Annotated in this window: 35 protein-coding genes; 9 read left to right on the forward strand and 26 right to left on the reverse strand. The window is 69.6% G+C overall.

Annotation, left to right across the window (positions count from 1 at the left end):
• Positions 1-129: 129 nt before the first annotated feature.
• Positions 130-1,401: an SBBP repeat-containing protein gene (locus tag HV824_RS18620; protein WP_255208151.1), complete on the reverse strand. Its 1,272-nt coding sequence runs from the start codon at positions 1,399-1,401 to the stop codon at positions 130-132.
• A 393-nt stretch (positions 1,402-1,794) separates the two neighbouring features.
• Here HV824_RS18620 and HV824_RS18625 point away from each other — a divergent pair, with 393 nt between their 5' ends.
• Complete coding sequence (locus HV824_RS18625; RefSeq protein WP_176417187.1) at positions 1,795-2,493, forward strand: hypothetical protein; 699 nt, start codon at positions 1,795-1,797, stop codon at positions 2,491-2,493.
• A 3-nt stretch (positions 2,494-2,496) separates the two neighbouring features.
• Complete coding sequence (locus tag HV824_RS38230) at positions 2,497-6,564, forward strand: hypothetical protein (RefSeq protein WP_176423919.1); 4,068 nt, start codon at positions 2,497-2,499, stop codon at positions 6,562-6,564.
• On the opposite strand, the gene HV824_RS18635 is transcribed toward HV824_RS38230, so the two are convergent.
• From HV824_RS18635 to HV824_RS18645, 3 genes are all read right to left on the reverse strand, one after another.
• A complete protein-coding gene (locus HV824_RS18635) occupies positions 6,514-7,137 on the reverse strand; it encodes a peptidoglycan-binding protein (protein ID WP_176417189.1) in 624 nt (207 codons plus the stop codon). The genes HV824_RS38230 and HV824_RS18635 overlap by 51 nt on opposite strands.
• Positions 7,134-7,370, reverse strand: a complete 237-nt coding sequence (locus tag HV824_RS18640) for a hypothetical protein (RefSeq protein WP_176417190.1) — start codon at positions 7,368-7,370, stop codon at positions 7,134-7,136. Before HV824_RS18640 ends, HV824_RS18635 begins: the two co-directional genes overlap by 4 nt.
• 113 nt (positions 7,371-7,483) lie before the next feature.
• Positions 7,484-8,305: a DUF1629 domain-containing protein gene (locus HV824_RS18645; RefSeq protein ID WP_176423918.1), complete on the reverse strand. Its 822-nt coding sequence runs from the start codon at positions 8,303-8,305 to the stop codon at positions 7,484-7,486.
• Positions 8,306-8,344: 39 nt separating this feature from the next.
• Here HV824_RS18645 and HV824_RS37455 point away from each other — a divergent pair, with 39 nt between their 5' ends.
• Both HV824_RS37455 and HV824_RS37460 read left to right on the forward strand, forming a co-directional pair.
• Positions 8,345-8,743, forward strand: a complete 399-nt coding sequence (locus HV824_RS37455) for a hypothetical protein (protein WP_368670898.1) — start codon at positions 8,345-8,347, stop codon at positions 8,741-8,743.
• Positions 8,740-8,988, forward strand: a complete 249-nt coding sequence (locus HV824_RS37460) for a hypothetical protein (protein WP_255208152.1) — start codon at positions 8,740-8,742, stop codon at positions 8,986-8,988. Before HV824_RS37455 ends, HV824_RS37460 begins: the two co-directional genes overlap by 4 nt.
• Positions 8,989-9,122: 134 nt before the next feature.
• Here the strand turns inward: HV824_RS37460 and HV824_RS18655 are convergent, their stop codons facing one another.
• Complete coding sequence (locus tag HV824_RS18655) at positions 9,123-10,712, reverse strand: invertase recombinase-like protein (RefSeq protein ID WP_368738075.1); 1,590 nt, start codon at positions 10,710-10,712, stop codon at positions 9,123-9,125.
• A 389-nt stretch (positions 10,713-11,101) separates the two neighbouring features.
• On the reverse strand, positions 11,102-11,548 hold the full coding sequence (locus HV824_RS18660; RefSeq protein WP_176423921.1) for a carbonic anhydrase family protein: 447 nt from the start codon (positions 11,546-11,548) through the stop codon (positions 11,102-11,104).
• Between the two features lie 263 nt (positions 11,549-11,811).
• Here HV824_RS18660 and HV824_RS18665 point away from each other — a divergent pair, with 263 nt between their 5' ends.
• Entirely contained in the window at positions 11,812-13,047 is a 1,236-nt protein-coding gene (locus tag HV824_RS18665; protein ID WP_176423922.1) for an FAD-dependent oxidoreductase, read from the forward strand.
• Between the two features lie 16 nt (positions 13,048-13,063).
• On the opposite strand, the gene HV824_RS18670 is transcribed toward HV824_RS18665, so the two are convergent.
• Complete coding sequence (locus HV824_RS18670; protein ID WP_176417194.1) at positions 13,064-13,366, reverse strand: Mpo1-like protein; 303 nt, start codon at positions 13,364-13,366, stop codon at positions 13,064-13,066.
• A gap of 68 nt (positions 13,367-13,434) precedes the next feature.
• Positions 13,435-14,766 carry a KamA family radical SAM protein gene (locus HV824_RS18675; protein WP_176417195.1) on the reverse strand — a complete coding sequence of 444 codons (1,332 nt, stop codon included), beginning with the start codon at positions 14,764-14,766 and terminating at the stop codon, positions 13,435-13,437.
• A gap of 338 nt (positions 14,767-15,104) precedes the next feature.
• Between HV824_RS18675 and HV824_RS18680 the strand changes: the two genes are divergently transcribed.
• Positions 15,105-15,524: a GFA family protein gene (locus HV824_RS18680; RefSeq protein ID WP_176417196.1), complete on the forward strand. Its 420-nt coding sequence runs from the start codon at positions 15,105-15,107 to the stop codon at positions 15,522-15,524.
• An 8-nt stretch (positions 15,525-15,532) separates the two neighbouring features.
• Here the strand turns inward: HV824_RS18680 and HV824_RS18685 are convergent, their stop codons facing one another.
• From HV824_RS18685 to HV824_RS18710, 6 genes are all read right to left on the reverse strand, one after another.
• Positions 15,533-16,816 (reverse strand): reverse transcriptase family protein, encoded by a 1,284-nt coding sequence (locus HV824_RS18685; protein WP_176417197.1) that lies wholly within the window; start codon positions 16,814-16,816, stop codon positions 15,533-15,535.
• A 178-nt stretch (positions 16,817-16,994) separates the two neighbouring features.
• A complete protein-coding gene (locus HV824_RS18690) occupies positions 16,995-18,593 on the reverse strand; it encodes a hypothetical protein (RefSeq protein WP_176423923.1) in 1,599 nt (532 codons plus the stop codon).
• A complete protein-coding gene (locus HV824_RS18695) occupies positions 18,590-20,500 on the reverse strand; it encodes a gliding motility protein (RefSeq protein WP_176423924.1) in 1,911 nt (636 codons plus the stop codon). Before HV824_RS18695 ends, HV824_RS18690 begins: the two co-directional genes overlap by 4 nt.
• Before the next feature lie 48 nt (positions 20,501-20,548).
• Positions 20,549-21,109, reverse strand: a complete 561-nt coding sequence (locus HV824_RS18700) for a hypothetical protein (protein WP_176423925.1) — start codon at positions 21,107-21,109, stop codon at positions 20,549-20,551.
• Positions 21,110-21,218: 109 nt separating this feature from the next.
• Positions 21,219-22,394 carry a GAF domain-containing sensor histidine kinase gene (locus HV824_RS18705; RefSeq protein ID WP_176423926.1) on the reverse strand — a complete coding sequence of 392 codons (1,176 nt, stop codon included), beginning with the start codon at positions 22,392-22,394 and terminating at the stop codon, positions 21,219-21,221.
• A 252-nt stretch (positions 22,395-22,646) separates the two neighbouring features.
• Complete coding sequence (locus HV824_RS18710) at positions 22,647-23,807, reverse strand: MBL fold metallo-hydrolase (protein ID WP_176417202.1); 1,161 nt, start codon at positions 23,805-23,807, stop codon at positions 22,647-22,649.
• 72 nt (positions 23,808-23,879) lie between these two features.
• On the opposite strand from HV824_RS18710, the gene HV824_RS18715 reads away from it, so the two are divergent.
• Entirely contained in the window at positions 23,880-24,419 is a 540-nt protein-coding gene (locus HV824_RS18715; protein ID WP_176417203.1) for a TetR/AcrR family transcriptional regulator, read from the forward strand.
• Between the two features lie 45 nt (positions 24,420-24,464).
• On the opposite strand, the gene HV824_RS18720 is transcribed toward HV824_RS18715, so the two are convergent.
• Positions 24,465-24,965 carry a hypothetical protein gene (locus tag HV824_RS18720; protein ID WP_176423927.1) on the reverse strand — a complete coding sequence of 167 codons (501 nt, stop codon included), beginning with the start codon at positions 24,963-24,965 and terminating at the stop codon, positions 24,465-24,467.
• 29 nt (positions 24,966-24,994) lie between these two features.
• Positions 24,995-25,759, reverse strand: a complete 765-nt coding sequence (locus HV824_RS18725; protein ID WP_217917526.1) for a DUF6585 family protein — start codon at positions 25,757-25,759, stop codon at positions 24,995-24,997.
• A 405-nt stretch (positions 25,760-26,164) separates the two neighbouring features.
• Between HV824_RS18725 and HV824_RS18730 the strand changes: the two genes are divergently transcribed.
• Entirely contained in the window at positions 26,165-27,283 is a 1,119-nt protein-coding gene (locus HV824_RS18730; protein WP_176423928.1) for an aldo/keto reductase, read from the forward strand.
• Between the two features lie 39 nt (positions 27,284-27,322).
• On the opposite strand, the gene HV824_RS18735 is transcribed toward HV824_RS18730, so the two are convergent.
• Positions 27,323-27,751 (reverse strand): VOC family protein, encoded by a 429-nt coding sequence (locus HV824_RS18735; protein ID WP_176417206.1) that lies wholly within the window; start codon positions 27,749-27,751, stop codon positions 27,323-27,325.
• A gap of 57 nt (positions 27,752-27,808) precedes the next feature.
• On the opposite strand from HV824_RS18735, the gene HV824_RS18740 reads away from it, so the two are divergent.
• A complete protein-coding gene (locus HV824_RS18740) occupies positions 27,809-28,396 on the forward strand; it encodes a TetR family transcriptional regulator (protein WP_176417207.1) in 588 nt (195 codons plus the stop codon).
• On the opposite strand, the gene HV824_RS18745 is transcribed toward HV824_RS18740, so the two are convergent.
• The 9 genes from HV824_RS18745 to HV824_RS37975 form a co-directional block, all read right to left on the reverse strand.
• Positions 28,377-28,799, reverse strand: coding sequence for a hypothetical protein (locus HV824_RS18745; RefSeq protein ID WP_176417208.1), 423 nt, complete (start codon positions 28,797-28,799; stop codon positions 28,377-28,379). The genes HV824_RS18740 and HV824_RS18745 overlap by 20 nt on opposite strands.
• 118 nt (positions 28,800-28,917) lie before the next feature.
• Positions 28,918-29,340 (reverse strand): hypothetical protein, encoded by a 423-nt coding sequence (locus HV824_RS18750; RefSeq protein WP_176417209.1) that lies wholly within the window; start codon positions 29,338-29,340, stop codon positions 28,918-28,920.
• A 224-nt stretch (positions 29,341-29,564) separates the two neighbouring features.
• Positions 29,565-30,965, reverse strand: coding sequence for a family 2B encapsulin nanocompartment shell protein (locus tag HV824_RS18755; protein ID WP_176417210.1), 1,401 nt, complete (start codon positions 30,963-30,965; stop codon positions 29,565-29,567).
• Between the two features lie 35 nt (positions 30,966-31,000).
• Positions 31,001-32,410: a family 2B encapsulin nanocompartment shell protein gene (locus tag HV824_RS18760; protein WP_176417211.1), complete on the reverse strand. Its 1,410-nt coding sequence runs from the start codon at positions 32,408-32,410 to the stop codon at positions 31,001-31,003.
• A gap of 27 nt (positions 32,411-32,437) precedes the next feature.
• On the reverse strand, positions 32,438-34,705 hold the full coding sequence (locus HV824_RS18765; RefSeq protein WP_176417212.1) for a family 2 encapsulin nanocompartment cargo protein terpene cyclase: 2,268 nt from the start codon (positions 34,703-34,705) through the stop codon (positions 32,438-32,440).
• Positions 34,706-34,803: 98 nt separating this feature from the next.
• A complete protein-coding gene (locus HV824_RS18770) occupies positions 34,804-35,739 on the reverse strand; it encodes an AraC family transcriptional regulator (protein WP_255208153.1) in 936 nt (311 codons plus the stop codon).
• Positions 35,740-35,776: 37 nt separating this feature from the next.
• Positions 35,777-36,532, reverse strand: coding sequence for a type 1 glutamine amidotransferase domain-containing protein (locus HV824_RS18775; protein ID WP_176417214.1), 756 nt, complete (start codon positions 36,530-36,532; stop codon positions 35,777-35,779).
• A gap of 291 nt (positions 36,533-36,823) precedes the next feature.
• Positions 36,824-38,452: an OmpA family protein gene (locus HV824_RS37465; protein ID WP_255208154.1), complete on the reverse strand. Its 1,629-nt coding sequence runs from the start codon at positions 38,450-38,452 to the stop codon at positions 36,824-36,826.
• Between the two features lie 36 nt (positions 38,453-38,488).
• On the reverse strand, positions 38,489-41,363 hold a 2,875-nt coding region (locus tag HV824_RS37975), incomplete at its 5' end, for a kelch repeat-containing protein (protein WP_303623426.1).

Here is a 41,363-nt window from a genome sequence, read left to right on the forward strand (position 1 = left end):
GAGGTGGGCTTGGGCCCTGCTCGGGGAGGGGCGGGCTGCCGCACCCTCCGCGTCAGGCGACCGCGGAGGGCGCTGCCGGTGCCCGGCGGGAGTGCCGCGTCGGAACGGCCGTATGGGATTCCTGTCGAATCAGAAGCGGGCGAGGAAGGCGTCGTAGCCGCCGGCGCTGGTGTTGCCCCCCAGGCTTCCGAAGGTCTGCCCGGCGACGTAGGCGTTGCCGGCGGCGTCCACGGCCACGCCGCGCGCGATGTCCTGGAACGGGGTGCCCAGGGTGCGGGTGCCCAGCTTGGTGCCGAGCGCGTCGTAGCGGGTGAGGAAGGCGTCGAAGGAGCCAGCAGGCGGGTTGCCGTCGAGCGCGTCGGAGGTGTAGCCGACGAGCTGCACGACGTTGTTCGCGGTGACGGAGACGCCGAACGCGTAGTCGGTCTGCGAGCCGCCGAGCATGCGGCTCCACTGGCGGTTGCCCGCGCTGTCGTAGCGGGCGAGCAGCACGTCGACGGTGCCGTTGTTGACGTTGCCGTCGAGGCTGCCGAACGTCTCGCCAGCGAGGTAGACGCCGCCGTCGGGGCCCACGGCGACGCTCTTGGCGTCATCGAGCTCGCCCGCGTCGATTTGCCGGACCCACTGCTGGACGCCGAGGAGGTTGAGCTTGAGCAGGAAGATGTCGGTGCTCACCGGCGTGGTGGTGCCGTCGAGGCTGCCGTAGGTGTTGCCGACGACGTAGACCTCATGGGTGGGCGTGATGGCGATGCCGCGCGCCAGGTCACTCACGGAAGTGCCGTACTGCTGGAGCCAGTACGGGTTGCCCGCGGTGTCGTAGAGCGCGACGACGATGTCGTAGTTGCTGGGGTTGCCGCCGTTGGCGAAGCTGCCGCCGGTGTAGCCGGTGAAGAAGAGCTTGTCGGGCGCGCCGACGGCGAGGCCCGTGGCGAAGTCGTCCATCTGCGTGCCGTTCTGGCTCAGCCATTCGCGGTTGCCGGCGGCGTCGTACTTGGCGATGAAGTAATCGATGCCGCCCGCGTTGGTGTAGAAGTCGAGGCTGCCGAAGGTGGTGCCGGCCACGTACACGTTGCCGTCCGCGTCGGCGGCCACGGCGGTGGCGCGGTCCATCTGCGCGGTGCCGAACTGGCGGACCCACTGGAGGTTGCCGGCGGTGTCGTACCGGGCGATGAAGGCGTCCTGACCGCCAGCCTGCGGGTCGGCACCGAGCTGGCTGGTCGTCTGGCCCGCCACGTAGACGCTCGTGCCCGAGACGGCCACGGCGTGGGCCTGCTCGTCATGGTGGGCGCCGAGCTGGTGCACCCAGGACGGGGGCGGGACCTGGGCCTCGGCGACGGAGGGGGCACCCGTGGCGCAGACGACGCCGACGAGCCCGAACATGCTCAAGAGGGGGTGTTTCATCACGAACTCCATTTCTCAGTGGGGGAACCGAGCCGTGGCGCTGGGAGGATGCCTGGCGTCACGACCCCCCTTGCAAGACCACGAGCCACGGGTGCGCGGAAGATGGGTAGCGAAAGACACGCAAGATTTGATGTCTGACCCGGGGCTGAGTTGTCACGGACCCCGATGTAGATGATGCGCTGTGGCAGCTTCAGCGTGGCTGCGGATGTAACATGCGTGTATCATTCAGGATGCGCTCCAGGCGAAGGCGCCGCGGAGCTCCGCGGCGTGCTGGCGGAGAAATTCCCGCGGCGGTGCTTGTGACCCGCTACCGGACGCGCGACACTCTCTAACGGCCGGACTTCCACCACGCGCGAGGAGGCCCAGGCGCCGGCGGCCTGCGGAAGAGCTGCCATGTACATTCCTTGCAGGGATCCTTTCGGCCACCGGGACGAGTTCGACGCCTGCTTCCAATGTGGCGTCAATATCTGCACCGTCTGCAATGACGAGGGCCAGTGTGATGGAGGGTGCGAGGCGGACTCGGTGATGGAGGTGTCCGATGACGACTCGCACGAGGTCCAGGTCTTCGAGGTGAACCACCAGGGGGACCTCGATGCGCTGGTGGTCTACGACGAGTACCTGTACGCCTACATTCGCGACATCGAACGAGAGGACTCGAAGGGCGTTCCCTTCTTTCACGTCATCTTCGAGTGCATCGACCAGCAGTGGTTCGGCCAGCTCCAGGACGACCTCAGCGACATGCCGCGCTGGAACACGGCGGGGCAGGTCAGCAAGTTCTGCGTCGTGGATTTGACTGTCCCCATCAACGTGCTGCAGGACATCGTCACCGCGGTCGACGGCGACGAGCCCTACTTTCTTTCAGGCAACTGGGTGGAGATGGTCGTCAACCGCAATGACGACCCTCGCGACAATCGACCCCTGGTGGCAATCGACATCCATTTCGTGCCCCAAGGCGCCACCAACCCGGCCCTGGCTGGGTTGTCCGGCGAAATCGACTCCCGGTGGTTCATGCGCGGCATCGCCCGGGTCCCGGACACGCCCTGGGCGCTGCGGAAGCTGAAGCGCATGAGCCAGATCTGGGTGGAGGACTGACCCGTGCCAATCATCAATCTCAATCAAGGGACCGCCGACCTCCTGCTCCAGAACTGGTTTCCTGTCGGGGCGGCGAGCAGGCCACGCTTCGTGGTGGTCGTCGACGTGGGCCAGGGGAACTGCAACGTCGTCTTCAACGACAACTGGCGCCCGTTCATCTACTACGACCTGGGGGGCGGGATGAGCGGCAGTCAATTCACCTATCCCCACCCAGCGCCCACGTACTGCATCGACGCCGCCTACTCCCGCGTGATTCAGTCGCACTGGGACGAGGACCACTACCGCGCGCTGCTCCAGATGACCAACGCGCATGCCGTCAACAACCTGCACGTCCTGGCGCCAGCGCAAGACCGGTCGAACATCGCCTGGCGCGCCTCCATCCAGAAGAGCAACAGCGCGGTGGCGTTGGAGCAGTCGCTCGACGGTGAGGGGTGTACGATCCACAAGTGGCCCGACGAGGACTGGCACAATGCCCCGGTCATGCGCCGGTCCACGCACTCACACTTCCGGGTCATCAAGTGCTCGGGCAACGGCACGAACAACTCGGGGCTCGCGCTGCGGATTGAAAACCCCGGGGTGGCGGGGCAGTACATGTTGCTCACGGGCGATGCCACGTTCGAGCAGTTGCCCCACTTGGCCAATCAGCAGGTCTTCCGTCACGGGGTGGACCAGCAGTGCGTGGGGCTCGTCGCCGGACACCACGGGGCGCCCGTGGGCCACGCTCCGTATGTGCCGCGCCCCAATCGCGCGGCGGAGTACCTGATTGCCTATTCGTTTGGCTGGGGCAATGCGTTCGGTCACCCGAACATCGACCAGGGGGTGGCGGCGTACGAGAGCCGCGAGTGGGACGACGACCACCGGATGGATACCGGGGGCGCGGAGTTCGCCGCGAAGTACGCGGGGCCGCGGGGCAACGTGGGCATCCTGTGGCCGGGCGCGGCCCGTGGGCCGTGCTACGCGGACGCCACCCATACCCCGCAGGCGATAAACGGCGCGGCGGTGGCGCTCCTGGCCACGGCCGCGGCGGAGATTGATGTCTACCAGAACGTGCTGGGTACGCGGGCCCAGGTGGCGGTGGGCGCGGCCTACCAGGCGGCAATCGAGGGCAAGATTCAGCTCGTGGCCAACGCCATGCTCGTCCCCGCTGTCCAGGTCCCTCCGCGCACGCTCCCGCAGCGGGCGGCGGACATGGCGGGATTGGCCGGCACGCATGTCTCGCTCACGGGGGCCCTGGGGACCGTCGTGGCGACGGCGACCGTCGCGTCGCATGCCAATCTCCAGGCCCTGGCCGCCGCGGTCGTCGATTGCGTGATGCTCGCCGCCGCGAAGTGCGCCCAGGAGGTCACGAACTTCGTCGAAATCGTCGTCGCGGACCTGCTGAGCGACCCGTTGAACGCTCCGACGCTGCCAGACCAGGCGAAGGAGGCGGCGGCGCAGGCGTTTGGCTGTGCGGCGCACGCCGACACCCTGGAGGCGGTCCATGACGCCATCCCCACCGGCTTCGCGGCGCGCATCGTGCTCGCGGCCCACGCGCGCAATGGGGCCAACGTACCGAACGACGCGCAAATCAAGACGGCGGTGACCGCGGCCGTGTGCGCCGCGTCCCAGGCGCGAATCGGACAGCCGGGTGGCCACTACTCGCAAGGGCCGGCGGAGGCAGCCGCGACCGCGGTGGCTGCGATGGCGGCCATCCGAGAGGATGTCCGCGTGGCAATCGCGGCGGCTGCCGCGCTGGTGCCCGCGATTCCCATCAATCCGCGGGCGTTCGCACCCGCGATGCTCACCGACAACGTGAACGCCAAGCTCCTGCCGCGCATCGCCGCGGTGGCCGCCATTTGTGGCACGCCCAGCCTCGCGCTGGCGGAGGTCGCGCGCGCTGCGGTGGCGGCCGCCCGCGTCGCGTTCGCCGGTGCCTGCGGTGCCCCGCAGGTTGGGTGCCACCGTCACCCGCGCGTCTGTCCGAACGGGCCTTGTTCGCTCTCCATCCACCACTTCTTCGGCATGTTTCCGGCGTCCGTTTCGACCTTCGCGGGCACGGGCGCGAACGGCAACCTGGGAGACGCGGGGCAGGCGACCGCCGCGCAATTCAATACGCCAACGCACCTGGAGTACGACGCGGATTGGAACGTCTATGTCTCCGACCCCGGGCATCACCGCGTGCGCGTCATTGACGCCGCGGGGGTCATCCGCCCGTTCGCCGGAGACGGCAACCCGGGGTACGCGGGTGACGCTGACGCGCTGGCCACGAACGCCCGGCTCCGCACGCCGGCGGGCCTCGTGGTGGACACCTCACGCAACCGCCTCTTCATCGCGGATTCGGCGTCGCACCGGGTCCGCGAGGTCAACCTGTCCACGGGAATCATCACCACCATCGCGGGGACTGGCGCCCAGGGCTTCGGGGGTGACCGGGGGCTCGCCACCGCGGCCCTGCTCAACGCCCCCGGCGGTCTGGCGCTCGCGGTGGCGGACAACCTGCTCTACATCGCGGATACCGGCAACAACCGCATCCGCTGCGTGAACCTGACGACGGGGAGGATTCAGACCTTCGCGGGCACGGGGGGCGCGGGCCACGCGGGCGACGACGGCCCGCCTGCCGCCGCGACCCTGAACGCGCCGACCGCGGTGGCGTTGGACATGGGCGGCGGGCTCTACATCGCGGATACGGGAAACCACTGCGTGCGTCAGGTCTCGGAGGGGCTCATCACGGCCTTCGCGGGCGATGGGACGCAAGGCTTCGGGGGGGACGGCGCGGCCGCGGACGCAGCCCAGCTCAACGCCCCCTGTGGCGTAGCGGTCGACTCCGCGGGCCACGTGTACATCGCCGACCGCGGCAATCGCCGCGTGCGATGCGTGAACGCGGCGAACGGCACCATCCGCACGTTCGCGGGCACGGGCGCCAACGGGAATGGGGGGGACGGCGGGCTCGCGACCGGGGCGACCTTCAACGCCGTCTGTGCCGTCGCGGTCGACGCCACGGACGATGTCTACATCGTCGACCGGGGGCACCACCGGGTTCGCAAGGTCATCGTGGCGGATGGCTCCATTGACGGGTTCGCGGGGAGCGGCACGCCAGGATTCGATGGCGACAACTTTGATGCCATCGCGGCCGAGCTCGACACGCCGTTGGCGGTGGCCTGTGGGCGTGAGGAGGTCTTCATCGCCGACTCCGGCAACCACCGCGTCCGGCGGGTGGACAGCACCATCGAAATCTATCCGTGCGCGGGCAATGGCCACAACGGCCACGCGGGGGATGCGAATCACCCCGCCGCGGCGGCGCGGTTGGACACCCCGGCGGGGCTGGCCTACGACCGCGACCACCATGCGCTCTACGTCGCGGACAGTGGGAACCACCGCGTGCGCCGCGTGGACCTCAGGTCTCGCAACATTTCACTCGTCGCGGGCGATGGGACGCAGGGGTTCTTCGGTGACGACGGTGATGCCCTGCTCGCGCAGCTCGACACCCCCACCGACGTCGCCTATGACTTCAAGGGCGACGTGCTGTACATCTGCGACCAGGGAAACCACTGCATCCGCGCGCTCTCCATCGCCACTGGGAGCATCACCACCTTCGCGGGTGACGGCAACGCGGCGTTCGCGGGGGATGGTGGAGCGCCCGGCGCGGCGTCGCTCCACACGCCGGTCGCTGTCGCCGTGGACAACTCGCGCAACGTCTACGTGTCGACCGTCGGCGACCACCGTGTCCGCATGATTGCGTATGACGACACCACGGACACCTTCACGATGGGCACGCTGGCGGGCACGGGCGTGCAGGGGAACACCGGGGACGGTGCCGCGGCGAACGCGGCGCAGCTCGACACCCCGCAGGGGCTCGCCGTGGACGGCGCAGGTGTCGTCTACATCACCTGCACGCCGCAAGCGCGGGTGCGCAAGGTGGAGGAAGGCGTCATCACCACGCTGGCGGGCACGGGCGCGGCAGGTTTCGCGGGCGACGGTGGCCTGCCGGGGGCGGCTCAACTGAATGGGCCTCGCGGCCTGGCGGTCGACCAGGCCGGGCGCAGCCTATTCATCGCGGACACCGGGAACCGGCGCATTCGCCGTGCGATCCTTTGAGCGCTTGAAGCGTTTGCCGGGTTTGGGACGCCAGACGCCCTCCAGTGGGGGCGCCTCCTGGCGCGACCGGTAGACCTCGTCAAGGCGGGACCGGGTACCGTCGTCAAGCTCGCCACTGGGCTCGAGGCCAAAGTCCGCTTGGAAGGCCATGAGCGCCTTCCGCGTGTCGGAGCCCGCGTCGCCGTCAACAGGGCCCTGTCCGAAGCCGAGGTTGCTCAAGCGCGCCTGTACGCCTTGGACGGTGGACGGGGGCTTGAGCTTGCCCAGCTCCAGGTTCCAGGTCCGCGGCGGAAGCCCTTCGGCGAGCCACACCTTGAGGACCGCCTGGCGTGCCGCCTTGGGGACCAACTGGTCGACCAGGCCACTGTCGCCCGTGTTCCCGTCGACGGATGCCGAGTCGATGGTCAGCCGGTACTTCTTGTGGGTGTACACGCCAAAGTCGTGATTCCGCACCACCAGCCGGATGCGCACCTTCTGTTGGAGCGGGCAGGGCTCCACCGCCGAGTCCACGGGGCGGTCCGGGAAGGACTGTGTGTCGGCTTGGAGGTGGGCGAAGTTCTCTTGAGTGCTCATCGCAGGGCCCCGGCGGTGAGCTCGCAGAGCTGGTCGACGCGGGTGGACGCGGGGACGCCAGAGGCCTTGAGCACATCTGCGGCCCAGGCATGGCGGGGATCTGCGTCGAACTCGGCGCCGAGCGCGAACTGGACGTTGACGAAGCGCGCGAGGTCTCTCTCAGAGGTGAGGCCGTAGCGCCGGCCCCGCGCGATGCCGTCCTCTACGAACTTGTGGAGGTCGGACGGCGACATCGCCTCGCATGACTCCCGCCAGTGCTGGCGCACAAGGTCGCAGAGCCGCGACTCGAACCGATGGCGAGAAGCCTCCCCGAAGGTCTCCAACTGCGCCTGGCGGATTACGAGCGTCATGGAAGAGAGGATACCCATGCGCCGCCTGGAGTATCCATAGGCCGGTTGGATGAGCCGCCCCAGAGGCGGGCAGGTGCTGCGCGGTGCGACGCGCGCAGACCACGGTCTGACCCATTTACGCAGCGGTTGAGTCGGGCAATAGCCACGGCGTCGTGACTCATAGCGCGATGTCCACCTCTGAGCCCACGGGATACCAGGTGATGCCCGTGACGCCGTCCTTCTCGAGCTGTTCCTTGAGGTCCTTGCGGACAATCATCAGCCGGGGGGGCGGCCGCGGTGCGGAAGAGCTTTGCTCCAGGAGGCACCTTGTCCTCCTGCAACAGCAGGCGGCGCAGGTACATGAAGCGGTCCGGTTTCAGCGGATCCGGGTCGCCTTCTGTCTTCTCCATGTCCACGCAGTCCTGCATGCCGACGACGTTCGCGATGTAGCAGTCCTCGTTCGCGACCCGCCCACGGTGATTCAACAGCACGAAGCGGAGGAACTCGATTTCCGCACCGGAATGCTGCATGAGGAGTTCCTTCATGCGCTTCGACACCATGAAGTAATTCACGGCATTGGGGATGACGTCGGCAATCTTCAGTCCCGGTTCTTGCTTGGTCATGTTGAACCGCAGCCCGTCGGGATATTCGGCGCCCATGCGGATGCCGCGTGCGGGCTTGTGAATCTTGGGCATTCCTTCCGGGACACTGAAAATGGCGCAATACCCGTCGAGCACCAGCCATTCCAGGATGTAGAAGTCGCTTGTTCCAGTCGCCTGCGGGTCGGACGTGGTGAGCGCGCCCGGCGTCCCCGCCCCCCTTCGCGTGACGGTGGCCACCCCGGTGTCCGGCTTCGAGTCGTCCCGGGCTTGGAGTCGGTGGCCTCCATCGCCTTCAACCAGAACTTCGCCATGGCGCTCACCGCCGGCGGAGAGGTGTGGACGTGGGGAGAGAACGGGGACAGCCAGCTCGGCCTGGGCACTCCGCCCGTGGACGGCGAGACGCGGCCGCCGGACGTCACCCCTCGCTACGCCGCCACGCGCGTGCCGGGGCTGTCGGGCGCGGTCGCGGTGGGCCCAGGCCTTCGCCACTCGATGGTGCTGATGGAGGACGGCACGGTGCGCGCCTTCGGCAACAACCAGAACGGTCAGATGGGCGACGGCACCACCTCCTCGCGGTGCACGCGGACGGCACGGTGCCCGCGTGGGGCCTGGACGCCAGCGGCCAGCTCGGCACGGGCGCCCTCACCCCGGGCGGCGAGAGCGCCGCGCCGGTGAAGGTGAAGAACGTCACCCAGGCGCGCGCCGCGTTCGCCAGCGGCAACTACAGCTTCGCGCGGCTCGCGGACGGTTCGCTGCTGGCGTGGGGACAGAACGTCAACGGCCAGCTCGCCATGGGCTTCACGGTGCAGTCGCATCCGGAGCCCACGGCCTCCTCGGCGGAGGGCGCGCCGCTGTCCTCCATGGGCATGGGCGCCACCCACGTCATCGCCGTGCGCGGGGATGGCTCCGTCTTCGCCTGAGGTTGGAACACCAACGGCTCGCTCGGCCCTGATGGCGTCATCGACCGTTGGTCCTACTCGGGGCCCATCCCGGTGCCGCTGCCCTGAGACACCGGGGGGGCGGAGGGCCGTGTCCGGCGCCTCCGCCCGCCGGGTCAGTCCTTCGTGCAGACGACGTCGTCGACCTGGAGGTGGTCGCGGTCGGCCTCGCTGCGGCTCGGATAGAAGAACAGCCGCCAGTCACGCACGTTGCCCGTGATGCGGAAGAACACCGGCTGCCACGCGTCGCTGTCGACGGTGAGGAAGTCGGTGGCCGGGCTCCATCCGGCGCTCGAGTAGCTGCGATGCCGGAGGGTGCCGTGGCCCCGTACCCGGTACGAGCAGGAGTAGTTGCCGCTGGGGACGTTGAACTTCTCCGACGTGAAGCGCTCGGCGACCTGGATGGGGACCACGAACTGCAGCGCCGACGAACCGCCGTGCACCGCCGCCGTGTAGCGCACGAGGCGCGAGGGCTTGATTTCGGTGCCCGGGTCGGCGACGCCGTTGTCGAGCCCGTACCAGTAGTCCGGGATGAGATGGTCCCCGTGGTAGGGGATGTTGTAGGTGTTCCAGCTCTCGAAGCCACCATTGCGGATGATGTTCGCGGGGTGGTCGGCGGACACGCAGCGCCCGGTGGCCGTGTCGCAGGCGGGCAGCTCACCCACGCAGTCGTACGTGGTGAAGCAGGCCCCCGCGGACAGCTCGCACACGCCGCTCGTGGGGTTGCAGCTCGTCGCCGGGTGGTTGCACACGACGCCGGCGCAAGGGTCACCCTCGACGCAGAGGTGGCTGGCCGTATCGCAGACCGGCGTCTCCGGCGTCCCCGCGCAGTCCGCGTGGCGCGTGCAGCGGCCGGCGGCGACCACGCACGTGTTCGTCTCGTCGCAGGTCTGCCACTCGCTGCAGTCCGCGGCATCGTCGCACCGGCCGGCGAGCGGCTCGCAGGTCGCCGTGGCGTTCTCACAGCGCTCCCAGGCCTCGCAGGTGACCGCGTCACAGGGCTCGGCGGCCCGCGCGCAGCGCACGTCATCGATGAGCAGATGCTCGCCCTGGGTGTTGCGGATGCTGAAGATGAGCTCGAAGGTGTCGAAGACGTCGTTGGCGAGGTTGAAGCTGTACGCCACCTGCGTCCACGTCTCGCTGTCGATGGCCGTGTAGGACGAGTAGCTGGAGTAGTCGTCGTCGAAGAAGGCGTTTCGAACGTCGCCGGTGCCTTGCGCCTGGAAGGTGCAGTCGTAGCGGCCCGCGGGCATCGACTTCGCTCCGGTGGTGAAGCGCCGGTGCGTCCCCGAGGTGTTGGTCAGCCGGACCGCGTTCACGCCCTCGAAGGCGTTCGTCGTCACCTTCTGCACGCTGTCCGACGTGATGTTCGACTTGCTCCCGAACCACCGCTCCGGAAGCGCACCGGGCCACTCTTCAAAGCCCCAGTTGTCGATGACGCTCACCTCGGGCTCCACGCCCGCGTCCGGCGTCTCACTGCCCGCGTCCGGCGTCTCACCGCCCGCGTCTGGCGTCTCGCTGCCGGCGTCCGGCGTCTCACTGCCCGCGTCCGGGATTTCCTCGCCGGCGTCTGGCGTCTCGCTGCCGGCGTCCGGGATTTCCTCGCCGGCGTCCGGCGTCTCGTTGCCGGCGTCCGGGATTTCCTCGCCGGCGTCCGGCGTCTCGCTGCCCGCGTCCGGCCGCGTCTGGCCGGCATCAGGAGCCACTGCGGGAGCCGAATCACCACCACAGGCGGCAACGAAGACCAGCAGCGAAGTCAGACATACTCGAAACAACGTCAAAGCAATCCTCCGGTTCGCGGGAACGGGCTTTTCGTACCATACTTCCCTCGGGCGGGACGGAGCCGGCGCCCCAGAGGCCCTCAACGTCTTCCCCAGGGTCTGGAGGAATTCTGAGAGTCCTCAGCTTCCGTGATTCCTCGTCGCCACCGCGCGCGAGCCGCTCATGGCGCGAGGCGCTGGCCGTCGCCAGCTGCTCCCAACGCCGCACCTGGTCACAAGGCCCGCGCTGCGGGCGCGGCGCCCCGGGACGGGAGTCAGGGCGCGATACCGCCCAGGCCGGAACATGCCCGGCCTGGGACGTGTCCACCGAGACCTCAGTGACCGCGTTGCGTGCTGACGGTGCGGCCGTTCAGCGGCTGCAGCGGGCGGTTGTTCGGGTTGAGGTAGGGCAGACGCTGGAATGCGGCAATCTGCGAGTCCGACAGCTCGATGGGGTTCTTCATCACATACCACTGGAGCCCCTCTGTGCACGGGGGCGTGGTGAGCGAGCCGGCGTACTTGTAGAGCGCCTTGTTGAACGGCAGCAGTGAGCTGGCGTTGATGAGCGCGCCCGGGGGCTGGCTGTGCTCACCGGCGTGTTTGGGCAGGTTCCGGAAGGCGGTGAACAGCCCCGGGTGCACGAGGCCCTCCTTGATGAGCACGCCCACGACCGGGGCCGGGGTCCCGCGGAGGTCCTGGGCGAAGGCGCCTGAAGCAAGGCAAACGGATGACACCAGCGCGCCCCGAAGAGCGCGCACTGAGACAGTGCGAAAACGCGACATGTGTATGAGTCCTTTGGGGTGAGACGACGGACACGCGCCGGGCTTCGAGCCAGCGGCCTGACAAGTCCTGTCGACCCCGGCGGACGGTTTGTCGGTCTGTCATGACGGGTCTTGAGTGACACCGTTTCTTGTTCACCGAGCGGCGCCCCCCTTGAGTCGCGCAGCTGTCACGGAGATACGTCCGGTCCTGGAATGTCTGGTTGTTCCGGGGGGAGGCGTTCCTAGAATGTTGCTGCCTGGAGCTGACAGGGCGGGGGACTCACATGGCCGACGAGGTGCGCACCACGCAGTGCTGTGTCGTGGGAGGAGGGCCGGCGGGGATGATGCTGGGCCTGTTGCTGGCGCGGGCGGGCGTGGAGGTGACGGTGCTGGAGAAGCACGCCGACTTCCTGCGTGACTTCCGAGGCGACACCATCCACCCCTCCACCCTGGAGTTGATGCACGAGCTGGGGTGGCTGGACGAGCTGCTGGCCCTGCCGCATCAGAAGGCGCCGGTGTTGCGCTTCCAGCGCGGTGCCCATGACGTGGTCGTCGGAGACTTCTCTCACCTGCCCACGCGCGCGCGTTACATCGCGTTCATGCCGCAGTGGGACCTGCTCGACTTCCTCGCGCGGAAGGCCGCCGCGTACCCGGGGTTCCACCTGCGCCGGTGTGCGGAGGTGACGGACGTGTTGCGTGAGGAGGGGTGCGTCGTCGGCGTCCAGGCCCGGACGCCAGAGGGCTCACTGGAGGTCCGTGCGTCGCTGGTGGTGGCGGCGGATGGCCGGACCTCCGTGGTGCGTCAGCGCGCCGGCCTGGAGGTGGAGGTCCTGGGCGCGCCCATGGACGTCCTCTGGTTCCGTGCCTCGCGCAAGCCCGGAGACCCCGAGGACCCCATGGGCCGCTTCGAGCAGGGCCAGATTTTCATCCTCATCAACCGGGGCGACTCGTGGCAGTGCGGGCGCGTCATCGCGAAGGGCAGCTTCGACGCCTTGCGCGAGGCCGGGCTGGCGTCCTTCCGCGAGGACTTCGCCCGGCTGGCGCCCTTCCTGGCGGACCGAACCCACGAGCTGGCGACGTGGGATGACGTGAAGCTGCTCACCGTGCGGGTGGACCGGCTGCGCACCTGGTACCAGGCGGGCCTGCTCTGCATTGGCGACGCGGCGCACGCCATGTCGCCCGTGGGCGGCGTGGGCATCAACCTGGCGGTGCAGGACGCGGTGGCCGCCGCCAACATCCTCGCGGGGCCGTTGCTCGCCCGGCGCGTGACGCCCATGGACCTGCGGCGCGTCCAGGAGCGCCGGGAGTGGCCCACGCGTGTCACCCAGCGGGCCCAGGTCCTCATCCAGAATCGCGTGCTCGGGCCCGCGCTGCGAAGTCCGGCGGCGTCCACCGCGCTTCCCTTGCCGCTGTGGCTGGTCCAGCACGTCCCCTTCCTGCGGCGCATTCCGGCGCGCCTGGTGGGCATGGGCGTGCGGCCCGAACACGTGCGCACGCCGGCGGCGCCTCCCAGGGGCTGAGCCATTCAGGCGGGCGTCAAGCCCTGCCCGCCACCTTCGCGGCCCACCAACGCAGGCCCACGAAGAGGAAGCGCCAGTCCTTGAGGAACTCCGGGGGCTTTCGCTCGAAGGCGTGGCCCACGAACTGGACGCTCCACCCGACGACGAAGAGGGCGGCGGGCACTCTCCAGAGGCGGGGGACGAATGGGGATGCGGCGGCCAGGGGGATTGAGGCCGCGATCATCGGGATGCCCACCGTATGACACAGACGGTTGACAGCATGGGTGTGGCTTTTCGAGTACTCCGAAATCCACTCCCCCCAGGAACGGTCGCCGAGCATACCGCCACGGTATGCACCGTGCGGCCCAGGCGGAAGGCCCGCGACCGAGGCCTCCCGCCGCGTGGCGGCTACGACTGCGCGGGCTGCTCCCACGGGAAGTGGGTTGCGCCCAGCGCGGGCTTGAGGTCGAACAGCCAGGAGGCCTTCTCGTCGTACTTCGCGAAGAAGGGCCGGCCGACGAGCTCCGGGTCGCGCGCCTGGATGAAGTGGAGGACGAAGACCTTCTCGCCGGCAATCTCCGCCACGCCGTCCACGCACACCTTGCCGGGCGTGGCGGACATCGACGGGCCGCGCACCGTGCGCGCCAGTCCGGACACGCGCTGGTAGGCGTCGCGGAAGATGCCGTAGGCCTCCGCGAGCGGCACCGCGAAGTAGTCCTGCGGCCCCGTGTCTCGCTCGACGAACATGTAATACGGCACCATGCCGTGGCGCAGGTGCGTGCGCCACATGCGCTCCCAGGTGTCCGGCGTGTCGTTGATGGTGCGGATGAGCGGCGCCTGGGTGCGGATGACCGCGCCGGTGCCGCGGATGCGGCGCACCGCCTCCTGGACGATGTCAGGGGCCATCTCGTTGGGATGAGAGAAGTGCGCCATGAAGGCCAGGCTCTTGCCGGAGGCGACCACCTTCTCGAACAGGCGCAGGATGTCGTCCGCGTCCGAGTCCGTGACGAAGCGCTGCGGCCAGTAGGCCAGCGCCTTGGTGCCGATGCGGATGGCCTCCAGGTGCTCGATGTCCAGCAGCGGCTCGATGTATTTGGCCAGCACGGACTCGGTCATGATCATCGGGTCGCCACCGGTGAACAGCACGTTGGTGACCTCGGGGTGCGCGCGGATGTAGCTCACCAGGGGCTCGATTTCCCGCGAGGCGAACTTCAGGTCCGCGTCCCCGACGAACTGCGCCCAGCGGAAGCAGTACGTGCAGTAGGCGTGGCACGTCTGGCCCTGCTTGGGGAAGATGAGCACCGTCTCCTTGTACTTGTGCTGGAGGCCCGGGACGGGCTCTTCGTTGGCCAGCTTGGGGACGTTGAGCTCCATCTGCCCGGCGGGGTGCGGATTGAGCCGCGCGCGAATCTGGTTGGCGGCCGCGTTCAGCTCCAGGGTGGATGCACCGGAGCGCAGCAGGTCCGCCATGCGCGCCACGTCATCCGCGGGCAGCATGTCCGCCTGCGGGAAGACGAGCCGGTAGATGGGGTCGGCGGGTGCGGCGTCCCAGTCAATCAGCTCGTCCACGACGTAGCTGTTGGTCCGGAAGGGCAGCACGTGCGCCACCGCCTGCACCGCGAGCCGTTCGTCCGCGGAGAGCCCGGCCCGAGTCGTCAGCTCGTCCAGGTGTCGCGTGGTGTAGGCACGGTACCGGCGACCTGTGGACAGCGCCAGTGCTGCGTTTGACATGACGCTCATGTCTCGTTCTCCTGCGGTAGTCAGGGCGGCCACGAGGTGCACAGCGACCACCCTGGCTGGTGGCCGGGCGTGAGCGCACACCGTTTGACCACCAACGAGGGGAGAGTCCGGTTACCACGCCGAGGTAGGAAGTGTCATCTTTCAGCGGCGAGCGGGCAGGCTGGATTCCACCTTGAGTTGCGACTGCCAGTGACTCTGCGTCTGCGGGGGCGTGACGCAAGAGGTCGAAGCGCGGGGATTCACGGAGGAGAGGCGGCCGGCGGATACCTGACATACCCCTGTCATTCGAGCGGATTAGTCCTGGGGGCGTTGGTTCACCCGTTCGGGGAGGTTCCGTCATGACGAAGGACAGCAAGCTGCAGCACTACACCGGGGGATGTCTTTGTGGCGCCGTGCGCTTCGAGGCCGAGATGGACCTGTCGGAGCCCGTGAGCCGCTGCAATTGCACCATCTGCACCAAGGTGGGCGGCGCGCAGGCCTACCCGAAGCCGAGCGACTTCCGCGTCACCGCGGGCGCCGAACACCTGGGGGAGTTCCGGAGGGGCTCGAGCCCGAACTACCGCTCGTTCTGCAAGCACTGCGGCATCCATTGCTTCGCCGCCGGGTTCGTCGAGGAGCTCGGTGGGGAGTTCCGGTCCGTCAACATCCAGTGCCTGGACGACGTGGACCCCGGTGCGCTCAAGGTCATGTACTGGGACGGCCGTCACGACAACTGGGAGGCCGGGATGCGCGACAGGCCCTGGCCCATCCGGAGCTGAGCCCGCGCTCACGTCCCGCGCGGCTTGCGCCGGCGAGCGAGCCGCTCCGCCTGCTCCGGGTTGAGCATCTTCACGTAGGCCAGGAGGCCGTCGAGGTGCGCGCGGCGTGCCTCGCCGTCCCCCGCGCGTCCCTCCTGGTGCAGCATCGCCCGGAGCCGCCGCCGCTCCTCGCGTGACAGGCCCAGCGTCGTATTCACGGTGACGCCCGTGACGCGCTGGGCACCGCCCCGGCGCTGCACGCGGGTCTTCTCGCGGTTGACCTCGAAGCCCTCCTCCTGCACGTACCGCGCGGCCAGCGCGCGGACTCGCTCCAGCGCCGCGACGTCGTCGCCGGAGAAGGTGAGGTCATCCGCGTAGCGCGTGTACGTGTAGCCGTACCGACGCGCCAGTCCCGCCAGCCGCCGGTCCAGCCGCAGCAGCACCGCGTTGCACAGGGCGGGGCTCGTGGGGGCGCCCTGCACGCAGACGCGCGGGCCCACCGGGACGTGGAAGAGGGTGCCCTCCAGCTCCACCGGCTGGCGCTCGGACTCCGTCATCAGCACCGCCAGCGTGGCCGCCACGGGAAAGCCGTAGCCCAGGGCGATGAGCAGCCCTCGCACCCGCGCGAAGGTGACGGAGGGGAAGAAGTCCTTCAGGTCCAGCTTCAGCACCACGCGCCGGCCCACGTGTGGCATGGCGCCCGTCTTGATGGAGCGGCCGGGCACGAAGCCATGGGCCTGAGGGCTCACGGGCAGCTTCGATGCGAGGAGCGCCAGCAGCCGGCGTTGCAGGGCCTTCAGTCGCCGCTTGGGCGCGTGCAGCAGCCGGACGCCTCCGGAGCGCTTGGGCACCGCGAAGGTCACATAGTGCCGCACCCGCTCGCGCGGGCGGTGGATGCTGTAGTGACGGAGCACGCCCACCGAGACGCCCAGCGCCGCGGCCACGTCCTCCTCCGTGCGCCAGACCGGCAGTCCGTAGCGCGCCAGCTGGGCCTCGTCGGGCAGCAAGTCCCGCAGGTTCCGGTTGCGCGTGCGCAGCGTGGCGGAGAACAGCCGCCGGGCCTCGGCGGCCTCCATCCACTTCTTCCGGCCTGGGGTGTAGCGGCGGCTGCCCTTGGGGAGCAGCCGCGCATCCCGGCGAAGCTGTCTGAGGTGCCCCGGCTTCAGGGGGCCCGACGTGGACACCGTCTCCCTCACCACGTCCTGGGGACGGCCGTGGGCATCCAGCGGTACGTCCAGCCCGGTGGTGCTTCGCGTCACGGGGCGCCTGAACAACCCCTTGAGCCGGGAGAGGGTGGTGTCGAACCAGCTCATGGTGCTCCGGGAGAGGCCAGGGGACGACCTGCGAGGCGTTGGACCCGGGGCTCCCTGCGTTGCGTACGCTGGGACCCTGGCGAAGAGATGGGGACAGAACACCCCCGCGGCGAAGCACCGCGGTACTCATGGCTCATCTGCGAGCCCTGGCCTCTCCCGAGAGCACCTGCCGTTATCGTCATTCGTCGTCTCCCGGGTCAAGCGCGTCCGCCTGCTGCCGTCGCGCGTCCGCCTCCGCCGCCCGGGCCGCGAGCGCGTCCGCCGAGGCGGGCTCGGAGCTGCTGCGCTCCCGGCGCCGCGCTCGCGCCAGGCGGCTGAGCGCGAGCAGGTGTGCGCAGGGGCCCTGGTTCAGCAGGTGCTCGCTGAAGTACTCGCAGCCGCACCGGCCGAAGAGGAGGCGGTCCTCGTCGTTCATCACCAGCTCGAGGCCTGACTGAGCGCCCGCGCGGCCATGCACCACCCAGTCCCGGTGGACCACCTCGCGCGTGACGGGCCCCTCCGGCGTGGGCAGCGTGCGCACCTTGCGAGTCTCTCGTGGCGCCGCGGACATCAGCTCCACCTCGCCCGCGGCCTCCAGGCGCGCCGCTTCCTCGCGGCGGGCGTCAGGGGGGTATAGGCGGCCCATGTCCACCGGCGTGGCGAACAGCTCGCGGTGGCGCCAGCGCCGCGCCTCCACGTCGAAGAGGGCGCGTCCCGCCGCGCACTGCGCCGCCAGGGCCCCCGCGGCCTGCGCTGTCTCCACGCCCAGGGCGGCGGCGACGTCCTCGGTCGAGGCATGAAAGCGCTCGCGCAGCACCCCGAGCACGCGCTCCGCCAGCGCGGCGTCGCGCGTCGGCTCCAGCAGCAGGTCCATGCCCGCCGTGTTCGTCCAGTGGTTCGCCGTCCACCCGGACAGGCCCAGCAGGAAGCGCACGCCGCCGGGCAGGTGCGCGACGTAGAAGTGCGGCAGCGCGCGGCCCTTCAGGTAGATGTCCACCCGCTCCGCGTAGGGCAGCAGCGGCTCCAGCAGCCGCAGCCGCCTGCGGCCCCAGGCCCGGATGATGCGAGGCGCCGTGTAGCCGTGGGCCGCGCCCTTCAAGGGCACGGGGTGCTCCCATGGCTCCAGCATCAGCCGCGCGTCCTCGCCCGGGTGCAACTCGTAGCGCAGCGCGCGCGGTGACACCTTGGCCTTGGTGTGGCAGAGGAAGCGCACCGCGGCGAGCAGGTCCACCGGCCGCGCCGTCAGGCGGGTGCCGGGCATCGCCATGCCGCCCTGGAGCTGGAGCAGGCCACGCACCCAGGGCTCCGGGACGTCCACCTTCTGCTCGAAGCGTCCGCCCGCGCCGGTGGTGCGCACGTCGAGCCCCTCCGGACCGATGCGCAGGTGCGTCTCCCGGGTGGAGCGCAGCTCCGCCAGCGCCGCCCACAGCCAGGCGGTGAAGTCCACGTTGGTGGTGCCGCAGCGCACCTCGCCCTCGGGCTCGAAGAGGCCGCGGTCCACGATGACGAGCCCGTAGGCGCTCTGGTCCTGGCTGAAGGCCTCGAAGAAGACGCGGTCGGGATGCACGGTGATGAGCGGGTCCAGCAGCCCCCCGCCCCAGGCCTCGTTCCACGCGTCCGACTGCCAGATGAGCCCGCCGAGCGCCTGGAGCGCGAGCCGCAAGGACAGGACGTCCCGGGCCACGCGGGCGTGGAAGCGCACGGGGCGGTTCGCGTCCGCGGACAGGCTGAGCCGCGCGCGCTCCCGCGTGGACTCGAACACGGAGGGCGTGGCGTAGAGGAAGCTGGAGGCCGTCATGCGCCGTCTCCTTTCGCGGGCGGGCCGAAGACGTGGGGGACCTCCGCGGGGCTTCGCAGCTCCGGCCAGCGCGTCAGCATGTGGGCCAGCAGCGCCATCAGCGACTCCTTGGGATAGCGCGAGTCCGGCAGCGCGAAGGCGGCTCGCACGCGCGGCACCAGCACGCGGGCGGCCTCCACGCCGTGGGCGGCGGCGTTGGCCAGCGCGCCGAAGGCGGCGTGACGCGTGCGCCGGTGCAGGGGCCTCAGCAGGGTGGCCTGGAGCAGGTCCAGGTTCCGCGCGGCCACCTCGCGGGCCTCCGCGCAGTCGCGGCCGAGCAGGCGGAAGGCCAGCGCCTGGACGTGAATCTGCGGCGCCTCCAGCAGGTCGCGCACGGCGCGGGGCTCGGCCAGGTAGAAGTCATCCGAGCGGAGGAAGAACAGCCGCGCCAGCCGGTTCTTCTCCAGCAGCGCGTCGAAGTTCCAGATGGAATAGGCGGGCAGGGCGCCCAGCGCGTTGGCGGCGCGACGGGCGAAGACGCCGCCCTCCTTCGGCAAGGCCTCGTAGTGCGCGGCCAGCGCGTCGAGCACCTGCTCCCACTCCTTCGCGCTCCCCGCCGCCGGGGTGTGCATGGCGGCGCGGCTGGCGAGGAAGTCCAGCAGGTCCTCGTCGTTCGCCTCCAGCGCGCGCATCACCAGCTTGGGGTACGCGGCGCGCCAGCCCGAGGCGACGTGCATCCGGAAGGGGCCTCGCACCAGCTCCGGAAAGCGCGCGTACAGGGCGGTGGCGGTGGCGTCCGTCAGCGGCAGCACCCGGGCCAGGCCCAGGCCGGGGAGATTCCACTCACCCCCCGCGCCCGCGAGTTGGAGCAGCCGACGTTGTGTCCGGGCCGGAGGCGACGCGCTGTCCCGCGCCAGCCGCCGCACCTCCGCGTCATACGTCTCACTGGTGGCGGAGGTGCGCAGGAGCGCGCCCCACACGTCGTCCCAATCGCGCGCCCGCGCGAGCGCCAGCAGGTCCGGGAAGCCCTTCGCGTTCTTCCGTCCGAGCACGCCCCAGCGGGGAAACACCGCCTGCAGGTGGCCGAGCAGGTAAGGCGCCACATCGCGCCCGCGCGCTTCCGCCAACTCCACGAAGAGCTGCGCCGCGCCCGGCATGGGGGTCTCCGGGTGGTGCTCCTTCAGCGCGGTGACCAGCGCGGCTGGCGCCTGCACGGTGCGCGCGAGCGCCAGGGCATCGCGGCGCCACGTGGGCTCATCCACCAGCCGCCGGTAGAGGGCGGAGGCCAGGGCCGCGTCCCCCCGGGCCTGGGCGCGCTCGCGCAGCGTGTTCCATGGCGACGAGCGCTCATGGGGCCTGTTCCAGGGCAGGTGCGCCAGGATGAAGGGCCGGGCGGCCTCCGCGTCCCGTTCATCCAGCGCCAGGGCGGTGGGCTCGTCCAGCCGCCCCCAGCCGAGGTCCATCTTGGCGAGCTCGGTGTGCCGCGCCGCGCGCGTGGGTGCTTCCCGGACACGCCGCACCACCTCCGTTCGCCAGGCTTCCATCTGCTGGGGGCCGCGCAGGCCCGCCAGCTTCCAGGCCTGGAGGCGGCGGAACAGCTCCACGTCGTCGGCGCGGTCCGCGTCGGAGCGCCAGGCCTCCAGCGCGGCGGCGTTCTCCCCCGTCCAGGGGTTCACCCACTTCCCCGCGGCGGTGATGCTGCTGGGCGAGAAGCAGGACAGCATGAGGGGGCGGAAGCGGACGCGGTCCCTGGCGTTGAGGGCAGGCCCCCACAGCCAGGTGAAGGACGAGAAGGCGGGGCGGCGCGCCAGCTCCTCGAGGGCGGCACGGAGTTCTTCGTCGGACTGTCTCCGGGACAGGACGCCGCGCAGGGCGGCGTCCAGCTCCTTCACCTCTCGGCGGAACCGCCGCTCCCAGCGCTCGCTCACGCGCTCCCGTTTACACCGCCCGCTCCGGGAGGCACAGGGGCGAAGCCGTCAGCCCATGTAGGAAGGCGGGTCGCTGGCGGGAAAGGAGGACATGGAGCCTTCGGCGACGATGTCTCGATTGCCGGCCGCGTCGCGTGACTCGCCAGGGAGGATGTTCCACCGTCCATGCTCGCCCGCGCCGTACCGTGACGGGTCGCGAAGGCCACCGGCGCGTGCGTCGATGACCACCGGCATGCGGCTGCACGCGTACCACTGCGCCGCGAGCAGCGCGGCCTGGACGGCCGCGTCGGCCAGGAAGACGGCGGAGCGCCGCTTCCGGTGCGTGGCATACGTGGAGACGTCGACCACCAGGAGCGTGAGCGCGCTCCAGATGCCCAGCTTCCGAAGCTCCGGCGTGACGCGGCCATGGCGGTGCGCGGACAGGAGCGTCGCGCCCACCGTGCCGGCGAGCCCGCCCACCGTCTTCATCAACCAGCCCTCGCGGATGGGGCCGGTGAGCCGCGTGACTCGCTTCGGCTGAAGCCAGGGCAACAGGCCCTTCAGCAGGAAATACGCGCCCTGGACTTCGGCCGGGTCTCTTCGGACAAGCGCACTGAGTCGTCGGTTCATCCGCCCTCTCTCTCCCGCGCTCAAGGTGCTTCCTGGCGTCGGGAAGGGCACCTGCGCCTGACGGGCGGGCAGGCGCCAACTCGGCCGGCAGGCTGGCGGGCCGCAGCGTTCAGGCGCCTCGTGGCAGGTGGACCCGGAAGGTAGTGCCCGCTTCCGCGGTGGACACCACCTCCACCTGGCCCCCATGCGCGCGTGCAACCTGCTCCACGATGAACAGGCCCAGACCCACGCTGCGGCGCTCCGTGACGGTGGTGGTTCCTCGCGTCATCGGCTTGAAGAGGGTGGGCAGCAGCCCCACCGGAATGGGCTCGCCCACGTTGCTCACGCTCAGGACGACTTTTTGCGCCTCGCCGCGCGCCTCCACGCGGATGGGGGAGTCGGACGGGCTGTACTGCATGGCATTTGCCAACAAGTTGGTGAGCACCTGGGCGATGCGGTCCGGGTCCCACGTCCCGCGCGCGTCGCCGGCGTGCACCACGTCCAGCTCGCGCTCCGGGGCCGTGAGCTGCACTTCATCCACCACCTGCCGGATGAGCTGGTGCAGGTCCGCGGCCTGGGGGTTGATGGGAAGCGGCATGCCCGTGCGGACGTGGGTGAAGTCCAGCAGGTCTCGGATGAGCCGGTGGGCGCGGTCCGAGGCGTCGAGGATGCGGCGGAGCCCTCGCCGGCTCCGCTCATCCAGCTCCTCGAGCCGCATCATCGTCGCGGCGGCCAGTGAGATGGCATTGAGCGGATTGCGCAGGTCGTGGCTGACGATGCCAATCAGTTGCTCGCGCAGCAGGGACGCCTCGTGGGCGCCGAGCAGGCGGGCGTCACGCTCGTTCAGCGCATCCTCCTGTTCGAGCTGATGGCCCACCAGGTCACCCAGGTGACGGAAGATCTCCAGCTTGTCCTCGGACAGGGCGGCGGGGTTCGCATCCAGCGCGCACATCACGCCGAAGTACGTCCCGTCCTTCCGGTATAGCGGCACCGCGATGTAGCTCTCCACCCCGTACATCCTGGGGGCGGGGTGGTCCCTGAAGCGTGGGTCCTGGCTCGCGTGGGTGACGAGCAGCGGCGCCAGCGTGCTGCGCACGGTGTTGCAGAAGGTGGTGGTGATTTCCAGCGTGTCGCCCGCCTTCAGGCCGAAGTTCATCTCGTCCAGCACGGCGCAGCAGGTCCAGGCCTCCGCGGTGACGCGAGCGACGACGGCCAGCCGCAGGCCTGTCGTCTGCGTCAGCACCCGGAGGACCGACTTGATGGCCTCGATGCGACCGACCGCCGCGACGTCGGGGCCGATGCTCACGTCGGAGAGGATTTGGGGGGGGCGGTGGCGGTGCGCTGGTCATGGGCCTGACACAACCGTACACAGCGCCACCTGCGCGCGCTCCTCGGATTCAGGGAGCAGGCGCCAAGCGGACGTCAGCGCACGGTGGGTCGGCGCCCGGCCCGCCAGGGGGTGGACGCTCGGTCGCCCTTTCCCGCCGACGACACGCCCAGGCCGAAGCTGCACACGTCGTAGCCCGTGAGGGGCGCCTGAAGTCAGGCGGCCGCGACGTCAGTCCAACTGGGTGGAGACGATGGGGTCCTGCACCGCCGTGTTCCACGGCAGGGAAGGCCACCAGCGCTCAAGGGAGCGCGGCGCACCGGGCTCGACGCGCTCACCCGGCCTCGGGACGATGACACTCACCCCCGCGGCCTCACCCGCCGCGAGCACGCGTTCAATGGGCTCCGTCCATCCGTGGAGCGCGAGGGTGAACAGGCCCCAGTGCACCGGCAGCAGCACGCGGCCCCGGACCCACTGGTGCGCGGTGACGGCCTGCTCGGGGCCGATGTGCCAGTCGGGCCACGCGCTGTGGTACTGGCCCACCTCAATCATCGTCAGGTCGAAGGGCCCCAGCCGCTCGCCAATGTCCTTCATGGCGGGGAACAGGCCCGTGTCGCCCGAGTAGTACACGCGGTGCGTGGGGCCCAGGAACGCGAAGCCCGCCCACAGCGTCGCGTCCTTGTCGATGCCCGTCCGGCCCGAGGCATGGCGGGCGGGGGTGCAGACGACCTCCAGCGCCCCCACGCGTGCGCGCTCCCACCAGTCGAGCTCGATGATGCGCGACTCGGGGATGCCCCAGCCCACCAGGTGCGCGCCGACGCCGAGCGGCACGATGAAGGATGTGTCCCAGTCCTTCATCGCCAGCAGCGTTTGATGGTCCAGGTGGTCGTAGTGGTCATGGGAGATGGCGACCGCGTCAACGGCGGGCAGCGCCGTCAGCGCAAGGGGCGGGGCGTACCAGCGGCGCGGTCCTATCCAGCTCAAGGGGGACACGCGCTCGCTCCACACCGGGTCGATGAGGATGCGCTGACCGTCCAGCTCCACGAGCGACGTCGAGTGTCCGAACCACGTGACGCGAAGGCCGGTGGCGGGCGGCGCGCCGAACGCGCTCCCGTCCAGCGCCACCGCCGGCAGCGCGCCCTGGGCGGGGCTCACGTCGGGGCTGGCGCTGAACATGCTCGCGATGGAACCCCAGGCGTCATTACGCAGGGGCTGCGGGTTGTCGAAGTGGCCGTCCCGCCACTGGGGCGAGCGCTCCATGCGTGCCCGCCGCGCGCCGTCCGCGGCCTGGCCCAGCGCCGGCCAGGCCTCGATGGCGACCACCGTCAGCAGCACGGCCAGCGGCGCCGCCGTCCCCAGTGCCGCATACGCCAGCCTTCTGCGCCACGTCATGCCGTCCACCCACGCTCGCCGTTGTGCGGTGATGAATTGACGATATAGGTCATTTTTGTCAATTTGTTCCGCATGGCGGGAACCAGGAGCGATGAGCGTGATGCGTTGCGCCGGGCGGCGATTGTCGATGCCGCCCTGGAGTGCTTCCTGCGCTTCGGCTACGCGAAGACGTCCCTGGATGACATCGCGAAGCGGGCGAACCTGTCGCGGCCGCTCCTGTATCTGAAGTTCAAGAACAAGGAGGACATCTTCGCGGCCGTCTTCGACGCGCTGTTCGAGGCGCGCTACCCCCGCGTGGAGCAGGTGCTGGCGGGTCCGGGCTCCGCGCGCGACAAGCTGCTCCAGGTGTACGAAATCATCCTCCTGGAGCCGTGGGCGCTGATGGTGGGGGCGCCAATGGCGTCCGAGTTCTACGCCGCCTGCGAGCGGCTGTTGCCGGAGGTCGAGGCGAGACGCCGCCGACGCTGGCTCAAGTACACGCAGGCTGTCCTGACGTCACGGCCGCTCGCCGAGGTGTTCATGCTGGCCGTCGACGGGCTCCTGGCCGACGTGCCCACGGCGCGCGTGCTGCGTCAGCGCCTGGCGTTGCTCGTCGAGCGCTTCACGGCCTGATGGCGCCGTGCCGGCCTTCATGCCGGCACGGTGCCAGGTTTCTTGCTACGCCCTGGCGGGGGCCTGCGCCGAGTGCTGGCTGTAGGTGTCGCAGAGCTCCAGGTACTCGTCGCTGTCGATGTCGAGCGCCGCCACGCGCATCTTCTTGACCTTGGGCTTCTCCAGCGTGGTCTTGATTTGAATCAGCTTGATCGTGGGAATGCCCATATAAGACTGGCTGATATAGGTATTCTCGGTCATGTCGGCCCATTCAATCAGCAGGCCGTCCTCGAAGCGGATGCCATCCCGGCCGATAATCAGCGCGGGCTTGTCCAGGTTGCCCAGCGATTTGATGCAGCCGTAGAGCATCCAGAGCATGCAAAGGGTAATCGCCCCGCAGAGGGCCATGATGCCCAGGCTGTCCGTCAGCCGGGAGGTGAGCGCGCCAAAAAAGGCCGTGGCCAGCGTCCAGATCACCGCGCCGATGATGAGCTTCGTGCGCGAGTAGTAGACCTCGCGCGGCTTCTGCGTCTTCTGCTTGTTCTGCGAGGAGCTGTAGATTTCCATGACGTGTAACCTGTGAGGGGAAAGGGGAGTCAGGCGGCCAGCCGTTGCGACAGGTAGGCCAGGAGGACGGGGGCGTTGACGATGCGGGCCTCGTCAATCTTGAGCGGCTTGCCCTGGGCGGCGATGATCAGCTCGCGCGTGGACACGCCTTGGTCGAACTCGTCCTGGAAGCGGATGCTCTCGATGTCATCCCAGCGCATCAGCCGCTTCTTGTGCGTCAGCCCGGCGCCACTGAGCGTGAGCGGCCCGAACTGCACCGACTTGCCGGCGTCGACCTGCCGGTGCACGCCCTGCAGCAGCACCTCCACGACGTGGTCCGTCACGTGGCCGTAAAGCTCGTCCGCGTCGCTCCACAGGTTCAGCCGCAGCCGGTAGGTGCCCCCGCGGTGGCGCAGGATGAGCCGGTCGTGGTTCTGCACCGTGATGATGGCGCTCACGTTCCGCCACGCGATGCGCGTGTCGCCCGAGCGCAGGCACTCCTCGTCCACCACCAGCTTGGGCGGCGCGGACACCCAGGCGAACAAGTCGCTGGCGCGCCAGAAGATGAAGTAGATGCCGCAGGGGATGCCCGCCAGCAGGACGATGGGCGCGGCCTGGTAGCGGAAGAGCTCTTTGATGAAGTCCTGCGGGAGCAGGTAAATCTTGCCGAACGAGAGAAATGCCGCGGCCACCAGGTAAATCAGGGCGAAGCCAGCGGCGAGCCAGTACAGGACGTGCGTGGGAAATACCCGGGTGTGCGAGCGCTTCAGCGAAGCCTCCAGGACTGCATCAAAAGTGCATGCACGTATAAACAATCGCCTGTGTCTTTTCGATGAGATTCGCCACCGCGCTCAGAGTGGAATCGGAGGGGTGGATTTTGCCGGCGTCTCATACTCCGTGTGGTGGTCTGGGGACGCTCAGGTGTGGTGAATCCGAGAAACAATCGTCGTTCTCAGTTCATGAGAGGTCATTGAGTGGGAGCGCGCGAAACACAGTTTTTTCGTGGCTGTCGTGCCTGAGGCCATGTGCGGCCCGCCGGGCGCGAGGGCTGATGCGTAGGATTGCGCCCAAGAACGTCACGCACCGAGCCCGTCAGCCGGCCTGCGCTCCCGGTGAGCGTCAACAGGCGCAAGAAGCGGGCTGCCTTCATGGGGGCGCGCCTCTATTCCTGGCTGGGCGATGGGGAGCACGGCCCATCACGACGAATGGAGAGCACCACCATGTCGACGCGGACGATTGAGTCCTTGGCGAAGTACCACCTGCTCGGTCAAACGGGCCTGCGGGTGAGCCCGCTGGCGCTGGGCACCATGAACTTCGGCACCGATTGGGGCTGGGGCATGCGCGGCGAGGACGCGCACCGCCTGCTGACGCGCTATCTGGAGGCGGGTGGCAACTTCCTCGACACGGCGGATGCGTACACCTCCGGCTCCAGCGAGCGCATCATCGGCGACTACTTCGCGGAGCACGGCGGGAGGGCGCGGGCGGTCATCGCCACCAAGTTCTCCGCCAACGTGTCGCCGGGGGATCCGAACGCCGGCGGAAACAGTCGCAAACACATCTTGTCCGCGCTCGAAGGCTCGCTGCGCCGCCTCAAGACGGACTACGTGGACGTGTACTGGCTGCACGTCTGGGATGGACTGACGCCCGTGGAGGAGGTGATGGGGACGCTGACCGGCCTCGTGCGCGAGGGCAAGGTGCGTTACATCGGATTCTCCGACGTGCCGGCCTGGTACTTCGCGCGCGCGCAAACCCTGGCGGAGCGCAACGGCTGGGAGAAGGTCGCCGCCTTGCAACTGGAGTACTCGCTCGCGGAGCGCAATGTCGAGCGCGAGCACCTCCCCGCCGCGCTCGCGCTGGGCGCCGCCCTGACCCCCTGGAGCCCCCTGGCCGGGGGACTCCTCACAGGACGGTACACCCGCGAGGGAGCCCAGCCGAAGGGCGAGGGGCGCGCCCATGCGCTGCTGGCCAGCGGAAACCCCGTGGCGGACAAGTTCCTGCAGGAGCGCCCCTGGCCCATCGTCGAGGCGCTTGTCTCGGTGGCGAAAGAGGTGGAGCGCTCGCCCGCCCAGGTGGCGCTCAACTGGGTGGCGACGCGTCCCTGCGTCGTGTCCACCATCATCGGCGCGAGCAGGCTGGAGCAGTTGGAGGACAACCTGCACGCGCTGGACTTCACGCTGCCGCCCGAGCTCTCCGCGAGGCTGGAGGTCGCGAGTCGCCCCGAACTCTTCAGCCCCTACGTGTTCTTCGAGTCCCCCTTCTTCACGAGGGGAATGCTCGCGGGAAACACCGCGGTGAGCGCGGAGCCGAGCGGGTTCCGGGGGCCGCTCCGGGCCCAGTAGGCTGGGATGGGCTTCCGCAACGGCTTCCGGCCCCGGTCGTCACCCGACGGGGAGCGCGTTGGCCTCGTACTGCTTCGCGAAGTCCTCGCTCGGCGCAATGGGCTTGATGACGTCGATGAGCACCCCGTTCGGGTCGGCGGTGATGAAGTGCCGCTGGCCGAAGGCCTCGTCCCGCAGCGGCAGGTGGATGGGCAGGCCGGCCGCCTGCACGTCCCGGTAGACGGCGTCCGGGTCTTCGACCTCGAAGTTGAGAATCGTCCCCGCCACCGTGCCCCGGGCCACCGTCGGCACCGTCTCGTGCCGTCCGTCGAGGATGGCCAGCGCGACATGTTCGGCATCGTCCGACTGGAGGTGGACGTACCAGTCGCTGGTGAAGCGCGGGCTGAAGCCGAAGTGCGCCGTGTAGAACGCCGCCGTCCCCGCGACGTCGTTCGTCATGATGACCGGGTAGTAACTGGTGATTTTCACGGGCTCCCTCTCTCCTTCGGGCTTGTCTTTCGATGAATCAACATACAGGCTGTATGTATGCACGCGAGGGCGCGAAGAAGCAACGATGAGCGCAGCGCGACGACGCGGCAGGCGCTCGTGGGCGCGAGCCGGGCGCTGTTCGTGGAAAAGGGGTACGCGCAGACGTCGACGCCGGAGGTGGTGGCCGGCGCCGCCGTGACGCGGGGGGCGCTCTACCACCACTTCGAGGACAAGCAGGCGCTGCTGCGGGCGGTGCTCGAGCGGGAATTCGCCGAGCTGCGCCGTGCCATTGACCGGGCAACGCCGCCGGCCCTGGGCGCGCGTGAGGCGCTCATCGCTGGAAGCCTGGCCTATCTCGACGCGATGGCCGTCCCCGGCCGCACGCGCTTGCTGCTCGTGGAGGGGCCGGCGGTGTTCGGCCATGCGGAGATGATGGCACTCGATGAGGCCTCCGCCGCGGGCTCGCTGCGGGAGGGGCTCGCCGCCGTGCTGGGCGATGGGCCCTTGGTGCCCGCGCTCACCAGCCTGCTGTCCGCCGCCTTCGACCGCGCCGCGTTGGCCATCAGCACCGGCGGGGACGCCAAGGCCTACCGCGCCGCGATGCTGGCGCTCATCGAGCGCGTCATCACGGACGCCGGTCGCTGAGCGGCATGGGCTCCAGCGTGTTCGACGCCTGCTCGCTGGACAGGGCCGTGGTCAGGTGGACCAGGTTGGCTCCGCTCAAGTAGGCGGCGATGACGGCGGCGACGCGCAGCACGAGCGGCGTGGGCTCGAATGGGAGGAGGTCACGTTCCAGAAGCCAGGCGAGCGTCCGCGGCGCGTAGGCGGCACTGCAGGCCACCACCACGCCCAGGAGAACCATCATCTGGACCACGCTCAGCAGGGTGTTGGCCCGGGAGTGGACCACGCTGGCCAGCCCACCCATCCGCGCCAGGAGCCGCGGCTTGACGAACTTCAGCACCAGGATGCCCTGGAGGATGCCCACGGCCAGCGGAGCGCCGATTTCCACCACGGCGAGGATGCTCTGAACGGAGTCCTTCGTGCTCATGGCGCGGACAATGTTCCGTCACGCGAAGTGAATCAACCCGGTCCGCTCGTTGACGGACGCGGAGGCAACAGCCGCCTGGAGCGCGAGCCCCTCCAGGCGGCTGACGGCGGTTGCGGCGTCACTCCACCCAGTGGACCTTGCCCAGGCCAACGGCCACCATGTCGCAAAGGTAGACGGAGTGGTCATACGGGTTGTTGTCGTAGACGCCGCGGGCGCTGATGCAGCGGGCGTTTTCGGGATAGGGCGCGTTGTACTCCTCCGCGAGCTCACGGCAGTACGTGTCGCCAGGGCCACCGCACTCCTCCGTGCAGCTGTCCGCGCGAATCCAATACGGGTTGTAGGTGGGGTACGAGTCGGCCTCCGTCCAGCACAGCCCGCTGGCGCATTCCGAGTCGGCGCTGCAACCCGTGCCCGTGGCCTTCAAGCTCTGTTGCTGCTCGGCGGTCGGCTGCGTCTGTTCGGGCGTGCCGCTGCCACAGGCCACCGGGCCCATCAGCATGAGGGAGGCGAGGGCGGCCGTCGTGGCGAAGATGTTCCGCATGGATGAGAACCTCTCAGGGGTGAAGGGGAGCGCGGAACCAATCACGCCTTCACGGCTCATCCAAGTCACGTCCACGCCAAACCGAGCGGAGACGGTGTCTTTACATGTTTCAGTATTGGAATTCTTCAGTCCCGCCGGACTGAGATGCGCTGCATGCGAATGTTTCAAGCGACACAGCGAGTCCAGGCAGCGCGCCCGGACCCGCCGTGTCAGCTTCTGAAACATCAGCCTCCGAGCTCCACGTTCTCCAGCACACCCAGCGCATCGGGGATGAGCAGCGCCGCGGAGAAGTAGGTGCTGACCAGGTAGTTCGTGATGGCCTTGTCCGTGACGTCCATGCGGCGCACGGAGAGGCCGGGCTCGACCTCGTCCGGCAGGCCGGTGCGGCGCAGACCGATGACGCCCTGGTCCTCCTGGCCGGTGCGCAGCACGAGGATGGAGCTGGTGCGCTGCTCGGTGATGGGGAGCTTGTCACACGGCAGCAGGGGGACTCCGCGCCAGGCCATGCACGGCGTGCCCTGGACCTCGACGGGCGTCGGATAGACGCCTCGGCGGGTGCACTCCCGGCCGAACGCCGCGATGGTGCGCGGGTGCGCCAGGAAGAAGCGCGACTTGCGGCGCCGGCTGAGCAGCTCGTCCAGGTCATCGGGCGTGGGCGGCCCGCTGCGGGTGTGGAGGCGCTGCTTGAGGTCGGCGTTGTGGAGCAGGCCGAAGTCCCGGTTGTTGATGAGCTCGTGCTCCTGCCGCTCCCGCAGCGCTTCGATGGTCAGCCGCAGCTGCTGCTCCGTCTGGTCCATGGGGTCGCCGAACACGTCGGAGACGCGCGTGTGGACCCGGAGCACCGTCTGCGCCACGCTCAGCTCGTACTCGCGGGGCGCGAGCTCGTAGTCCACGTAGCCGCCCTGGATGTCCGGCTCACCGGAGTGGCCGGCGGCCAGGGGGATGGCGGCCTGTCCCAGCTTGTCCTGGGGCTTCTTCAGGCGCTCCCGGTACTGCTCCACCTGGGCGCGCAGCGCGGCGGACCGGGCAATCAACTCTTCGAACGCCTGCTGCGGCAGGGACAGCACCGTGCACGGCGTGGTGGCCTTGACGGTGTAGCTCCAGACGTCATCCGACGTCGCCACGGCCTGGTCGCCGAAGTGGTCGCCGTCCGCCAGCACGTCCAGGGTGACGGGCGCGCCATACGGGCCTTCGCGGAGCTTGCGCGCCTTGCCGTGGGCCAGCAGGAAGACGTGCTCGGCGGGCTTGCCTTCCTCCACGATGACGTCGCCCGCCTTGTACTCCGCCTGGGTGAACCGGCTGGCCAGGGCGGCAATCACCTCGTCGTCGCCGCTCAGGCCCCGCAGCAGCGGCAGCTTGAGCAGCTCCTGCGGGATGATCTGCACCTTCGCGCCAAGGTTGCTGAACACGAGGCGGTCATCCGCCACCGCGTAGCTCAGCCGCCGGTTGACCCGGTACGTGCCGCCCGTCACCTCCACCCAGGGCAGCATGCGCAGCAGCCACCGCGGGGTGATGCCCTGCATCTGCGGGGCCGTCTTGGTCGTCGTCGCGAGCTGGCGCGCCGCGGCCGTGCCCAGGCTCAGGCGCGGGGTGTCGTCGCCGCCCGTCTTCACGAAATTCGCCATGTGGATTCCCTCACGTCCTCCGAGCGGGAGGAGGCCTATTCGCCACGGCCGATTTCGACGCTCTCCAGGATGCCCAGCGCGTCGGGCACGAGGACGGCCGCGGAGAAGTAGCTGGTGACCAGGTAGTTGATGATGGCCTTCTCGTTGATGCCCATGTACCGGACGTTGAGGCCGGGCTCGATTTCGTCGGGGATGGTGCCGGGGTGCAGGCCGACGACACCCTGGTTCTTCTCACCCGCGCGCATCAGCATGATGGACGTGGTGCGCGAATCGCTGACGGGAATCTTGCTGCACGGGAAGATGGGGACGCCGCGCCAGGCGGGCACCATGTTGCCGTTGAAGTCCACGCTGGTGGGGTAGATGCCCTTGCGGCTGCACTCCTGGCCGAAGGCGGCGATGGCGCGCGGGTGGGCCAGGAAGAATGACGGCTCCTTCCACACGGTGGCCAGCAGCTCGTCCATGTCGTCGGGCGTGGGCGGCCCGCTGCGGGTGTGGATGCGCTGCTTGAGGTCGGCGTTGTGGAGCAGGCCGAACTCGCGGTTGTTGACGAGCTCGTGCTCCTTGCGCTCCTTCAGCGCCTCCACCGTCAGCCGGAGCTGCTGCTCCGTCTGGTTCATGGGCTCGTTGAAGAGGTCCGCCACGCGGGTGTGAATCTGGAGCACCGTCTGCGCCACGCTCAGCTCGTACTCGCGGGGCGACGTCTCGTAGTCCACGTAGGTGCCCGGCAGCACCGGCTCGCCGGTGTGGCCCGCGGCCAGCTCGATTTCGGCCTGGCCCGTGGTGTCCTGCTTCTTCTTCGCGCGGGCCTTGAACCGCTCGATGTGCTTGCTCAGCGAGGGCGACTGAGCCACCACGGCCTCGAAGTCGGACTGCTGCAGCACCAGCACGGTGGACGCCGTGACGGCCTTGGCCGTGAACTTCCAGTAGTCCTGCGACTCCAGCAGCGCCTCGTAGCTGTAGTGGTCGCCGTCCGCCAGCACGCCGAGCACGGTGGTGTCGCCGTACTTGCCGGCGCCAATCATGTTCACCTTGCCGTGGGCGATGAGGACGATGCAGTCCGCCTCCTTGCCCACCTCGGTGATGACCTCACCGGCCTTGTACGTCTTCTGCTCGAAGCGGTTGGCCAGCGCCGCCAGCACCTCGACGTCGTCGTAGCTGCGCAGCAGGGGCAGCTCGCACAGCTCCTGCGGGATGACCTGCACCTTGGCGCCGGTGGTGGTGAACGTCACGCGGCCATCCCCCACCGCGTAGCTCAGTCGGCGGTTGACGCGGTACACGCCACCGGACACCTGCACCCAGGGCAGCAGCTTGAGCAGCCACCGCGAGGAGATGCCCTGCATCTGCGGAACGGACTTGGTCGTCGTCGCCAGCTGGCGCGCCGCGGCCGTACCCAGGCTCAACTGGGACTTCTCGGCGTCACCGCCCGGCTTGATGATGTTCGACATGATTGGCCTTTCGAGTGGGATGGAAGATCAGGCGCCGGAGCGCAGGTTGGAGAACAGCGAGGCGATGCGTGCGGCGGAGGTGCCCAGGCCGGTGGGGCCCGAGGAGACGCGCAGGCCCAGCTTGCGGGACGCGCGCAGCTCGAACTCCTTGTAGCGGTCCACCGTCTGGTGCCAGATGAGCACGCCGCTCATCCACCACTGCAGCTTCTGGACGTACTGCTTCAGCTTGTCCTGGGCCTTGCCGTCCAGGTTGAAGCTGCGCGCCAGCGGCTCCAGCTCGTTGGCGATGATGTATTCGAACTGCCGCATCCGCGCGGTCATCAAGTCGTTGACGACCAGGACGGCCCGCGCCGGGTCCAGGTCGAGGAAGCGCTGCACGACGAGCACGCCGTTGTTGAGCTCACCTTCGAACTCAATCTCCTTCTGGTAGGAGAAGACGTCGTTGATGAGGCAGGCGTAATCCGCCGCGGCGTTCTCCAGGCTGCGGATGGGCCGGGTGTGGAAGATTTCAGGCGCGAGCGCATCCCCATGCGCCAGGCGGGACAGGCTCATGGTGAGGTCCGAGCCGAACGTCTGGCGCCGCATCTCCACGTAGTCGATGGGGTCCGGGATGCGGTTCTGGATTTGGTTGGCCAGCTCCCAAAGCCAGCTCTCCGTCATGTCCAGGATGGCCTTGCGGAACAGGCGCCGTGAGTCGGGCGTCACCCCTTCGGTGGTGCGGGCCCACAGGTCCGCGAGCCCCCGCTCCACCGGATTGGTGGGGGGCGGAACCGCCGTGCCGGCGTCCTCCGGCACGAACATCGCCAGCCGGGCGTTGAACACCTTGGCGCCGGCCATGTCCTTGGTGTGGCCGTAGAAGGCCGGGAAGTAGTCGTCCGCGTAGGTGCCCCAGACGAGCCAGCAGGCGGACAGGTTGAGCTGCGCCTCGGTGGCGTGGGGATGAATCAACGCGCCGCAGAGCGCCACGTCGGCCACGTCGAACTTGTGGTCATCCCAGATGTAGCCGCCGGGGACCCCGGGGAGGACATCCAACATGCCCATCCGCCGCGCCCACGCCTTGGACTCTCGCCGCGAGGTGTCCAGGTGAGGGCTGGGCTTCGTGGAGTACGGCATGTAGAACTTCGGCAGGTTCACCGGGCCCACGGGCTGGTACGGCACGTGGGAGAAGCTCTTGAGGCGGGTGAGCCCCAGGGCGGTGGGCGACTGCGGAAGCCGCGCCGCGGAGGTGCCCAGGCCGTTGGGGCCCAGGAAGAAGCCGCCCGCGCCGCCGGAGCCCTTGTTCATGTAGCGGCTGGAGCGCATGTGCCACTCGTGCCCGCCGGACTGCCAGTCCTGGAGCCCCCGGACGTAGGTGAGCACCTGGGCCTGCTCGACTGGATTCAGGCCGAACTCGACGAACAGGGACGGCAGCTCCGTGAAGACGGTGTTCTCGAACTGCTGGAGCCGGGAGGTGAGCACCTCGTTGACGAGCTGCGCGGCGCTGGGCGGGGAGATGTCCAGGAACTTCTCCATCACCAGGACGCCGTTGGAGAGCTCGCCCTCCTCCAGAATCTCCCGCTCGTAGGAGAACAAGTCGTTGCGCAGGTGGACCGCGTCGGAGAACGTGTCCTTCAGCACCCGCATCGGGCGGCTGGCGGCGACGCGGTCCGGGACCTCCGCGAAGACGGCGTGCTCCACCAGGTTCGCGGACCACGGGGCGCCGCCCACCTTGCGGCGCATCTCGATGTATTCAACGGGGTTGGAGACGCGGCCGTCGCTGATGTTGTTCAGCTCCCAGCTCGACTCGTCCAGCAGGTGCTTGGTGTGCTCGAAGAACCGGCGCCGCCACGCCATGGTGCGACTGGGGACGGTCCGGTTCCACAGGTCCAGCAGCCCGGCCTCGACGGGGTTGGTGGGCGGCGGTGGCGTGGCCGCCGGGTCCAGCGGCATGAACAACGGCAGCCGGTCCAGGTAGGCCTTCGCGCCCACCATGTCCTGGGAGCGCTTGAAGAGCTCCAGGAAGTGGTCGTCGAAGTAGAAGACCCAGACGTACCAGTCCGTGATGAGGTCCAGCTCCGGGCCCGGTGTCTCCGGGTGGGTGTAGGCACAGAGCAGGGCGTAGTCCATGGCATCGAACTTCGCCTCGCTCCAGATTTCCGGAGCGCTGCCATCCTTCGGGCGGCCAATGATGCCCAGCTCGCGCGCCCAGGCCTTCGAATGCACCCGGGCGCCTTCGAGGTTGGGATTCAAGCGCGCCGGCCAGGGAACGTAGAAGTCTGGCAGTTCAAATGGCTGCTTGTTTTTCGCCGTACCCATGCACGCCCCTCGTTGAACTCAGGGGGGCGTTATAGTTTCAGACTGAACGGTCTTCCAGGCATTTTTGGTTTTTGGGAATTTCCAAGAAACCGTTGTTTTCACCCTGGGAATTTGTTTGACCGACTCGCCGTGACGGAGCGGGTGAGCACGAGCTCGCGCAGCGCGGAGGGTGGGACGTCGTTGTGCTTGCGGAACGTCCTCGTGAAGTGGGCCTGGTCGGAGAACCCGGTGCAGAAGGCGACGTCCGTGAGCGTCAGGCGTGCGTCTGCCAGCAGCGCGTGTGCCGCGCCGACGCGGACGCGTTGAAGGGTTTGCGAGAAGGTGGTCCCTTCCTGCTGCAAGGCGCGCTGGAGGCCGCGGCGGGACAGGGCGAGCCGCTGCGCGGTCTCCTTGAGCGTCCAGGGGTGCAGCAGGTCGCCCCGCATCACCTGTTCGAGCCGCTCGCGGACCTCGCGGGGGGCTCCCTCGCGCGGCGCGGCAGGCTCGTGGAGACGGAGGGGCTCCCCAGACCTCCAGCGGAACGTCGCGACGTTCGTCGTGGCGGGCAGGCGCTGTGTTTCGTCCACCAGGGCGGGGCCATGAATGGCCATGGGCGCTTCGCCTCCGGGCTCGAGCGTGACGGAGAGCGCCGTGAGCCCCGCGGTCTCCAGGAGCGCGACGAGCACCCCCCAGATGAACAGGTCGTTGACGGTGAGAATCGCCCCGCCGTCGATGGCGACATGTCGCAACGTCATCTGGGCGCGGGCCAGGTCGTGTGAGAGCAGTTGCGTGCGGTGGCGGGAGTGAAGGAAGCGCTCCAGGGTGGTCCAGCGCTCCACGGCGTGCCGGGGCGTGGGTCCCGCGACGAGCGCCCGGAGGACGGGATGGGACGCGAGGGCCCGCAGCTCGCGGCCGAGCTCCAGCACCGGCCGCCAGCCATGGGCCTCCATGACGGCCTGGAGGACGGTGACCTTGTCGCGCCCCTCGGTTGGAATCTCCGGGTAGGTCCGCGCGACGGCCGCCTTCAGCAGGGCGTTCAAGGATGGGCTCGTCATGGTGCCTTGGTCCACGCCCATGTCCGGCTGCTCCTGGTCAGCGCGAGGCGCGCGGTGGCTCGCCGGTGTCCACGGCGCACCGGCCCGCGTTGCGCCAGTCGCTCAGCGCGGCGAGGAAGTGCACGTTGAAGTCGGCACCCGAGAATGGATTCTGGCTGGTCACCAGGTTGCAATCCCGCACGGCGCGGGAGCGGCCCGGGAACGCCGTCTCATGGCGGTAGCCGGCGTCGTCGAGCTGGTCTCCAATCCCACGAACCAGGGCGCGTGCGTCCATGACGAAGGTTTCAATGTACCACTCCTCGAAGCCGGAGACCGAGGTGACGCGCCGGCCCACGAAGGGGCTCTGCGGCTTGGGCAGCCGCGAGAGGAGCGCCGGGGCATGACAGACGAGCCCCACGGGACGGTCCGTGGCGCCGAAGTGGATGAGCAAGCCGTGCAGGTCCGCGTCATCGAGCAGGTCCACCATGACGCCCTGTCCTCCGGGGATGAGCAGCGCCTGGAAGTCGTCCGCGCGCGCGCGGACCTCGGACAGGTTCAGCGGCGCGTGCAGCTGAGGGAGCCGCGTGACGAGCGCCTGGGCTTCGGCGAGCGCCTCGGGGTGCTCCTTCCAATACGAAGGGTTCATGCCCTCGGGGTCGAACGCCGGTGCGCGGCCCTCGGGTGTCGCGACCACCACGTCGTAGCCTGCGTCGATGAGCGCGCGGTAGGGCTCATAGAACTCGTTCAGGAAGACGCCCGTCTGGCGCGTGCTTCCATTCGCGAGCTTCTGCTCCGACGCGGCCGAGAGGACCATGAGGACGCTCCCGGGGGGATGAACCTCCGCGGGTTGTCGCTCCGCGGAGGGAAAGATGACTTGCTGCGTCGGGGCGGTGGCGCAGCCCAGCGCACCCGCGAAGCATGCGAGTGCGAGCTGGGCGAGGCGCCGCGTCATTGTCATTCCAGCGCGAAACGCTGGCGCCTGCTTTGAAGTGGTTGCTCCCATGCGGCTCCTCCTGGTGACAGCTTCATCACCAGGGTAGGAGCGCGGGGGAGGGCGGGCTTGAACGAACGCGCCAAACCCTGGCCGCGAGCCTGGCGCGGAGGCTCAGCGCGCCGGTGACGCGCCTCCGGACTCGGTGACGAACTCCACGCGGCGGTTCGTGCCGCGGCCCTCGGGCGTGTCGTTGGTGGTGAGGGGGCGGTCGGGCCCGTAGCCCTTCGCCGTCAGCCGCGAGGACGCGACACCGCGCTGAATGAGGTGCGTGCGCACCGCGTCCGCGCGCTCCTGGCTCAGCGTGCGGTTGAGCTCGTCGGGGCCGGTGCTGTCCGTGTGCCCTTCGATGCGCAGGGACACGCCCGGGTTGGCCTTCAGGTAGTCCGCGACGGCGTCCAGGTTCCGCAGCTCCTCGTCGGAGAGCGTCGACTGGCCCACCGGGAACTGGACGTGGTGCTCGGTGGGCAGCCGCGTCGGCGCTTCGGTGGCGGGCTCCTGGGGCGCGGGCTCCGGCTTGGGCTCGGGGCAGCCACGGTGGGCGGCGACGCCGGCCTCGTTCGGGCATGCGTCCTCGCGGTCCACGACGCCGTCACCATCCGAGTCGGTGTCCGGGCAGCCCTTGTTCTCGGCGGAGCCGGCCTCGTTCGGGCACGCGTCCTCGCGGTCCACGACGCCGTCGCCATCCGAGTCGGTGTCCGGGCAGCCGTCATTCTCAGGCGGGCCGGCTTCGAGCGGGCAGCGGTCCTGCCCGTTGGGAACCGTGTCGCCGTCGTCATCCAGCGCGGGGCACTGCTCCGGCGTGTGACTCCGGCCGCTCCGGCACACGTCCTCTTGAGCGGGCGGCTGATGGGCCCAGGCGATGCCCGCCGCCGCGCGGATGGACGGCGTGCCCGGGATGTCCGTGAAGCCATGGCCGGCGATGGCGAAGGCCTCGAAGCCGCCACCCACGGGCATCCGCACGCCGCCCAGCAGCTCCAGCGCGAAGTCCGACTCCACCAGCGACTCCGCGGCTTGCAGCGCGATTTCGCCGCGCAGGCCCTTGCCGCGCGTGGACACGACGACGCCTTGCTCCAGCTCAGTGCCGAAGTCTCGGCCGGGTTCGTTCTCCGTGGAGCGGATGCGCACGCCCGCGCTGGCGCCGAGCACGACGGGGCCCAGCTCCCGGCTCACCGCCACCCGGGGCGCGACCTGGAGGCCCGCCCAGCCTTGTTGCCGGCCAAAGGCATCCGCGGTGCCACCGGGCGTCCCCACGTCCAGGCCCAGGCTGAGGAAGACGGGGTCGCCGGCCTCGCGCCGCAGCAGCGCGTAGCGGGCGCCCAGCTCCGGCGTGCCGAGCCCGAAGGCGTCCGGCGCGGAGACGCCCACCAGCGAGTCCGCGCCATTGCCGCCCTGATGGATGATGACGGGCAGCCGCGCGGACAGCTCCAGGTTGTCGACGGGCGACCAGGCGCCCGCGAGCCAGCCGGAGACGCGGTAGTCGATGATGGAGCGCTCCTGCCCATCACTGCCCTTGAGCAGGAGGATGCCGCGCTCATAGCCGGCCATGAGCATCAGCCGGTAGGCGCCCTTGGGGAGCACGTGTCCCGTGTCCACGAGCATCGAGTCCGTGGCCGCGGGGGTGAAGCGCAGCCGCTCCAGGTCGATGGGGATGAGCGCGCCCGTGGTGCTCTGTGCCAGGGCATTGGGCGCGATGGAGGCGATGAGCGCTGCCAGCGCCCAGCTCCGAGCCTGTGTACGCAAGGTGAAGTCCATTCTCGAAAGAGGGTGACGTGCGGGTCAGTGCGAGGCGTGACGCGAGCGGCGACGCAGCCCGCTCCACGTTGCCAGGACCACCAGGAGGGCCAGCGACGAGGCCGCGCCGCCGCCAGAGGCCTGGCAGCCGCCTCCGGCGATGGAGATGACCGTTGCCTGGACGGTGACCTGGAACGTGCAGCGGGCTTCATTGCCCGCGGCGTCCGTGGCGGTGACGGTGACGGTGTTGTTGCCGTGCCGGAAGGTGCTCCCCGACGCCGGCGAGGACGTCACGGAGGGCGTCGAGACAGCATCCGTGGCCTCGGGCAGCTCGAAGGTCACCGCCGTGCCGGACGCATCATCGGAGGTCGTCCGGAGGTCGGCGGGGCACGTCAGCGCGGGCGGGGTGGTGTCCCGCACCTCGACCTGGAACGTGCAGGTGGCCCGCGCGCCCGAGGCGTCCTCCGCGGTGGCCGTGACGGTGGTGGTCCCCAGCGGCAGCGTGCTGCCCTCCTCGGGGTCATAGGTGATGGTGGCCGGCCCTCCGTCCCCGGGAGTCGCGGTGGCGGGCGGCCAGCTGCCCGGGGCGCCCTCCGGTCCCGTTGCTTCCAGGACGGTGTCCTCGGGGCAGGTGATGGCCAGGACCGCTGCTGACTCCACCTCGACGTCCACCGAGGCCTCGTTGCTGTCCAGGCCGCAGTCGCTGACGCGGTAGGTGAAGCTGTCTGCGCCCACGTAGCCCGCGTTGGGCGTGTACCGGAGGTCCGGCGGCGTGCCACTCAGGGTTCCATGCTGGGGCGGCGTGACGATGGTCCACGTCAACGTCTGGTCCGCGTCCGGGTCGGTCGCGGTGAGCGTGACGTCTTGAGGGAGGCCGGAAATCGTGGCGATGCGCACGGCCTCCGCGGTGGGCGGGGTGTTGGCGCGCACCATCACCATGCGCCCGCCCGGAATGGCGTTGGCGAAGACGGACAGGGCATACGGGCCCGGAAGCGTCTCCGCGGGCACCCGCACCGTCGCGCGCGTGGCGGACATGTCCGTGGCGGGGAGCGTCCAGAGCCGGCCGCCCTCGGCGGCGCCCAGGCGCACCAGGGGGAAGTCCGTCGGCGAGTCCAGGTAGCTGCCGCTGGACGCGCCCGAGATGCCCCGGAAGCCCTGGCCTTCGATGATGGCGGGGCAGGTTTGGTAGAGCGTCTCCGGCGCCGTGACGACAGGCCGCCAGGCGGGGAGGGCGAGGACGTCGTCGTAGCGCTGGGCCGTGGTGACGGCCGTGCCGCCCGCGAGCAGGACCTCCCCCGAGGGCAAGGCGACGGCGGCGGCCCCGCCGCGCACGTCGGGCGCGCTGACGGGGGTCCAGGTCCGCGAGGGCGCTCCGTAGGCCTCGGCCGAGGCCACGTAGGTGTCGGGCGCGCTCAGGCCGCCCGCGACCAGGAGCGTGCCGGAGGGCATCAGGGTGGCGGTGTGGCGCCAGCGCGCCTGCGTCAGCGGGCTGTCCGGCGTCCAGGTGTTCGCGGCGGCCGAGTACCGCTCCGTGGTGGTGAGCGCCACGCCTCCCGCGACGCCGCCCGCCGCCAGGAGCTCGCCGGAGGGCAGCAGCGTCAGCGTGAAGCGCTCACGGGCCTGGGCGAGCCCGGCGCCGGGGGCCCAGGTGTTGGTGGCGGGGTCGTATACCTCCGCCGTCGCGAGGGCCGCTCCGCCAGCGTCGCGTCCTCCCGCGATGAGCACCCGGCCATCCGGCAGCAGGGCGGCGGCGTGCGCGGCGCGGGCCCCGGCCACGGACGGCGCGGCGGTCCACGCCTGGGTGGCCGGGTCATACAGCTCCGCGGAGGCGAGCACGTCCGCGCCGTCCTGCCCGCCGACGACGAGCACCCGGCCATCCGGCAGGCGCGTCGCGGTGTGCAGGTGCCTCGCGCGAGCGAGTGGCGCAGTGGGGACCCAGGTGTCCGTGGCGGGCGTGTAGCGCTCCGCCGAGTTCAGCGCGCCGCCCGCGTTCGTGCCGCCCACGACGAGCACCTCGCCCGAGGCCAGCGTCGTCGCCGTGGCATCCGCTCGCGCGGTGGAGAGGGTCGCCGTCGGGGACCACGCGTTCGTCGTCCGGTCATACCGCGAGGCGGACGCCTGCGCGGTGCCTGTTCCGTCACGGCCACCCACCACGAGGACGCGGCCGGTGGGCAGCAGCGCCATCAGCGGGTCAACCCGGGGGCCGCCCAGGGTCCCCGCGGCGGACCAGGCCTGGACGCCAGGGTCATAGGTCTCCGTCTCCGCGTAGAACGTGAGTGACGGATTGGAGCTGAAGCCCCCGGCGGTGAGCACCTTGCCGGAGGGGAGCAGGGTCGCCGTGCTGTTCTCCCGGCCAATCGCCATGGAGGTCGTGGCGGTCCACGTGCCGGTGGCGGGGTCGTAGAGCTCGGAGATGGGTTGGGCATCCCGCGCGGCGTTGGAGCCGCCCATGACGAGCACCCGGCCGTCAGGCAGCAGCGCGGCGGTGTGGCTGTTGCGCGGGAAGTTCAGGGCGCCCGTGGCCGTCCACGTGTTGGCCACCGGGTCGTAGAGCTCGGCATGCGTGGTGATGCCGATTTCAGTGAAGCCACCCACGAGCAGGACGCGGCCATCGGGGAGCAGGGTGGCGGTGGCGTAGTGCCTGGGGACCAGGGGGGGCGCGGCGGCGGTCCACGTCCCCGCCACCGGGTCGTAGAGGTCGGCGCCGGGGACCTCGCCGTCCACATTATTGAAGCCGCTCACCGCGAGCACCTGCCCGCTCCGCAGCAACGTGGCGGTGTGAGAGCGCCGGACCACGGGCAGGCTCCCGGTTGGCAGGAACGTGTTGCTCACGGGGTCGTACAGTTCAGCGGTCGCGAGATTGCTGCCGCCCGCGATGAGGAGCTGACCGGAGTCGAGCCGCGTGAGGGTGGGCAGGGAG

This window comes from Myxococcus sp. AM009 (assembly GCF_013372605.1).
Taxonomy (GTDB): Bacteria; Myxococcota; Myxococcia; order Myxococcales; family Myxococcaceae; genus Myxococcus; species Myxococcus vastator.

Bases quoted from the DNA above. Each gene is read 5' to 3' on its own strand.
- HV824_RS18620 (WP_255208151.1), bottom strand. From the start codon at position 1,401: ATGAAACACCCCCTCTTGAGCATGTTCGGGCTCGTCGGCGTCGTCTGC.
- HV824_RS18625 (WP_176417187.1), top strand. From the start codon at position 1,795: ATGTACATTCCTTGCAGGGATCCTTTCGGCCACCGGGACGAGTTCGAC.
- HV824_RS18635 (WP_176417189.1), bottom strand. From the start codon at position 7,137: ATGAGCACTCAAGAGAACTTCGCCCACCTCCAAGCCGACACACAGTCC.
- HV824_RS18640 (WP_176417190.1), bottom strand. From the start codon at position 7,370: ATGTCGCCGTCCGACCTCCACAAGTTCGTAGAGGACGGCATCGCGCGG.
- HV824_RS18660 (WP_176423921.1), bottom strand. From the start codon at position 11,548: ATGTCGCGTTTTCGCACTGTCTCAGTGCGCGCTCTTCGGGGCGCGCTG.
- HV824_RS18665 (WP_176423922.1), top strand. From the start codon at position 11,812: ATGGCCGACGAGGTGCGCACCACGCAGTGCTGTGTCGTGGGAGGAGGG.
- HV824_RS18670 (WP_176417194.1), bottom strand. From the start codon at position 13,366: ATGCTCGGCGACCGTTCCTGGGGGGAGTGGATTTCGGAGTACTCGAAA.
- HV824_RS18675 (WP_176417195.1), bottom strand. From the start codon at position 14,766: ATGAGCGTCATGTCAAACGCAGCACTGGCGCTGTCCACAGGTCGCCGG.
- HV824_RS18680 (WP_176417196.1), top strand. From the start codon at position 15,105: ATGACGAAGGACAGCAAGCTGCAGCACTACACCGGGGGATGTCTTTGT.
- HV824_RS18685 (WP_176417197.1), bottom strand. From the start codon at position 16,816: ATGAGCTGGTTCGACACCACCCTCTCCCGGCTCAAGGGGTTGTTCAGG.
- HV824_RS18690 (WP_176423923.1), bottom strand. From the start codon at position 18,593: ATGACGGCCTCCAGCTTCCTCTACGCCACGCCCTCCGTGTTCGAGTCC.
- HV824_RS18700 (WP_176423925.1), bottom strand. From the start codon at position 21,109: ATGAACCGACGACTCAGTGCGCTTGTCCGAAGAGACCCGGCCGAAGTC.
- HV824_RS18710 (WP_176417202.1), bottom strand. From the start codon at position 23,807: ATGACGTGGCGCAGAAGGCTGGCGTATGCGGCACTGGGGACGGCGGCG.
- HV824_RS18715 (WP_176417203.1), top strand. From the start codon at position 23,880: ATGGCGGGAACCAGGAGCGATGAGCGTGATGCGTTGCGCCGGGCGGCG.
- HV824_RS18720 (WP_176423927.1), bottom strand. From the start codon at position 24,965: ATGGAAATCTACAGCTCCTCGCAGAACAAGCAGAAGACGCAGAAGCCG.
- HV824_RS18730 (WP_176423928.1), top strand. From the start codon at position 26,165: ATGTCGACGCGGACGATTGAGTCCTTGGCGAAGTACCACCTGCTCGGT.
- HV824_RS18740 (WP_176417207.1), top strand. From the start codon at position 27,809: ATGCACGCGAGGGCGCGAAGAAGCAACGATGAGCGCAGCGCGACGACG.
- HV824_RS18745 (WP_176417208.1), bottom strand. From the start codon at position 28,799: ATGAGCACGAAGGACTCCGTTCAGAGCATCCTCGCCGTGGTGGAAATC.
- HV824_RS18750 (WP_176417209.1), bottom strand. From the start codon at position 29,340: ATGCGGAACATCTTCGCCACGACGGCCGCCCTCGCCTCCCTCATGCTG.
- HV824_RS18755 (WP_176417210.1), bottom strand. From the start codon at position 30,965: ATGGCGAATTTCGTGAAGACGGGCGGCGACGACACCCCGCGCCTGAGC.
- HV824_RS18760 (WP_176417211.1), bottom strand. From the start codon at position 32,410: ATGTCGAACATCATCAAGCCGGGCGGTGACGCCGAGAAGTCCCAGTTG.
- HV824_RS18765 (WP_176417212.1), bottom strand. From the start codon at position 34,705: ATGGGTACGGCGAAAAACAAGCAGCCATTTGAACTGCCAGACTTCTAC.
- HV824_RS18770 (WP_255208153.1), bottom strand. From the start codon at position 35,739: ATGACGAGCCCATCCTTGAACGCCCTGCTGAAGGCGGCCGTCGCGCGG.
- HV824_RS18775 (WP_176417214.1), bottom strand. From the start codon at position 36,532: ATGGTCCTCTCGGCCGCGTCGGAGCAGAAGCTCGCGAATGGAAGCACG.